Raw genomic sequence first — 57,400 nt, 5'->3', positions numbered from 1 at the left:
CCACACTTGCCGGATGTGGGTTGCGATCCCGCTCCTGCGGGCGAGTCATCCAGAGCCCGCCGCCGGGGTCACCGCGGTGGCCGTGCTGCTCTCCCTCGGGCTGGACCGGCCGATCGGCGGGGTGATTTCGGCCGGGGCGGCGGTCCTGGCGAGTCAGCTGTCGATCGGATGGGTCAACGACGCCCTCGACGCGGAGCGGGACGCCGCGGCCGGGCGCTGCGACAAGCCCGTGGCGGCCGGGAAGGTCTCCCGGCGGCTCGTGGCGGTGCTCGGTGCCGTCGCGGCCGCCGTGTGCGTGCCGCTGGGCTTCCTCTCCGGCTGGGCGGCGGGGCTGGTGTCGGCGCTCGCGCTCGCCTCGGCGCTGCTCTACGACTGGCCCCTGAAGTCGACGGTGGCCTCGGTCGTGCCGTACGCCGTCTCCTTCACCTGCCTGCCCGCGTTCATCGTGCTCGGCGCGGGGAAGACTCCGCCGCTGTGGCTGCTCGCCGCCGGCGGTCTGCTGGGCGCGGGCGCGCACTTCGTCAACACGCTGCCGGACCTCGACGCCGACGAGCGCGCCGGGGTGCGCGGGCTCCCGCAGCGCTTCGGGCGCCGCGGGTCGCTGGCCGCGGCCGCGGTACTGCTGCCGGCCGCCACCGCCGCGCTGGCGTTCGGGCCCCCGGGTCCGCCGCCGGTGCTGTTCTGGCCGGCGCTCGGGGTGTCACTCATCGCGCTTTCCTGGGGGTGGTACCGCATGAGTCGCGACACAACATCGCGGGCCCCGTTTCTCGCCGTCATCGCCGTCGCCCTGATCGATGTCGTGTTTCTCCTGATCAGCGGCCTGAATCTGGATTGAGTCACCATTGCCAGGGTGCGCGTAATCCACCGATCAACGGCATCTAGGCTGTAGTGCGGCTGCCCCTTGATTTGGAGGAATCACGGTGACGCGTTCGACTCAGGCCAAGCCGCTGGCTCGCCGCCGCACGGTGCTGGGCGCCGCGCTCCTGGCAACGGCCGCGTTCGGCGTCGGCCTGCTCTCCGCCTGCGGCTCGGGTCAGATCACCCAGACCGATCAGCAGACGGCCGCGGTGCCGGGCGTCAACGCCCAGAGCGCCGACAACAAGATCGCACTCCGCGACGGCGGCATCGCCTACGCCGACCGGTACAAGCCCGGCTCGACGGTCCCGCTCAACATCCGGCTGTTCAACAATGCCCAGCAGGCCGTGAAGCTGACCGGCGCGACGAGCGACAACGGCACGATCGTCCTCGTCGGCGGCCGGCAGCCGGCTGCGGCCCCGAGCTCGCCGGCGGCGCCGGCCGCCCTTCCCTCCGGCAGCAAGAAGCCGTCCGGGTCGCCCTCCGAGCCTGCCGCCGCCGCGTCGTCGCCGGCGCCGACCTCCGCGGGCTCGTCGGTGATCGCCGTCAGCATCCCCGTCTCGGGGGTGGCGCTGCTCGCCCGCGACAACGGCGGCGAGCAGTACCTGGCCGTCGACAAGCTGACCGGCGACCCGCTGCCGCCCGGCGGCGCGCTGAACAACGTGACCCTCACGTTCACCTACGCCGACGGCAGCACGACCACGATCAAGCTGCCCAAACTGCCGATGGTGCCGCCCGGCACGCCGCTGCCGAAGCCGAGCCCGGTCGTGCACGGCGAGGGTGGCGCGGAGTAAGCCCGGTTTTTTGTCGTACCCCTTCGTTAGGTTGGGGTCGTGACGAAGACCAAGGGCTCGATCTATCAGTGCGACGTCTGCGGGCATCGGCCACCCAAGTGGATCGGCCGGTGCCCGGAGTGCGGTGAGTGGGGGGCGATCCTCGAGCTCGCCGGCAGCGCGGCCGTCACCGGTCCGGCCGCCCTGCGCTCCGTGCCGTCCCGCGCGCCGCTCGAGCCCGCCCGCCCGATCGCCGAGATCAGCGCGGCCCCCGCCAAGGCCCGCCCGACCGGCGTCGGCGAGTTCGACCGCGTCCTGGGCGGCGGCATCGTCCCCGGTGGTGTGGTGCTCCTGGCCGGCGAGCCCGGCGTCGGCAAGTCCACCCTCCTGCTGGACGTGGCCCAGCAGTGGGCACTGCAGGGCGAGAGCCCGTCGCTGGTCGTCAGCGGCGAGGAGTCCACGAGCCAGGTCCGCCTGCGGGCCGAGCGCATCGGCGCCCTGCACGAGCGCCTCTACCTGGCCTCGGAGACCGACCTCTCGGCCGTCCTCGGTCACCTCGACGCGGTGAAGCCCGGCCTGCTCATCCTCGACTCGGTGCAGACGGTCTCGGCCCCCGGCGTCGACGGGGTCGCGGGCGGTGTCACCCAGGTCCGCGCCGTCACCGCGGCCCTGGTCGCCATCGCCAAGGAGCGCGGCCTGGCCACGGTGCTGGTCGGCCACGTCACCAAGGACGGCAACGTCGCCGGCCCGCGGGTCCTCGAGCACCTCGTCGACGTGGTCCTCAACTTCGAGGGGGACAAGCACTCGTCGCTGCGCATGGTCCGCGGCCTCAAGAACCGCTTCGGCGCCGCCGACGAGGTGGGCTGCTTCGAGATGCACGAGGGCGGCATCACGAGCCTGCCCGACCCGAGCGGCCTCTTCCTCACCCGCTACGCGGACGCCGTCTCGGGCACGTGCGTCTGCGTGGCCATGGAGGGCCGCCGCGCCCTCGTGACCGAGGTGCAGACCCTCATCGGCGCCCAGATGCCGGGCTCACCCCGCCGCACCGTCTCCGGCCTCGACTCGGCCCGCCTGGCCATGGTCCTGGCCGTCCTGCAGCGCCGCGCGGGCATCCAGCTGCACGACCGCGAGGTCTACGCGGCGACCGTCGGCGGCCTGCGCGTCACCGAGCCGGCGGCGGACCTGGCCCTGGCGCTGGCCGCGGCCTCCGCGGCGCACGAGCTGCCCATGCCTCCGGACCTCGTGGCGCTGGGCGAGGTGGGGCTGACGGGCGAGGTCCGGCGGGTGGGCGCGGTTCCCCGCCGCCTGGCCGAGGCGGCGCGGCTCGGCTTCCGCTTCGCGCTGGTTCCGCCGGGCTGCGGGCCCGCGGCCACGGGGGTGACGCCGCCGGGCATGCGGGTGCTGGAGGTCAACGACGTGCGGACGGCCCTGCACTACGCGGTGAAGGCAACGGCGGAGGACGTCTAGGCACCGCCCTGCCGGTTCTGGCAGCCAGACGACGGCGGCGGGTTCGGCGTAGCGGGTGGCCGGGTTGTCCGCCCGCCGGCCGCGGCGTGGACCTTCGTGGTCAGCCCAGGCGGAACCGGCCGAGCGCCTCACCGTCGTGCCCACGGACCGCCGGGGTCGACGAGGCCGGGGCCGTCAGACGTAGCGCTCCAGGATCGAGGCCTCCGCGAGCCGGGACAGCCCCTCGCGGACGCCTCGGGCGCGCGCGTCGCCGACGCCCTCGACGGCCTGCAGGTCCTCGACGGTCGCGCCCAGCAGCCGCTGCAGGCTGCCGAAGTGCTCCACGAGCCGGTCCACGACGAGGCTCGGCAGCCGCGGCACCTTCGCCAGCAGGCGGAAGCCGCGTGGGGAGACGGCCGCGTCCAGGGCGTCGCTCGCCCCCGGGTAGCCGAGGGACTTGGCCACCGCCACGAGGTCGATCAGCTCCGTCGCCGTCAGCGCGTCGAGCTCGTCCACCGCGAAGTCGGACGAGCGCGTGCGGCGCCCCGCGGGGATGTAGTCGCGGATGACCAGGGTCCGATCGGCCTCCACGCCGGCCATGAGCTCCTCGAGCTGCAGGGCCAGCAGCCGGCCGTCGGTGCCGAGCTCCACGACGTAGCCCGCGATCTCGTCCGCGATCCGGCGCACCATCTCCAGGCGCTGCACCACGGCCACCGCGTCGCGGACGGTGACGAGGTCCTCGATCTCCAAGGCGGACAGGGTGCCGCTGACCTCGTCGAGGCGCAGCTTGTATCGCTCCAGCGTCGCCAGCGCCTGGTTGGCCTTCGACAGGATGGCGGCCGAGTCGTCGATGACGTGACGCTGGCCGTTGACGTAGAGCCCGATGATCCGCATCGACTGGCTCACCGAGATCACCGGGTAGCCGGTCTGCTTCGCGACCCGCTCGGCGGTGCGGTGGCGGGTGCCCGACTCCTCGGACGGGATCGTCGGGTCGGGCATGAGGTGCACGGCCGCCCGGACGATTCTCGTGCCGTCACTCGACAGGACGACGGCGCCGTCCATCTTGCACAGCTCGCGCAGCCGGGTCGCGGAGAACTCGACGTCCAGCGGGAAGCCGCCGGTGCAGATCTGCTCGACCACGCGGTCGTGGCCGAGCACGATGAGGGCGCCGGTCCGGCCGCGCAGGATGCGCTCCAGGCCGTCACGCAGCACGGTGCCCGGGGCCATCAGCGCCAGGGTCGCGCGCAAGGGGTCGGCGCCGGGCAGCGCGGCGGCCCAGCCCCCGATGAGGCCGGTGTTGGCGGCGCCCCTGCCGGGCTCGCGGTCAATCGGCACCCGCACAGTCTACGGATGCCCGGTCACCAGGTGCTGGTGCGGTATCGACCCAGCCCGTAGAGTGGTCGGATGCCCTCCACAAATGGACGGCGGTTGATTTTCGAAAGCCAAGGGGTTTCTCGCCGGTGGCCGGTCCGGAGCGGATCGAGTGGCGACGGAGTTTTCCGTCCCGGTCGCTAGGAACCCTGGCGTGGTATGCCGTGTCGGCGACGCTCGCCGTCCTGCTCGTCCGCGCGCTGTTCGGCGACGAACCCGAGACGCTGGACTCGGGCGCGCACAACCCGCTCGCCGACGTTCCCATGTGGACGGCCGGCCTGGCCCTGGTGGGAGCGGTGCCGATCGCGCTCGCGGTGCTGCGCCGGCCGCGGGTCGGGGCCAACCACTTCGCGCTCACCCTGCGGCCCGGCTGGGTGCGCACGCTCGTTCTGCCCTGGTCCCGGGTCGGCGAGGTGGCGGCGATCGAGGTGGGCGACGAGCGGTTCCTGGTCGTACGGCTGCTGGATGGCCTCGACCGCACCGGCACCGACCCGGCCTGGATCGACCAGAACGTGCTGCGCGAGCTGGCCAGGCTCGACGAGCGGCGGACGCGGGGCGTCGGGGTGGCGGTGCGCCTGCGGGACTTCAACGGCACACCCGACGGTCAGCTCGCCGCCCTCGCCGCGTTCGCCCCCGACCAGGTGCAGATCGCGAACAAGCTTTGACAGCGGCAGGACTCGGGTCCGCCGTGGTGCGGACCGTCGCTCCCGCCAGACACCGCTGGGCGCTGCGCGCCGACGCTGCCAGGTCCGCGGCTGGTCACCCTGGCCTGATGTCACTCCCTCGGCACCGTCAGGTCAGCTGGACCTGAACGGGCTCGCTGAGCTTGGTGTCGAGCCGGCCGACCAGCTCGTACTTGCCCGCCGGCGGCGTCTCCCGGTTCGCGCAGCCGTTGTTCGTCGCCTTCCCGCTCCACGTGGTGCTGAACTGCACCTCGATGCCGGGCTTCAGCACCGTCAGCTGGCTGCCGTGCGGCGGGTCGCACGCGTCCGAGGACCAGATCTTGCTGGCCGCGACCTGGAGGTACAACTCCTGGGAATCGGCGCCGAGATCCCGCACGCAATCGTGGGTCGCGACATTCTTGATCTTCAGGAAGAACTTCAGGTAGGCGCCCCGGAACTGCACCGCCTGCTCGGGCGAGGCCACGAGCGTCAGGTCGGCGTCGGCGCACGGCGGCACCGTGGCGGTGGGCGCCGGCGGCGCGGCGGCCGAGGAGGCGACCGGCGGGGCCGCGGAGTCGGGCGCTCCGCCGGTCGTCGGCACCTGGATCGTCACCGTCGGTGTCGGGTCGCCGGTCGCCGGGCCGGCCGAGGCCGCGGCCGGAGTCTGTTTCTGGTCGTCACCGCCGCTGCCGCCGCAGGACGCCCACAGCATCAGGGACGCGACGACGAGCACGCCACCGATGATCGCCCGGCGCCGCCAATAGACGCCGGCGGGCAGTGGGCCAACCGTCAGCTTCATGATGCACTCACCGTATCGAGGGAATGCCCCGAGGTCGGGAAGGCTCGCCGCTCAGAGATAAACCTTCCGGGCATATACCGCATGCGCCCCCGCGACCCGATCGAGGAACAGCAGCCCGGCGCAGTGGTCGATCTCGTGCTGCAGGGCCCGCGCCTCGAAGGCGTCGGTCGTGATCTCGATTTCCTCGGTACCGCCCGGTGCATACCCCGCCACCACGAGCCGGTTGGCCCGCTTGACGTCGCCGGTGAGGTCCGGCACCGACATGCACCCCTCGCGGCCCTTCTGCCACTGGGACGCCTCGACGATCCGGGCGTTGCACAGGACGAAGGCGCCGTGCACCGTGCGCGCCTTGGGGTGCCCGGTCACGTCCACGGCGAACACCTGCGCGCCGACGCCGACCTGCGGCGCGGCCAGCCCGACGCAGCCGGGCGAGACGCGCATGGTGGCCAGCAGGTCCTCGGCGAGCTGGAGGATCTCGGGGTCGGCCGGGTCGACGGGCTCGGCGGCGGTGCCGAGAACCGGTGCGGGCGCGCGAACGACAGGCAGGACCGCCCCGCTCACGCCGCCACCTCCGTGGCCGCCCGGTGCTCGGACCGGGCGTCGCGCCGCCGACCGCCGGGCGCGTCGGGACCTCGACGCCGAGCCGCCGCCCCGCAGTGCGCGGCGCCTCGCAGCGCCGCCCGGTGCTCGGACCCGGCTTCGCGCTGCCGAGCGCTCACAGGAGATCCGCGTCGGCCGGGCGCATCGCGACCTCGACGCCGAGCCGCTGCGCCGCGGTGCGCAGGGCCTCGTCGAGCCGCTCGGCGTCGGTGACGTCGACCTCGGCGACGATCACGTACAGGCTGCCGGAGAGCCGCGTCGTCAGGTCGGTGATGTTGCCGCCGCACTCGGCGACGGTGCGGGCCAGCGTCGCGACGATCCCGAGCCGGTCGGCGCCGTGCACGGTGACGACGTGGTGGGTGCCGGCGGGCTCGTAGGCGGGCTCCTCGACGACCCCGCGCACGGTCACCAGCAGCGTCCGGTCGGCGGTGAGCGGCTCCAGCGCCGCCTCGATCTCCGCACCGGTCGGCGGCCCCGAGCACACCAGCGTCATCGCGAAGTGTCCGCGCAGGCGGGTCATGGTCGAGTCGGTCAGGTTGAGGCCAAGGCGGGCCAGGATCTCGGCGACATCGGCGATGATGCCGGGCCGGTCGTGGCCGATGACCGTGACGGCGTACTCGTTCACGGGCTATATCCTTGCGTATCGCCAGTCACCCGAATGCACAGACCGCCATCGCGTCCACCCTGACGCGGTGGTACAACGCCAACGCCCGCGACCTCGCCTGGCGTCGGCCCGGCGCCTCCCCGTGGGGCGTCCTCGTCTCCGAGGTCATGCTCCAGCAGACCCAGGTGTCGCGGGTCGAGCCGGCCTGGGAGCGCTGGATGGAGCGCTGGCCGACGCCGGCGCACCTGGCCGCCGACCCGCCCGGCGAGGCCATCCGCGCCTGGGACCGCCTCGGCTACCCGCGCCGCGCCCTGCGCCTGCACGCGTGCGCGACCGCGATCGTGGAGCGGCACGGCGGCGTGGTGCCCGACGACGTGGAGGCGCTGCTCGCGCTGCCCGGCATCGGCGTCTACACGGCCCGAGCCGTGGCCGCGTTCGCCTTCCGCCAGCGCCACCCCGTCGTCGACACGAACGTGCGCCGCGTCGTGGCCCGCGCGGTCGCCGGCACCGCGGACGGCGGCGCGAACACCACGCCCGCGGACCTGCGCGCCGTCGAGGTCCTGCTGCCGGAGGACCACGAGGCGGCGGCCCGCGCCTCGATCGCGTTCATGGAGCTGGGCGCGCTCGTCTGCACGGCTCGCGCCCCGCGCTGCGCCGAGTGCCCGCTGACCGCCGTCTGCGCGTGGCGGCTCGCCGGTTCGCCGCCGTCGGACGAGAAGGGTCGGCCCTCGCAGCGGTACCACGGCACGGACCGCTACGTCCGCGGGCTGCTCATGGCCGTCCTGCGGGCGAGCGACGACCCGGTCCCCGCGGAGCGCCTCGACGCCGTGTGGCCCGACGCCGACCAACGCCGGCGCGCGCTGCACGGCCTGCTGGTCGACGGTCTGGTGAACCGGCGAGCCGACACGTACACCCTGCCCGGCTGAACCACCGCCTCCCCACGGCCTTGCCCACCCGCCCCCACGCGCCCACCCTTGGCCGGCCTTGGCCTTGGCCACCCCGCACACACGCGTCAAGCGTCCGTCGCGGAGCGGCTGGCGCAGAGCGGCTGGCGCAGAGCGGCTGGCGCAGAACGGCTGGCGCAGAACGGCTGGCGCAGAACGGCTGGCGCAGAGCGGCTGGCGCAGAGCGGCTGGCGCAGAGCGGCTGGCGCAGAGCGGCTGGCGCAGAGCGGCTGGCGCAGAGCGGCTGGCGCAGAGCGGCCCGCGCGGAACGGCCGGCACCCGCGCGTGGACCGGCCGGCGCGAGGCGGGCGCCAGCGGCCGACCAGCCCCGGTGCGCGTGACGACACGCTCGTCAGCGGCTCGCGAACGGCGGGAGAAGACGTACACCCCGCCGGGTTAGGTTGCAGCCCCGCCGGGTGGCGTTATTCACCGGAGCAGATGGCCAAAAGGGGTGGCCCTTTGACCGAATTCCAACGCTAGTCTCAGGTTCGTGCTTGTTACCGGCAGAACGGGCCGCCTCGGGGCGCTGATCGGCGTGGTCACCGCGCTGGCGCTCGCGGTCACCGCCTGCGACGACGAGGCCGCACCCGGCCACTCCCAGCTCAACGGCAGCGGCTCGAGCGCCTCGGCGTCGGCCGCGCCCGGCACCTCCAGCACCGACACCGCCGACGACGGCGCGCCCCAGGCCTCCGGCTCGGCGAACCCGAACGCGAACGGCAAGCCGGGCGCGACGAAGACCACCCAGGCCCCGCCACCCGGCAACACCTTCGCAAGCCGCCTGCCCAAGTTCGGCGCGGCCCCGACCCCGGTGCGCATCAACTTCCCGGAGAGCGGGGCGGGCGCGGCCTACTACTCCCGCATCCCGACCGATCAGCCGGTGGCGTTCCTGACCATCGACGACGGCTGGGTGAAGCGCCCGGAGGCCCTCGAGCTCCTGCGCGAGTCGGGCGTGAAGGTCACCCTGTTCCTGACGATCAACGCGATCCGCGACAACCCGGGCTACTTCAAGGAGCTCCGCGACGCCGGCGCCGACATCGAGGCGCACACGCTGACGCACCCGAACCTCAAGGGCAAGTCGTACGACTTCCAGAAGCGCGAGATCTGCGGCTCGGCCGACCAGCTCGCCGGGCTGTACGGTCAGCGCCCCAAGCTCTTCCGCCCGCCCTTCGGCGACAAGGACTCGACCACGCTGAAGGTGGCCCGCGACTGCGGTCTGCAGGCCGGCTTCTTCTGGAAGGAGACGGTCGACAAGGGGATCGTCCGCTACCAGGAGGGCCAGTCCGTGCAGAAGGGCGACATCATCCTGATGCACTTCCGCGACCGCTTCGCGGACGACTTCATCGCGGCGCTGCAGGCCATCTCGAACGCGGGCCTGACCCCGGCCCTGCTGACCGACTACATGCCGGCCGCCTAGTTCTACGACGCCACCGCGCGCGGCACCCACCGCCCGCGCAAACGCCACCGCCCGCGCAAACGACGCCGCCCGCGAAAACGGTGCCGTCCGCGAAAACCCGTGCCGTCCGCGAAAACGGTGCCGTCCGCGAAAACTAGCGGCCCTGACCGAGAACGGCCATGAAGCCGCCGGCCAGACGTTCTGCTTCGGCGGCGCTCAAGGGCAACTCTGCCCTGAGCGCCGCCTTCCATCCCTCCGGCACAACGAACCAGCCGGGCCGACGCAACAGCCCTTGCACGAAAGGCGCAACGGGCCCGAGGTCCTCGGTGATGTCGAGCCGGTCGGCAGTACGCGCGTCGAGCCCCGGCAGCCCCGCCATCCGCCGCACCAGCTCCCGGTCGTGCTCGGTGAGCCCCGCGACGACGGCCGGAATCAGGTACTCGGCGAGCCCCACCTCGGACCGGGCCAGCGCGACCAGCCGCTCCCGCCGCTTGAGGGCCGGGTGCTGGGCGAGCCAGGCGGCCGCGAGCGATACGAGCCCCGGCCACCCGTTGGTCAGCAGGTGCAGATCGGGCGCGAGCGCGTCGGCCGCCTCGGCGTCGCCGAACGCGGCGGCCAGCACCTGGTAGGTCTCGTCCTCGGCGAACCCCAGCTCACGAGCCGAGACCCGGACGACCCCGGCGATCTCGGGATCGTGCTCGACGGCCACCACGACACCCCGGCGCCCCCTGAGCGCCGCGACGTCCTCGGCCGTCGCCGAGTCGACGGCCACGATCCCGTCGTCGGGCACCGCGTCCAGCGACTCGCACGCGAGGTCGACGAAGACTCCCCCGCGCCCGACCACCCAGGCGTCGAGCAGCGTGCTCTTCCCGGCCCCCGTACCGCCCACGAGCACAACCAGCTCGTCGGCGTCATCCAGCCGGGCCATCAGCCCGGGCCGCGCGATGGGCCGCCCCGCCGCCCGGCGCACGAATCGTCCGGACTCACACGGGAACCGCCCCTTACTCACGCCGCGCAACATACCGTCCCGGTCGGGAGATCGCGCATTTCGAGTCCTTTGTACGACTGAAGAACCCGACAAAATCCCCACCCGAGCATCGAAGAGACGCCGCACCCAAAAGGTGCAAGAACGCGACACGCCAAATCGCGACATGGCCGAAAAGCGAATGGAACGCCGGGCGCCCGGAGGCGGACAAGGCCACAAGCGAAAGCGGCGCGCGGGCATCGCGCCGAACCGGTCAACCGAGTCGAAACCGGGCGCAACACCAGGCCCGCACGGAAAGTGGACCGGGCGAATGGCGAGGCGGCCGACGGAGGGCGGGCCGCACCAAAAGGCCGAGGCCGCGCTGCGAAGAATTCGCGGCGCGGCCTCGGGACGTGCAGGCAGTGCGATGGTGCGGTGGTGCGGTGGTGCGGGACGGTCGGGAGACGTCAGGCCGAAGCCTCGTCCGAGCCGCCGCCGGCCAGCTCGGCCGGCACCGCGTCGGGCACGGCGCCCGGGCGGTCCGCCCCGTTGAAGACCAGCTTGGACTTCTCGAACTGGGCCGGGTCGCCCTCGCAGTCGATGACCACGATCTGGCCCGGGCGCAGCTCGTTGAACAGGATGCGCTCGGACAGCGAGTCCTCGATCTCGCGCTGGATCGTGCGACGCAGCGGCCGCGCGCCCAGCACCGGGTCGTAGCCCTTGTTCGCCAGGAATTTCTTGGCGTTGTCCGTCAGCTCCAGACCCATGTCCTTGTTGCGCAGCTGGGTCTCGATCCGGGCGATCATCAGGTCGACGATGCCGAGGATCTGGTCCTGCATGAGCTGGTGGAAGACGATCGTGTCGTCGATGCGGTTGAGGAACTCCGGGCGGAAGTGCTGCTTCAGCTCGTCGTTGACCTTCTGCTTCATCCGCTCGTAGTTCGACTCGTTGTCCTCCGACGCCTGGAAGCCCAGGGACACGGCCTTGGCCACGTCGCGGGTGCCCAGGTTGGTGGTCAGGATGATCACCGTGTTCTTGAAGTCCACGATGCGGCCCTGACCGTCGGTGAGCCGGCCGTCCTCCAGGATCTGCAGGAGGGTGTTGAACACGTCCGGGTGGGCCTTCTCGATCTCGTCGAAGAGCACCACCGAGAACGGACGCCGGCGGACCTTCTCGGTCAGCTGGCCGCCCTCGTCGTAGCCCACGTATCCGGGGGGCGCACCGACGAGTCGGGACACCGTGTACCGGTCGTGGAACTCGGACATGTCGAGCTGGATGAGCGAGTCCTCGGAGCCGAAGAGGAACTCGGCGAGCGCCTTGGACAGCTCGGTCTTCCCCACGCCGGACGGGCCGGCGAAGATGAACGAGCCGGACGGGCGCTTCGGGTCCTTCAGGCCGGCCCGGGTGCGCCGGATCGCCTTCGAGACCGCGCGGACCGCGTCCTCCTGGCCGACGAGGCGCTTGTGCAGCTCGTCCTCCATGCGGAGCAGGCGGGCCGTCTCCTCCTCGGTCAGCTTGTAGACCGGGATGCCGGTCCAGTTCGCCAGGACCTCGGCGATCTGCTCGTCGTCGACCTCGGACACGACGTCGAGGTCGCCGGCCTTCCACTCCTTCTCGCGCTGCGCCTTCTGCCCGAGCAGCTGCTTCTCCTTGTCCCGCAGCTGCGCGGCGCGCTCGAAGTCCTGCGCGTCGATCGCGGACTCCTTGTCGCGGCGGACCTGGGCGATGCGCTCGTCGAAGTCGCGGAGGTCTGGCGGCGCGGTCATCCGGCGGATGCGCATCCGGGCCCCGGCCTCGTCGATCAGGTCGATCGCCTTGTCCGGCAGGTAGCGGTCGGAGATGTAGCGGTCGGCGAGGGTCGCCGCGGCCACCAGGGCGGCATCGGTGATCGTCACCCGGTGGTGCGCCTCGTAGCGGTCCCGCAGGCCCTTGAGGATCTCGATGGTGTGCGCCAGCGACGGCTCACCCACCTGGATCGGCTGGAAGCGCCGCTCGAGGGCGGCGTCCTTCTCGAGGTGCTTGCGGTATTCGTCCAGCGTGGTCGCGCCGATCGTCTGCAGCTCGCCACGGGCCAGCATCGGCTTGAGGATGCTCGCCGCGTCGATGGCGCCCTCGGCGGCACCCGCCCCGACGAGCGTGTGGATCTCGTCGATGAACAGGATGATGTCGCCGCGGGTGCGGATCTCCTTGAGCACCTTCTTGAGGCGCTCCTCGAAGTCACCCCGGTAGCGGGAGCCCGCGACCAGCGCGCCCAGGTCGAGGGTGTAGAGCTGCTTGTCCTTGAGGGTCTCGGGCACCTCGCCCTTGACGATCCGCTGGGACAGCCCCTCGACCACGGCGGTCTTGCCGACGCCGGGCTCGCCGATGAGCACGGGGTTGTTCTTGGTGCGGCGGGAGAGCACCTGCATGACGCGCTCGATTTCCTTCTCCCGGCCGATGACCGGGTCGAGCTTGCCCTCGCGAGCGGCCTGGGTGAGGTTGCGACCGAACTGGTCGAGCACCAGGCTCGTGGACGGAGCGGCCTCCCCGGGGGCGCCGGTGCCGGCCGCGGCCGGCTCCTTGCCCTGGTAGCCGGAGAGCAGCTGGATGACCTGCTGGCGGACCCGGTTGAGGTCGGCGCCCAGCTTCACCAGCACCTGGGCCGCGACGCCCTCACCCTCCCGGATCAGGCCGAGGAGGATGTGCTCGGTTCCGATGTAGTTGTGCCCGAGCTGCAGGGCCTCCCGCAACGACAGCTCCAGCACCTTCTTGGCGCGTGGCGTGAACGGGATGTGCCCGCTCGGCGCCTGCTGGCCCTGGCCGATGATCTCCTCGACCTGCTGGCGGACACCCTCCAGCGAGATGCCGAGGCTCTCGAGCGCCTTGGCCGCCACGCCCTCACCCTCGTGGATGAGGCCGAGCAGGATGTGCTCGGTGCCGATGTAGTTGTGGTTGAGCATCCGGGCTTCTTCCTGCGCCAGGACGACAACCCGTCGTGCTCGGTCGGTGAACCGCTCGAACATCCCTGCTCCTCACGTGCCGTGTCCGTCGCCGCCGCTTCTCGCGGAACCCCGTATCAGGGGGTCGCCACGCCGAAGCTCTGTCGGACGCCAACGTGACCGTGCCATCACTCTATCGCCGCGGGCCGACTCATTGCGGGGTGTGCGGCGTTGCCGCACCCCGCAATCGGTCGCCGGAACCCCCGGTCCTTGGCTGCCTACCCTCCGGGAACCACGTGTACCCGGCGCTTTCGACCAACGTTCGCACCCGCCGGCATGTTCCTGCACCCCCGCCCGTACGCCAAGAGCGAAATCGGACTCCCGGATACACAACACCCACCGTAACTGAACCGCTACGATGGGTGTCTGAAGCGTCTAGAATCGTACGGGCCGCAACAAACGGCGCTATCGCCCCGCTTCGGCGTTGAAACGGTCGACGATTTCCTGCTTGATGCGACCACGGTCGGACACCTTGATGCCCTTGTTCTGCGCCCATTCCCGAATCGCCTTGTTCTGCTCGCGATCCGCGGCGGCGCCGCCCCGGCCACGGGCGCTGGCCGCACGGCCGCCGACCACCACGCCACCCCGCCCGACCTTGGTCGCAGCGGAGAGGAAGGGGCCGAACGCATCGCGCAGCTTCGTTGCGTTCTTCTTGGACAGGTCGATCTCGTACTGCACGCCGTCGAGCGCGAACTTCACCGTCTCGTCGGCTTCTCCGCCGTCGAGGTCGTCGACCAGCACGTGGATGGTCCGCTTGGCCACTGTCGTATTCCCTTCGAGGAAGCCCGCCCCGCGTTGTGCGAATGCAAAGATAACGTAGTAAGGCCGCGCCGCGTCAACGGTACGCCGAAACTGAGCGCCCGCACCAACGCCAAAGGGTTCGTTTCCTGTCGCAATGCACGACGGATTCGCGAGGGCGATGTCCGAGGTCGGGTGCGGGGTGAGCGTCCCGGTGACAGGTTCAGGAATAGCTCACAAGCAATATGCAACGTACAGATCCGTGTCGAGCGCATTGCTATGTGTGACGAGCCGGAGAATGACCGGCGGCGTACGGTTGGCGACGTGGACTTGAGCAAACACGCGTCTTCGTTCGGGGCGGCCGCCGACCTCTACGACCGCATCCGCCCGCGCTACCCCCTCGAGGCCCTGCGCTGGGCGCTGGGCCCGCGGCCGGCCGAGATCGTGGACCTGGGCGCCGGGACGGGCATTCTGACCCGCCAGCTGCGCGAGCTCGGGCATCACGTCATCGCGGTCGAGCCCGACGACGAAATGCGCGGGCAGATCGACGGCGACGCGCGCGCGGGCAGCGCCACCGCCATTCCCGTCGAGGCGGAGAGCCAGGATGCGGTCACCGCCGGACAGGCCTATCACTGGTTCGCCGGGGAGCCCGCCCACACCGAGATCGCCCGGGTGCTGAAGCCGGGCGGCCGGTTCATCCCGATCTGGAACGTCCGCGACGAATCGGTGCCGTGGGTCGCCGAGCTGTCCGACGTTTTCGACGGCCACCGCGCCCGCTCGGCGATCGACGAGCGCACGATCACGCCCGAGCAGTTCGGGCCATTGTTCGGCCGCGCCGAACTCGAACTCTTCCGCTGGAGCGCCACGCACACGACAGAGTCGCTGGTCGACCTCATCAAGTCCCGCTCGTTTTACCTCGTGTCCGACGCCGCCACCCGCTCGGAGCTGGAACAACGGGTGCGCGAGCTCACCGCGGCGCACTTCGAGGCCGGCGAGCACTTCGAGCTGCCGTACGTCACGTACACGTACCGCGCCGAAAAGCTCTAGGTGTTTCGCTCGAAGATCAGGCGTAGGCCGATGAGCGTGAGCATCGGCTCGTGATGCGTCACACTCTGACACTCCCCGATCACGATCGAGGCGAGGCCACCGGTCGCGACCACGGCCTTCACATCGCCACCGAGCTCCGCGGTGACTCCGCGCACGACCCCGTCGACCTGGCCCGCGAACCCGTAGACGACGCCGGACTGCAGGCACTCGACGGTGTTCTTGCCGATCACCCGCGGCGGCTTGACCAGCTCGACCTTGCGCAGCTGGGCCGCGCGGTCGGCGAGCGCGTCGACCGAGATCTCGATCCCCGGGGCGAGCACGCCGCCCAGGAACTCGCCCCGGGCCGACACCACGTCGAAGTTGGTGGAGGTGCCGAAGTCGACCACGATCGAGGGACCGCCGTAGAGCGTGTAGGCGGCCAGGGTGTTCGCCACGCGGTCGGTGCCGACCTCTTTCGGGTTGTCGATGGCCAGCTGGACGCCGGTCCGGACCCCGGGTTCGACGATGACGGTGGGCACGTTGCCGTAGTACCGCTGCAGCATCGTGCGCAACGAGCGCAATGCGGCGGGCACGGTCGAACACGCCGCGATGCCGGTCAGGGACACCGCGTCGGTGGCCAGCAGTCCCCGGTAGAGCAGCCCGAGCTCGTCCGCGGTGGCGCGCGAGTCGGTCTTGATCCGCCAGGAGTGAACGATCTTCTCACCCTCGAACGTGGCGAGCACCGTGTTGGTGTTCCCGATGTCGATGCACAGCAGCACCCCGGAAGCCTAACCAACGTCCGTTCAATTACGATCGCGTGCCAATGATCCCCAACGCCCGCGTGCTGCTCGCGCTGCTGCCGGTGCTCACGCTGGCGTTCGCGGCGGTCGCGCTGCGTCCACGGGCCGGGTCCGATCGCGCCCTGACGATCATCCGCGCCGCGATCGCCGTCGCCGCCGGGGCGGTGCTCACCGCCGAGCTGTTTTCGCTGGTCCATTGGATTTCGCCGGTACCGTTCGGGCTCGCCTGGCTCGCCGCCGCCCTCGTCACCGGAGGGCTCGCGTGGCGCTCATTGCCCGACAAAGCGCGGAAAATCACAAAAAATCCGGCACAGTGGTGGCCGAGGCGCTCCTGCGCGGGGGCGACGGTGAGAACGGTGCAGAAGGACGGTGAGAACGGTCCAGAAGGCGGTGCGGAGCGCGGCCGGTGGCTCGTGGCCGGACTGCGGGTCGCCGTCGGGCTACTGGTGGCCAGCGAGCTCGTGCTGGCCCTCGCGAGCTCGCCGAACAACTTCGACTCGAACTCCTACCACCTGGCCAAGATCGAGCACTGGGTCGCCGACGGCAGCCTCGGCAACTTCGCCACCGTGCAGACCCAGCAGATCATCCTGGTGCCCGGGGCCGAACTGCTCCTGCTCCATCTGCGGCTGCTGACCGGCCTCGACGGGCAGTACAACCTGCTGCAGTGGGCCGCGGGGCTGCTCGGCGCCCTGGCCGTGGCCCGCTGCGCCCGCCAGCTCGGCGCCGGGCGGGCCGGCCGCTGGCTGAGCGCGGCCGTGTACCTCACCGCGCCCGCCGTCGCCCTGGAGTCCACGAGCACCCAGAACGACCTGGTGGTGACCGCCTGGGTCGCCTGCGCCGCGACCCTCGCCCTGGACGCGCGCCGAACCCTCGCACCGCGCCGAGCCCTCGCGTCCGGCCCGCGCCAGGCGGCCGTCGCGCTCGACCCGCGCGAGGCAGCCGTCGCGCTCGACCCGCGCGAGGCAGCCGCCGCGTCCGGCCCGCGCGAGGCGGCCGACGCGCCCCACACCCCCGCGTCCGAACCGCTCGAAACCGGCCCAACTCCCGCGGCCGACGCGCGTGAGATCCCGGCGGCGACCGGCGCCGTCGCTGATCGCGCCCCGGTGGACTGGCCGAACGTGCTCGGGCTGGCCGGAGCCGCGGGGCTGGTCATGGTGACGAAGTCCACCGGCGCCATGGCGCTGCTGGCGGTGCTCGCCTACTGGGGCGTCTGCCGGTTGCGCCGGAAGAGCTTCAAGCAGGTGTCGTACGGCCTGTGCTCCGTCATCCTCGCCACCGCCGCCCTCGCGGGACCGTCGCTGCTGCGGGTGCACGACGCGTTCGGATCGCCGTTCGGGCCGCCGGGCTACCGCGATGCGCTGTCCAACACCCGCCACGACCCGCCCGCGATCCTCGTCAACGGGCTGCGGCTCGGCGCCTCGACGCTGCTGACTCCGGTCGCGGGGATCAACGAGGCGATCGGCGGCTCGGTGGTGCGCGTCGCCGGCGCGGTGGGCGTGGACCCGAACGACCCCGGCATCACCCAGTGGCGCAGCACCTTCCCCGGCGAGCGCTGGAAGCCCGACGAGGACCGCTCCCCCTATCCGGTCCAGTCCGCGCTCGTGCTGCTCGGCACCGTGGCCGGCCTCTGCTGGCGCCGGACCCGCGGCTACGCGCTGCTCGTCCTCGGCGCGCTGGTCGCCACCGCCGCGATCGTGAAGTGGCAGGACTGGGGCAACCGCCTGATCCTGCCCGCCTTCGCGGTGGCCGCCCCGCTGGCCGGCTACGCGCTCGAGCGGGCCTTCAGGATCGAGCGGGCCGCGCTCCGCCGGATGCTCGGTGCCCTGGCGGTGCTGACGATGCTGACCGGGGCCGCGCACGGGCTCGTCGCGGTGTACTACGGCCAGCCGCGCCGGCTCGTCGGGCACGGCTCGGTCTTCACGCTCGACGACTGGCAGGAGCGCTTCGCGCGCATGCCGGACCAGGCGGCGAGCTACCGCACGGCGATCGACCAGGTTCGGGCCAGCGGGGCGAAGCGGGTGGGGCTGGTGCTGGAGGGGGACCTCTGGGAGTACCCCCTGCAGATCGAGCTGCGGGACAAGGAGTTGGTCGAGCTCGAGTCGGAGGTGCCCGGACATCCGGCCGGGGACGTCACATCGGTCGATGCGGTCATCTGCGTGAGCAGCGCCGAGCGCTGTCACCGGATCGTGCCGGCGAACTGGCAGTACAACCGCATCGACCAATATGTGGTGACGGTCTTCCCGAACCGTTAGTGCAGGCGCAGGTCCATGGCGATGTCCAGGATCGGCGAGGAGTGGGTCAGGCCGCCGACGGAGAGATAGTCGACGCCCGTGGCCGCGTACTCGGCCGCCGTGGCCAGGGTCAGGTTCCCGGTCGCCTCGAGCTCCGCGCGGCCGCCGACGGCGCTGACGACCTCGCGCAGGGTCTCCGGCCGCATGTTGTCCAGCAGCAGGAAGCTCGCACCGGCGGTGACCGCCTCGACGGCCTCGCCGACGGTGGTCACCTCGACCTGCACGGGGACCTCGGGGAAGGCGGCGCGCACCCGCTCGTACGCGGCCGTGATCCCGCCCGCGGCCAGCTTGTGGTTGTCCTTGATCATGGCGACGTCGTAGAGGCCCATGCGCTTGTTGGTGCCGCCGCCCGCGCGGACCGCGTACTTCTCGAGGATGCGCAGGCCCGGCGTGGTCTTGCGGGTGTCGAGCACCAGCGCCTCGGTGCCCTCCAGCAGATCCGCCCAGCGCCGGGTGTGGGTGGCGACGCCCGACATCCGGCAGAGCAGGTTGAGCGCCGAGCGCTCGGCGGTGAGCAGGCCCCGGGTCGGCCCGTGGATCGTGGCGAGGACGTCGCCGCGCACGACGGGCTCGCCGTCACGCTTGCGGACCTCGGCGGTGATGCCGGTCGAGGCGGCCTCGAAGACCGCGACGGCGACCCAGAGTCCGGCGACGACCCCGTCCGCGCGGGCGACGATGTCGGCGTCGTCGGTCTGGTGCTCGGGGATCGTGGCCACGCTGGTGACGTCCAGCCGGTCCGGCCCGAGGTCCTCGGTCAGGGTGCGCTGGACGATCTCCTCGACCGCCACGGGATCGAGCCCGACCTTGCGCAGTTCGGCCTCGGTCTGCAACTTCACGCGTCCTCCCAGGTCTCCGTGAGTGCGCCGGCGTCGTCGAGCGCGGCGAGGAAGTGCCCCCGGAACACGTCGCTGGCGTCGGGAAAGTCCTCGCGCCAGTGGCAGCCCCGGGTTTCCTGCCGCTGCGCTGCGGCCGCGACCAGGGCACTGGCGACGGTGAGCAGGTTGGTGGCCTCCCAGGCGGCCATGTTCCCGGTGGCTTTCGGGTCCCGGTCGAGCGCAAGCTTGGTGAGCGCCTCTTCGGCGTGCTCCAGCGAGTCGGCGCTGCGCAGCACCGACGCGTGGGCGGACATGGCGGCCTGCAGCTGCGGGCGGATGGCGGGGTCGGCCGACCAGGCGGGCAGGTCCGCGGCGATCGGCTCGGCCTGCGGCGGCAGGTCGCGGGCGATGTCCTCGGCGATGCGGCGGGAGAAGACCAGCCCCTCCAGCAGCGAGTTGGACGCCAGGCGGTTGGCGCCGTGGACGCCTGTGCAGGCGACCTCGCCGCACGCGTACAGCCCGGGGATCGAGGTGCGGCCGTGCAGGTCGGTGCGCACGCCGCCGGAGGCGTAGTGGGCGGCGGGCGAGACCGGAATCAGGTCGGCCGCGGGGTCGACGCCGGCGGCGCGGCAGGAGGCGACGATGGTCGGGAAGCGCGCCTCGAGGAACTCGCGGCCCAGGTGGCGGGCGTCGAGCCAGACGTTGCTCGTGCCCTCGGCCCGCATGACCCGGTAGATGCCCTTGGCGACGACGTCACGCGGGGCCAGCTCGGCGAGGTCGTGCTTGCCGACCATGAACCGGTTGCCGTCGCCGTCGCGCAGGTAGGCGCCCTCGCCCCGCAGCGCCTCGCTCACGAGCGGCTGCTGCGAGTCGTGGTTGCCCAGCGCCAGCGCGGTCGGGTGGAACTGCACGAACTCCAGATCGGTGACCCGCGCCCCGGCCCGCAGCGCGAGCGCGACGCCGTCGCCGGTGGAGACGATCGGGTTGGTGGTCGCGGCGAAGATCTGCCCCATGCCCCCGGTGGCGAGCACGACCGCCCGGGCGTGGACGGCGCCGACGCCGTCCTCGGCGCCCTCGCCGAGGACGTGCAGGGTCACGCCGCAGGCCCGCCCGTTCGCGTCGGTGAGCAGGTCGAGCACCAACGCGTGCTCGATGAGGCGAATCCAGGGATCACGGTGTACCGCCGCGTGCAGCGCCCGCTGCACCTCGGCCCCGGTCGCGTCCCCGCCGGCGTGGATGATCCGGTTGGCGTGGTGCCCGCCCTCGCGCGTCAGCATGAGCGAGCCGTCGTTGTTCCGGTCGAACTCGGCGCCCCACCGGATCAGCTCCCGGACCCGGGTCGGCCCCTCACGCACCAGCACGTCGACGGCGGCCGCGTCGCACAGCCCGACCCCGGCCACGAGCGTGTCCTGCGCGTGCGCCTCGGGCGTGTCGAGCGGGTCGAGCACCGCGGCGATCCCACCCTGCGCCCACCGCGTCGACCCGTCATCGATGTTGACCTTGGTCACGACGGTGGCGTGGAGCCCGGCCTCGCGCAGGTGCAGCGCGGCGGTCAGCCCCGCGACGCCGGAACCGATGACGACGACGTCGGTCGGCTCCGCCCAGCCGGGCGGCGGCCCGGCAAGCCGGCGCGGGACGATCGGCCCGTTCATGCCTGCTGTCATCACTACAGTCAACATCACTCACCCGTTCGGCGGGTGGTGATGCTCGTCGCCCTCCCGTAACGCTCCGTTCGTCGGTTTTCGCCCTCATCCACCATGGTTTCACGCTCTTCCGCGGTTGCCCGCCTCGCGCGCTCGAAGCACCGCGGCTCGGTCGGCGCTCGTGCGACGGGTCGAAGCGGCGGGGTCGAAGGCCCACGCTCGAAGCCGCACCGTCGAAGGCGCGCCCGATGCCGCCCTCGAAGCCCCCACGGCCGAGGCCCGCACGGCCGAGGCCCGCACGGCCGAGGCCCGCACGGCCGAGGCCCGCACGGCCGAGGCCCGCACGGCCGAGGCCCGCACATTCGAAGGCGCACTCGAGGCCGCATGTGGCCGATATGTCGGGCGCTTCGCGCCGCGACATATCGGATTTTTCGTATAAGTCCGAGTTGCTGGCTCGGTCGCTGGGAGAGTCGGTGGGGCTCAGGCCAGTGGGAGTGGGGCGGCGCCCAGGTTGTGCACCGAGGACTTCAAGGGCTTCGCGCTCATCAGATAGCAGGTGAAAGCCTGGTCGCTGCCCAGCCACTCGTTCGCCGTCTTCGGGCCGACGGAGCCCGCGGTCAGGTCCGCCCGGCCGCCGTCGGCGGGGAGGCCGAGGTAGCTCAGGCCCACCGAGGTGCAGCCCTTCGCCGCGGCGGACTGGACGGCGGCCTCGTCGAACGGGGCCTCGGGCGGGGTGATGGTGTAGATGCCCGAGTACTCGCCGTCGTGGAGGTCGGAGCACTGGACGTACCGGAGCTGATTGATGCAGGCAATGGCCAGGGGCGAATCCTGCGCCAGCGCGCCCTTGAGCGTGCCGGAGCGCGACACGAACTGGTCCCCGGCCGGGCCGGCCGCCTCGGCCAGGCCGCACCCGAAGAATCCGTCGGTCGCGGGCTTGATCCACGCGGCCACGATCTGCAGGCGGGCCTCGTGCCAGCCGCCGCCGAGGAAGATCGGGCCCTCCACGAGACAGGCCCGTCGGGCCTGGGCGTACAGCAGTGCCTGGGTCACCTTGACGTCGTCGCCCTTGGCGTCGTCGAGCCGGTGCAGCAGGTCCTTGCCGACCTGGCCCACGTGGAAGAGCTCGACGGTGTGCGGGCCCGCGCAGTCGACGGGGTCACCGGCCCAGGGCAGCGCCGCCTTGGCCCCGCCGGCGTCGACCTTGTAGCAGGTCCCGGCCTTGGGCGCGCCGGTCGGCGGGGTGCCGGGGATGTCGCGACCCTGCCCTCGCTCGTACATCCAGGAGAGCCCGCCACCGATGAGCGCCACGACCACGACGATGAGGGCGACCCGCTTCATGAGGAAGCAGTCTGCGTTACTGACCGGTAACTGTCTACCCCGACGATACATGCTGATATTTCGGATAAGTCCGGATGCGGAGCGTTCGGACTTATCCGCCGCAAACCCAAAGCGCCCGAGCACCACGCACGCAAACACCACACGCCCCCGCACGCGCCTGAGCACCACGCACACAAACACCGCACGCCTGAGCACCACGCACACAAACACCACACGCCTGAGCACCACCCACGCCTGAGCACCACGCACACAAACACCGCGCAGGCCACGCACCCGCGCCACAGACCTGTGTGAGCACCACGCACGACCCGATAAGCGCATGCAGGCAAGAAGGCGCGCGCCCGGCGAGCACGAGCGCCCACGCACAACCAAGCCGCGCGCGCCACGCACGGCCGGCGAACGCAAAAAGTAGGAGGCGCACGCACCCGACGAGCGCGAGCCCCGTGCACGGTGGACCAACCACAGAACCCGACTCGGGCAGCGCAAGGACAGGGCGGCGGACACCCAGGCGCCCCCGCGGCAAGCGAAGAACGCCCCGGGCCGCGACAAGAAGAGCGGCCCGGGGCGTCAAGCAAAAGCCGGAGCCGGCGTCAGATCGCCCCGCTGCCGATGCCCTTGATGGACTTCGTGACGGTCTTCTTGTCGAAGAGCATCGCGTAGCAGCGCGCCGACCGGTTGCCCCGGTTCCAGTTCTCCTCGTCGACCATCCAGAAGCCGATGCCCACCTGCTGGTGGTTGGTCAGCTGCGACGCCGTCATCCCGAGGTACTTGGCGCCCAGCGCCTCGCACCCGGGCCGCATCGCCGTCTTGCGCTCGTCCGAGTTCGACGGGAACGGGCGGTCCGTCGACGTGTAGGTGCCGACGTATTCCATGTTGTGCGCCGCCGTGCAGGTCGTCGGCGTGTAGTCCAGCCACGTCTTGCCGTCGGTGTCGTACACCTCCATGGCGCACCCGAGCGCGAGCGGCTTGTCCCCGGTCAGCGCGCCCTTGAGGCTGCCCGAGCGGCTGACCGGCTTGTCGCCGTCGCTGACCACCTCGGCGAGGTCGCAGCGCAGGTAGCGCGCGCCGGCGGCCCACTGGGTCGAGGACGGGACGAGCACGAGCAGCTCGAGGCGGCCGTCGTAGTAGCTGCCGCCGAGGAACTTCTCGGCCTCGGTGTTGCACTTGGCCCAGCCGTCCTTGAGCGCCTCGCCCTTCGGCGGGGTCGTGCCGTTCGCGGCCGCGCCGGTGAGGTCGCCGACGTAGAAGGTCTCGCTCGCGTGGGACGACGAGCACGAGTCCACCGCTTTGAAGGAGAACTGCGTGGTCGTCGCGGTGGCGAAGTAGTCGACGGACGTCGAGTAGCACGCCCCGACCGGCGGCGGCGGGATCTTGGGCGTGGCGAGCATCGCCCAATCGTCGGTCAGATCCTTGTCGGTGCCGGCCGGTGCGCCGCAGCCAGCCAGCACGGCCAGGGCCATCACCGGCACCAGCGCCGCGATCAGCTTGCGCGCCATCCTCGTCTGTCCCTCCCCCGGGCCTCGGCACATGCCACGGCCGTCCGCCTCACCATAGACGGACTTGGCAACGGGCCGATAAAGGCGCTCAAGAGCGGACGAGGTCCCCCCGGACGGGAGAACCCGCCATTCCGGGCACGGCGTCGGCGGGGTCGGAGCCGAGCTCGATCACGCGGTTGTCGGCGTCGACGTGGACGATCCGCGGCCGGTAGGAGCGGGCCTCGGCGTCGGCGAGCTGGGCGTAGGAGATCAGGATGACCAGATCGCCCGGGTGCACCAGGTGCGCCGCGGCGCCGTTGATGCCGATCACGCCCGAGCCGCGCGGGCCGGCGATGACGTACGTCTCCAGCCGAGCCCCGTTCGTGACGTCCACGATCGCGACCTGCTCGCCGGCGAGCAGGTCCGCCGCGTCCATCAGATCCTCGTCAACTGTCACCGATCCGACATAGTGCAGGTCGGCCTGCGTGACCGTGGCGCGGTGGATCTTGGACTTGAGCATCGTGCGGATCACAGCTCGGCTCCCAGGTTGTCGATCAGTCGGGTGCCGCCGACCCAGGCGGCGGTCAGGGCACGGGCGGGACCATGCGCGGGCGCGGGCCCGAGCATCGGGTCGGTGAGCACCAGGTAGTCGGGCTTGACCTCGGGCACCGCGGCGAACTCGGCCAGCCCGGCCTCCACCGAGCCCGCGGCCACCGTCGCCTGCAGCGCGCGGTGCAGGACCAGCGCGGCCTCACGCTCGGCCGGGGCGAGGTACCGGTTGCGGCTGGACAGCGCCAGCCCGTCGGCCTCGCGCACGGTCGGCACCCCGCGGACCTCGATCGGCAGGTCGAAGTCGCGGACCATCGCGCGGATGAGCGTGAGCTGCTGGTAGTCCTTCTCGCCGAAGTACGCCCGGTCGGGCCGCGTGAGCTGGAAGAGCTTGTTGACCACGGTGAGCACCCCGTGGAAGAAGCCCGGACGGCTCGCGCCCTCCAGCACCTCGCCGAGCGGGCCGGGATCGACGCGGACCGCGGGCTCGCCCAGCGGGTACAACTCCTCCCGCGTCGGGGCGAAGACCAGGTCGACACCCTCGGCGCGGGCCACCTCGAGGTCGGCCTCCATGGTGCGCGGGTAGCGGTCGAAGTCCTCGTTGGGGCCGAACTGCAGCGGGTTCACGAAGATCGTGAGCAGCACCGACTTGGCCTCGGCGCGGGCCTGCCGGATGAGGGTCGCGTGCCCCTCGTGCAGCGCGCCCATGGTCATCACGACGGCGACATCGCCCGGGAGAGCGCCGGCACGCAGCGAGGCGCGATCGGAAACGACCTTCATACGATGCGCTCTTTCTGTGCGGTGGCCAGAACGTCGAGCAGGGGCGAGGCGTCCTGCGGGCGCAGGCGACCCGCGGCGATGACACGATCGGCGGTCCTTCGGGCCAGCGCGAGATATGGCGGTACCGAACCCGGATCCACGGCATCGAGAGCCCGCAGGTGCTTGCGCACGGTCCCGGCGTCCCCGCGCGAGACCGGCCCGGTGATCGCGGCGTCGCCGAGCCGGAGCGTGTTGTCCAGGGCGGCGCCCAGCAGCGGGGCCAGCACCCGCTCGGGCTGGTGCACGCCCGCGTCGCGCAGCCGGTCCATCGCCTCGGCGACGAGCGTGGCGAGGTGGTTGGCGCCGTGGGCGAGCGCGGCGTGGTACAGCGGCCGCCGCTTCTCGTCGATCCACTCGACGATGCCGTGCAGGTCGCGGACGAGACCCTCGGCGAACGCGCGCAGCTCGTCCGGGGCGGTCACGCCGAAGGAGATGCCGGCCGCGAGGCGCTCGAGGTCGGCCGCGGTGCCGGTGAAGGTCATGGCCGGGTGCAGCGCGAGCGGGAACGCCCCGGCCGCCGCGACCGGGGCGAGCACGGCCAGCCCGTGAGCGCCGGAGGTGTGGGCGACGATCTGGCCCGGGCGCAGCGCGCCGGTCTCGGCGAGGCCGGCGACCAGGGCGGCGAGCGCGTCATCGGGGACCGCCAGGATGACGAGGTCCGCGGCGGCGGTCACCTCGTCGGCGGGCAGCAGGCGCGCGGACGGCAGCAGTGCCGCGGCGCGGGCCTTGGAGGCGGCCGAGACGGCCACGGCGGCGACGACGGTGTGGCCGGCTCTTTCGAGGAGCGCGCCGAGCACCGCGCCGACCCGTCCGGCGCCGATGATGCCGATGTTCCTGCTGGTGGCAGCGTTGTGCATGCGATCGATCCAGTCCTCGAAGTGGGGTACCGGTCGATCAGAAGTATGCGTCGCAGCGGGCAAAGCGGACAGTTGTTGTGGGATTCTCAACAGCCCGCCCCGCCCGCCGTGATCCACTAGAGCCGGTGGTGCAGGTACTCCTTGATCAACGCCTTCGCCTCGCCCAGCACGACGGGGTCACCGTCGGTGGACTTGCGGAAGGCGAGCTTGATCAGCGCGTCCGCGGCCTCGACCGCGATCGCCAGCACGAACTGCAGCCGCTGCCGGTCGAGGATGCCGAAGCGCTCGACGAGCAGGCCGGACAGCTGCGAGACGATCACGTCGTTGTTGTCCCGCTCGTCGTCGAGCAGGTGGATGTCCACGACGTCGCCGAAGTGCAGCGTGCGGAAGCCCGGCACGGTGCGGTGCATGTCGATGTACTCGTCGATGGCCGCGTCCACCGCGTCCCACCAGTGCGCGATGCTCTCGTCGTCGGACAGCCGGGCGCCGAGGCGCTCCAGGTAGCCCTCGAGGCTGCGCAGCGTCAGCGCCTGCACGATGGCGCGCTTGTCCGGGAAGAACTGGTAGACCGAGCCGATCGCCACCCCCGCCCGCTCCGCCAGCAGCGTCGTGGTGAGGCCGTCGTAGCCCACCTCGTCGACGAGCTCGGCGCAGGCGTCGAGCATCCGCCCGACCCGCGCCACGCTGCGCCCCTGCACCGGCACTCGGCGCAGCGGCTTCGTCCCGGCGCCGGCCGATGAACCCTTTTCAACCTGGCCTCGGGCCGGATCCGTCCGGTCCGCCAGTCGGTGCCGGGTGGTCTCGCCCTCGCCACGTTGAAAAGGGTTCACTGTCTGCGTCGCCACCCGGTCTTCCCCCTCTACCTCGTCGAGCCTGGCCGATAGCCCAGGTGCCCGCCTTTGAAACCTACTCACGTCAACGACCGGGCACGATCGACGGATAGGGCATTTCACCCTTGTGATTGACGGGGGGCATACATGAAGGGTACTCAGGTTTCGTGACTTCTCCGTGGACCAACTGGGCCGGCAACCAGACCGCGACCCCCACCCGGGTCGCCCACCCCGGCAGCGCCTCCGAGCTGGGAGAACTCCTCCGTGCGGCGGCCGCCGAGGGGCTCGCGGTGAAGGCCGTCGGCAGCGGCCACAGCTTCACCCCGACGGCCGTGACGGACGGGGTCCGGGTGGAGCTGGACCGGATGGCGTCCCTCGTCCGGGTGGACGACAACCTGGTCACGGTCCAGGCGGGCATGAAGCTTTCCACGCTGAACGCCACGCTCGCCGCCAACGGGCTGGCGATGCCCAACCTCGGCGACATCGACGCGCAGACCATCGCCGGCGCGCTGTCGACGGGCACGCACGGCACCGGGGCCGGGTACGGCTGCCTGTCCACGTTCATCGAGGCGCTGACGCTGGTCACCGCGGACGGCACGGAGCTGTCCTGCTCGGCGACGCAGAACCCGGACCTCTTCGCCGCGGCGCGGGTCAACATCGGTGCGCTCGGCGTGCTCACTTCGGTGACCCTGCGCTGCGTGCCGACGTTCACGCTGCGGGCCGACGAGCGCCCGGCGAGCCTCGACGAGGTGTGGTCGGGCCTGGACGAACACATCGGGGGCAACGACCACTTCGAGTTCTACTGGTTCCCCTACACCGACCGCGTGCAGATGAAGCGCAACAACATCGTGCCGGTCGCGGACACCCCGCTGCCGGGCTGGCGCCGATGGCTGGACGACGACTTCCTGTCCAACACGGTCTTCGGGGCCGCGTGCCGTCTCGGTCGCGCCGTTCCTGCCACGGTACCGACGGTCAGCCGCATCTCCGCCCGGGCGCTCTCCGCACGCACGTACACCGCGACGTCCCACGAGGTCTTCTGCACCCCGCGCCGGGTCCGGTTCGTGGAGATGGAGTACGGGCTGCCCCGCGAGGCGCTGCGGGAGGCCTTCGACGGGCTCCGGAGGATCGTGGACGGGCTGCCATACAAGATCCAGTTCCCAGTCGAGGTGCGCTTCACGGCGGCCGACGACATCTGGCTGTCGCACGGCTACGGGCGCGACAACGCGTACATCGCCATCCACCAGTACGCCAGGGCGCCCTACGAGGAGTACTTCCGCCGGTTCGAGGAGGTCACGACGCCGCTGGGCGGCCGCCCGCACTGGGGCAAGATGAACTTCCGCACGGCCGAGTCGCTGGCCCAGGCCTACCCGCGCTTCGCCGACTTCACCGCGATGCGCGACAAGCTGGACCCGAACCGCGTGTTCGCGAACGTCTACACGGAACGGGTCCTCGGCGCCTAGCGCTGTCCTAGTCTTCCGCCTTCTTGCGCGTGGAGGTGGCCTTCTTGGGGGCCGCCTTCTTCGCCGGCGTCGCCTTCTTCGCGGCGGTCGTGGTCTTCTTCGCGGCCGTCGTCGTCTTCTTGGCGGCGGTGGCCTTCTTCTCGGGCGCGGCCTTCTTGGCCGCGCGAGCCTTCTTCGGCGCCGGGCCCTTCGCGCGCTTCTCGGCCAGCATCTCGCTCGCCTCGTCCAGGGTGAGCGTGTCGACCGCCTGGCCGCGGCGCAGGGAGGCGTTGAACTCGCCGTCGGTGACATACGGGCCGAACCGCCCGTCCTTGATGACCAGCGGCTTCTCGGTCGCCGGGTCCGCGCCCATCTCGCGCAGGGGTGGCTTGGCGGCGGCGCGCCCGCGGGTCTTCGGCGCGGCCAGCAGCTCCAGCGCCTCCTCGACCGTCAGGGTGAACAGCTGCGCCTCGTCGGCCAGCGAGCGGGTGTCGGTGCCGCGCTTGATGTACGGCCCGTAGCGCCCCGGCGACGCGATGATCTCGTTGCCCTCGGCGTCCTTGCCGACCACCCGTGGCAGCGTGAGCAGCTGCAGCGCCTGCTCGAGGGTCAGCTCCTCCGGGCTCTGGCTGCCCAGCAGCGAGGAGGTCTTCTCGCCGCTGGCCACGTAGGGCCCGTAGCGGCCGGCCTTGACCACGATCAGCTCGCCGGTCTGCGGGTGCTCCCCCAGCTTGCGCTCGCCGCCCTGGCCGCCGACGAAGAGCTCGGCGACCTTCTCGGGGGTGAGCTCGTCCGGCGCGATGCCGTCGGGCACCGGCGCGCGGTCGCCCTCCTCGCCCTCGGGCGGGTTGGGGAGCGTGCGCTGCAGGTAGGGGCCGTAGCGGCCGACCCGGACCACGACGTCGCGCCCGGCCTCGTCCCGGAACAGCGGGATGGAGTTGATGCCGCGCGCGTCGATCTCGCCGAGGCGCTCGGTGACCATCCGCTGCAGGCCGCCCTGGCGGGGCACGGAGCCCTCGTCGCCGGTGTCGCCGCCGAAGTAGAACGGGTGCAGGAAGTTCACCGCGCTCTCGTCGCCGTTGGCGATCTCGTCGAGCACGTTCTCCATCGACGCGGTGAAGTCGTAGTCGACCAGCCGCGGGAAGTGCTGCTCGAGCAGGCCGATCACGGCGAAGGCGAGGAACGACGGGATGAGCGCCTGGCCGCGCTTGAAGACGTAGCCGCGGTTGTTGATCGTCTCCATGATCGACGCGTAGGTCGACGGGCGCCCGATGCCGAGCTCCTCCATCGCCTTGACCAGCGAGGCCTCGGTGTAGCGGGGCGGCGGCTGGGTGGTGTGGCCGGTCGGGGTGAGCCCCTTCTCGGTCAGCGGCTGGCCCTTGACCAGGACCGGCAGCCGGCGCTCGGCGTCGTCGGCCTCGGCGGTCTCGTCGTCGGAGGACTCGACGTAGGCCCGCAGGAAGCCGGGGTCGGTGATCGTCTTGCCGGTGGCGCCGAAGTCGACGGACTCCTGGGCCGGCGTGACCGCGTTGATCCGCACCGAGGTCGAGTTCCCGACCGCGTCGTTCATCTGCGAGGCGATCGTGCGCTGCCAGATGAGCTCGTAGAGCTTCAGCTCGTCGGCGCTGAGCTCCTTGGCCACGTCGCCGGGCGTGCGGAAGCTGTCGCCCGCGGGGCGGATGGCCTCGTGCGCCTCCTGGGCGTTCTTGACCTTGCCCGTGTACCGCCGGGGCTGCGACGGCACCGCGGCCGCCCCGTAGAGGTCGTGGATCTGCTGGCGCGCGGCCGCGATCGCCGCCTCGGACAGGTTCACCGAGTCGGTACGCATATAGGTGATGTAGCCGTTCTCATACAGCCGCTGCGCGAGGCGCATGGTCTGCGCGGAGGAGATCCGCAGCTTGCGGGCCGACTCCTGCTGCAGCGTCGAGGTGATGAACGGCGGATACGGCTTGCGGCGGTAGGGCTTCTCCTCCACCCGGGTGACCGTGAACCGCTGGCCCTCCAGCCGGGCGGCCAGGCCGCGGGCGCCGGTCTCGTCGAGGTGGATGACCCCGGCGTTCGGCCGGACCCGGCCGGTCTCCGGGTCGAAGTCGCGCCCGGTCGCCACGCGGTCGCCGTCGATCGCGATCAGCGTCGCGTTGAACGTGCGCGTGTCGTTCTCGGGGAGCAGGCGGGCGATGATGTCCCAGTATTCGGCCGAGCGGAACTTCATCCGCTGCCGCTCCCGCTCGACCACGATCCGGGTCGCCACCGACTGCACACGGCCGGCGGACAGGCCCCGCTGGACCTTCTTCCACAGCACCGTGGACACGTCGTAGCCGTAGAGGCGGTCCAGGATGCGCCGCGCCTCCTGGGCGTCGACCAGCGAGCGGTTGATCTCGCGCGGGTTGGCGACGGCGGCCTGGATGGCGGGGCGCGTGATCTCGTGGAAGACCATCCGCTTGACCGGCACCTTGGGCTTGAGCGTCTCGAGCAGGTGCCAGGCGATGGCCTCGCCCTCGCGGTCCTCATCTGTGGCGAGGTAGACCTCGCTCGCCTGCTTCAGCAGGTCCTTCAGCCGCGAAATCTGCTTCCGCCGGTCGGCCGAGATGATATAGACCGGGGTGAAATCGTTGTCGATGTCGACGCCGAGGTACGCCCAGGGCTTGCTCTTGAGCGCGTCGGGCATGTCCTTCTTGCCCACCGGCAGGTCCCGGACATGGCCGAAACTCGCCTCGACGAGGTAATTCGGGCCAAGGTAACCCGAAATCGTCTTGGCCTTCGCCGGCGACTCCACGATCACCAGCCGCTTTGTGTTGGCGGAGTTCGGCACAGTTCTCCCCGGTGCGGACGGACAGACGTCAAACGTAACGCTCACTTTGGCGCCGAGTTGCGCAATGGGGCGTCCCGGCGCTCGGCTCACGACACGCCGATCGGCGCCACGGTACACCCATGCACAACCGCGACCTGCCCGATCTTGTCAACGTGTCGCGCCACGTGCCTGGTTTGTGCCGTTTTATCGGAGCCATCCGCGGGAAATCACATATACGGAGCGGCTCGATCATCCTACGGGGTGTGAGCTGCGGCTAGGCCGGCCAAACGCCGGCGGGAGCCTCGGCCGGAGCCTCGCCCACCAGCTCCGCGAGGCGGCTGATGCGCCTGGGTCCCACGATGCGGTACGCCGGGTCGCCGGAGTCGGCCCCGACGAGCACCGCGGGCAGCCCGACCGCCACGAGCGCGTCGCCGACGGCGATCCAGTTGTCGGCCACCTGCCGATCGATGACGGTGGGCTCGGGCTCGACGGCGGGCGTGATGGGGTCCAGCTCGACCGCGGGCAGGTCGTCGACCCACTCGCCGGCGTCGAAGACCTCCTCGGCATCGGCGAACTCGTCCGGCCCGGGATCGAAGGATGTGATTTTGCTCTCGCTCTTGCGCTTGCGGACGTTCGGAACCTCGCTTTTCGGCCTCGGGGCCGCCTGCGGGGGTGGTTCCTCCAGCTCAAGCGGCTCGAAGACGATCTCGTCGATCTCGAGGACCTCCGGCGGCGTCACCGGGCGCGGGGCGAGGCGCAGCAGATAGGAGCGCGGCCCGTCGTAGGTGCCCGCGGCCGCCACCCACAGCCGCAGCCGGCGCCCGTCCAGCGTCAGCGAGGGCGGGGACACCTTCGCCCCGCTGTCGTCCAGCCAGGCGGCGGCGAGGGGGGCGAGCAGCGCGGAGTACGACGTCCGCAATTGCCATCGATCCTCCTCGCCGGTCGGCTCGCAGGTCACGGTCAGCCCGCGCAGCTCCAGCTCGGCCCGCAGCACCGCGCCGCGCCAGGCGTCGTCGACCACGATCGAGACCCGCCCGGTGCCGCCCATCCGGCCCACCTGCCCGGCCCCGGCCAGCAGCCCCTCGAGGTCGAGCGGCGCCGGCGGGCGCGCCTCGACCCCGAACAGCGACAGCTGCCGGGCGCGGGTGGGGGTCATCGGCACTCGGGCACCTCGTCGAACGCCTTCTGCAGGTCGGACGGGCCGACGTGCGCCGGGTCGATGGCGCTGCGCTCGTATTCGTCCTTGAGCGTCGAGAACGCCTTGCCCACCTCGCCGTAGAAGGTCTTGGCGTTGTCGGTGGGGATGCCGGACACGGTCCGCTTGGCGTTGCCGTAGGCGTCGCGGGCCTTGGCCAGCGACGCGGTGAACCGCTCGGCCACCTGCTGACCGTCGTCGACCCGGGGCACCCCGGCGCCGTCGACCCCGGCCCGGGCCTTCTCGCTGGACGCCTCGGCCCCCGAGAGCAGCTCGACGATGTTCGTCTTGGTCTGGGCCGGCGTCTTGGCCGCCTGGAGCTGCTGCTGGGCCTTGCTGGTCAGGTCGGCGATCTCGGCCCGCCACGGGGTCAGCGCGACGCACACCTGCTTCGCCCACTGCTTCGGCTCCACGCCGTCCTGGCCGCACCCGGCCAGACACAGGGTCAGGGTGGCGACTAGGACCCGGACGGCTCGCATAGATGCAGCGTAGATCCGATCGTCTGTTCGAGAAAACACAACGCCCCGGCCGAGTGTCGGCCGGGGCGCTGTCGTGCGGGTGCTTCGTTACGCCGTGACCTTCTCCGACGCGCTCTCCGCCGAGGCGGCGCCGTTGCCGTCGCCGGCGTCGACCGCCACCGACTTGCGCTTGCTGACCAGCACCGCGGCGGCGATGATCAGCACCGCGACGATCGCGATGGCGTAGCGGGCGAACTGGTTGCCGTTGCCGACGGTCATGGTGACCACGGCGGGGGCGATCAGCAGCGCGACCAGGTTCATGACCTTGATCAGCGGGTTGATGGCCGGGCCGGCGGTGTCCTTGAACGGGTCGCCGACGGTGTCGCCGATGACCGTCGCGGCGTGGGCCGGCGAGCCCTTGCCGCCGTGGACCCCGTCCTCGACCAGCTTCTTCGCGTTGTCCCACGCGCCGCCGGAGTTGGACAGGAAGACCGCCATGAGCGTGCCCGTGCCGATCGCGCCGGCGAGGTAGGCCGCCAGCGGGCCGACGCCGAGGCCGAAGCCGACGGCGATGGGCGCCATGACCGCGAGCAGACCCGGCGTGATCAGCTCACGCTGGGCGTCGCGGGTGCAGATGTCGACGACCTTGCCGTACTCCGGCCGCTGCGAGCCGTCCATGATGCCCGGGAACTCGCGGAACTGCCGCCGGACCTCGAACACGACCGAACCCGCGGAGCGGGCCACGGCGTTGATGGCGAGGCCGGAGAACAGGAACACGACCGCGGCGCCCACGAGCAGGCCGACCAGGTTGCCCGGGTTGGCCACGTTGAGCAGGATCGCGGTGGCCGCGTCGTCGGCCTTCTCCCCGGCGGTAAGCAGCGCGTTCTTCATCGTGTCGGTGTACGAGCCGAAGAGGGCGGTCGCGGCCAGCACGGCGGTGGCGATCGCGATGCCCTTGGTGATCGCCTTGGTGGTGTTGCCCACCGCGTCGAGCTCGGTCAGGGTGCGGGCCCCGGTCTCGTCGATGTCGCCGGACATCTCGGCGATGCCCTGCGCGTTGTCGCTGATCGGGCCGAAGGTGTCCATGGCGACGATGACACCGACGGTGGTGAGCAGGCCGGTGCCGGCCATGGCGACGGCGAACAGCGAGAGCGTGATCGAGCCGCCACCGAGCAGGAAGGCACCGAAGACGCCCGCGCCGATGACGATGGCCGAGTAGACGGCCGACTCGAAGCCGACACTCACGCCGGCGAGCACGACCGTGGCGGGGCCGGTCAGCGCGCTCTTGCCGATGTCCTTGACCGGGCGGCGCTCGGTCTCGGTGAAGTACCCGGTCAGGGCCTGGATGATCGCGGCGAGCGCGATGCCGATGACGACGGCGATGATGGCCGTGATGTGCGGGCCGAACGGCGGCGCGTCGTCACCCGAGGCGTTCTTGAGGGCGTCGAGCGCGCTGGTGCTGCCGGTCAGGCCGCTCCACTTGGCGGGCAGGTAGAACAGCGCGGCCGCGCTGACCAGGATCGCCGAGACGACGGCGGAGATGTAGAACGCCCGGTTGATCGCGACGAGCCCGTTGCGGTCGGACTTGCGCAGGCGGGTGAGCGCAACACCGAGGATCGCGATGATCACGCCGACGGTCGAGACGATCAGCGGGAACACCAGGCCCTGCTCGCCGTAGGCGGCCCGGCCCAGGATCAGCGCCGCGACCAGCGTGACGGCGTAGGACTCGAACAGGTCCGCCGCCATACCGGCGCAGTCACCCACGTTGTCACCCACGTTGTCGGCGATGGTCGCCGCGTTGCGCGGGTCGTCCTCGGGGATGCCCTGCTCGACCTTGCCGACCAGGTCGGCGCCGACGTCCGCGGCCTTGGTGAAGATGCCGCCGCCGACCCGCATGAACATCGCGAGCAGCGCCGCGCCGAAGCCGAAGCCCTCGAGCACGATCGGCGCGCGGTCCTTGAAGATCAGCACCACGAGGGCGGCGCCGAAGAGGCCCAGGCCAACGGTGAGGAAGCCGACCACACCACCGGTGCGGAACGCGATCTGCATCGCCTTCTCGCGGCCGCCGTCTTCCCGGGCCGCAGCCGCGACGCGCAGGTTGGCGCGGGTCGCCAGCGCCATGCCGGCGCCGCCGATGAAGGCCGAGAAGACCGCGCCGACGACGAAGAACGCCGACCGGCCGATCTTGATCATCGTCTCGTTGTCACCGGCATCGTTGACCGGGAGCAGGAACAGCAGCACCACCGCGATGACGACGAAGATGCCCAGGGTCCGGAACTGGCGCACGAGGTACGCGCTGGCGCCCTCCTGCACCGCCCCGGCGATCTCCTGCATCTTCGGAGTGCCCCGGCCTGTCGACAGGACCGCCTTGACCAGCGCGGCGGCGAAGCCGAGCGCCACGAGGGCGATGACCAGCGCGACGACGATGTAGGTCAGATTGCTCCCGGATAGGGAAATCTCGCCGGCTGCGACGAGTTGTACGGACATTCGTTGTCCTCCTGTACCGACACATGACAGCGCCGCGAGCGGTCAGGCCGGCGGCGATTCTCCCCGCGGGGGGAGCGTGCTGAGCGCCCGAGGTACCCAATGACCAGGGACGTCATACACGATCGCCGTACTCTAGCCGGATCACGTGTCAGTGGTCACACCGACTTGCGTGTTTGGATAATCGCTCTTTGTCGATTTTCTCACGCCGACGCCTCCGCAGGCTCCGGCACCGGCGCATTTCACCCTGTACCAGCCGGTGGGCGGCACCTCCGCAGGCTCCGGCCCCGCCGCACTTCACCCTGTGCCAACCGGTGGGCGGCCACTCCGCTCCGCTCCGTACCGCCCACTAGTCGCTGGACCGCTCCAGAGGCCAGGACATACGGACCTCGGTGCCGACACCTTCGGATAATTCGGACACGTTCAGGTCGTCCACGAGGCCGGCCAGCAGGGCTAGCCCCATCCGGGCCGCGACCGCCTCCTCCGCCAGCAGATCCGGCGGGGTGGTCAGCGGCAGGGCGGGATCGGAGAGCAGCACGACGGCCTCGTCCTGCGGCGTGCGGTGCACCATCGCGCCGTTGGCCGCCCGGTCCACCACCCGCACGGTGAACCGGTCGCCGTCGGCCATCGCCACGTCGACCAGGTCGTCGAGGCGGTGGGAGCGGTGCAGCGCGACGGCCCGGGAGCACGCCTCGCCGATCGCCAGGCGGACCTCTTCGAGCAGCTCCTCGGCCACGCCGGCACGGCGCGCGACGGCCACCCCGACGAGGCGGGCGGTCCGGACGTGCGCCGGCGCGGGAGAGAAGGAGAGTCGTACCGTCGGCATGGACCTACGCCGGGGAGCCGGTGCCCGCGCCGCTCGCGGCGATCGCGGCATCGACGGTGTCGTACAGCTGGAAGACGCGGTCCAGGGCGGTGATGCGGAAGATCTTCAGCAGCCGCTCATGCGCGCAGACCAGCCCGAACGACCCGTTGACCGCGCGAAGCCGCTTGAGCGCGCCGACGAGCACGCCGAGCCCGGTCGAGTCGAGGAACTCCACCCGGCTCAGGTCGACCACCACGTGCCGGGCGCCCTGCTCCACGAGCTCGACGAGCTTCTCGCGCAGGCGAGGGGCGGTGTAGACGTCCACCTCACCGCCGACTTCGAGCACCTTGTGGTCGCCGGAGTCGTACGTCGACAACGACAGCTCCATGCGGACCTCCTCCTCTGGCGGCCAGAATGTGCGAGCCCTCCACGGGCATCTAACCATCGACGCGCCCGCTGGGCGACGCTCCACCCCCATTCCCATATCCGCCCGGCGTGTACCGTGATTCACCTTTCGAACAGGTGTTTTAGAGTGCTGACGTGCTGCTCCACACCGAAACGCTCCCGCGCCGCGCCGGCACCGTCGTCCCGTGGCCGGACTGGGTCCCGCCGGATCTCCGCGCGGCCTTCGGCTTCGAGCCCTGGCGGCACCAGGCGGAGGCGGCCACCGCGGCCTGGGAGGGCACCCACACGGTGGTCGCGACCGGCACCGGGTCCGGCAAGTCGCTGGCCTACCAGCTGCCCGCGCTCGCCCGGCTGCTCACGGATCCGCGGGCCACGGTGCTGTACGTCGCCCCGACCAAGGCCCTCGCCGCCGACCAGCTCCGCTCGCTGACCGAGCTCGGGATTCCCGGCCTCTATCCGGCCACGTACGACGGCGACACCTCCCGCGAGGAGCGCGACTGGGTCCGCCAGCACGCGCGGGTGGTCCTCACCAACCCCGACATGCTCCATCACGGCATCCTGCCCGGCCACGGAGCCTGGTCGCGGTTCCTGCGCGGGCTCGCCTACGTGGTGGTCGACGAGTGCCACGCGTACCGCGGCGTCTTCGGCTCCCACGTCGCACACGTCCTGCGCCGCCTGCGCCGGGTGGCGGCCCGCTACCGCAGCACTCCGGTATTCGTCCTCGCCTCGGCGACCTCGGGCGATCCCGCCGCGTCGGCGCTGCGCCTGACCGGGGTCCACTGCGAGCCCTTCGTCGACGACGCCTCCCCGCGCGGCGAGATCACCTTCCGCCTCTGGGAGCCGCCACTGCTGACCGACGACGGCCCCCGCCGCTCGTCGCTGAGCGAGACGGCCTCTCTGCTGGCCGACTCCGTGGCCCGGGGCACCCCCACCCTGGCGTTCGTCCGCTCCCGCAAGGGCGCCGAGCTCGTCGCCACCATGGCCCGGCACAACCTCGACCTCGCCGTCCCCGGCCTGGGCGCGCGGGTCGCCGCCTACCGCTCCGGCTACCTCCGCGAGGACCGCCGCGCCCTCGAACGCGACCTCCTCGACGGGCGCCTCCTGGGCCTGGCCTCCACGAACGCCCTGGAGCTCGGCGTCGACCTGACCGGCCTCGACGCGGTGCTCATGTGCGGCTACCCCGGCACGATGGCGTCGCTGTGGCAGCAGGCCGGGCGCGCCGGAAGAGCGGGAAGAGCCGCCAGCTGTACTCTCATCGCCCGCGACGATCCCCTGGACACCTACCTCGTCCATCACCCCGAGGCCCTCTTCGGCCGCCCGGTCGAGGCGACGGTCTTCGACCCGGCCAACCCGCACGTCCTGGCCCCCCAGCTCTGCTGCGCCGCCGCGGACATCCCCCTGACCGAGGCCGACGTCGACCTGTTCGGCCCGACCACCCGCGACCTCCTCGACGCCCTCGTCGCCGCCGGCATGCTGCGCAAGCGCCCCTCCGGCTGGTACTGGACCGAGCGCGACCGCCCCGACGTCGACCTGCGCGGCGCGGGCGGCGGCCCCATCGCCGTCGTCGAGTCCTCCACGGGTCGCCTGCTCGGCACCGTGGACACCGGCTCGGCCCACCAGCAGGTGCACGACGGCGCCGTGTACCTCCACCGCGGCGCCACCTATGTCGTCGACAAGCTCGACCTCGCCGACAACTGCGCCCTCGTCCACGCGGAGGACCCGGACTGGAGCACCCACCCGCGCGACGTGACCTCGATGGTGATCCTGTCCGTGCGCTCGACCCGGACCGCCGGGCCGATCACCCTCTCGCTGGGCGAGGTCGAGGTGACCAACCAGGTGGTGAGCTACCAGCGCCGCAAGCTCGTGTCGGGCGAGGTGATCGACACCGTGCAGCTCGACCTGCCGGAGCGAGTCCTGCGTACCGTCGCCGTCTGGTGGACCATCGACCCCGACGCCCTGGACGACGCCGGAATCCCCGGCGTGGAGTGGCCGGGCGCCCTGCACGCCGCGGAGCACGCGGCGATCGGCCTGCTGCCACTGATCGCGACGTGCGATCGCTGGGACATCGGCGGCCTGTCGACCGCGGCCCACGCGGACACCGGCCTGCCTACGATCTTCGTGTACGACGGCCACCCCGGCGGCGCCGGCTTCGCCGAACGAGCCTTCGAAACGGCCGCGACCTGGCTGCGAGCGACCCACGACGCGATCCGAGCATGCCGCTGCGAACACGGCTGCCCGTCGTGCGTGCAGTCCCCGAAGTGCGGCAACGGCAACAACCCCTTGAACAAACCCGAGGCCGCGCGCCTCCTGTCCCTGGTCCTGCAACACATCTGACGGCGCCCAGAGGCGCACGACCACCACGAGAGCACCGCACGACCACCACGAGCAGCGCACGATGTCCACCGCGAGCTGTGCGCCCGGTCGCGGCCCGCGACGAACCAGCTGCCCGCCGGTGGGCCGATGGGCACAAGCCACGATCGCGTGTCGATGGAGCCCGGATTCGCCAGTCCGGGCCCCTCGCCCAATTTCATCGTTCGCTCAACCGCACTCCGCTCTCCCGACCCTCCCGGCTCGTCATGCCGGCCCCTCGCGCGTGCCGCTGCGCCCCCGCCCCGACGGAATCACCCAAGGGCCTTGACCGTCCCCGTCCTGAGCAGGGCTTTGCTCACCCTGCTCTTGGAAATCACCCACCGGCCCGGCCCGCGCCCGGGCCCTGACCACGATCCCGCTCCGGACGCGTACCTCCACCGTCACCGTGACAATCGGCCCACCGACCTCACACTCCGCGAGCCGCCCTCCGTTCCCCGCGGCAATCCGCTCGGCCGCCGCGCAGGCCGCCCCCTTCCCACGGGCAGCCGTCAACGCCCCGGCCAGCGCCGCGAAGTCGGCCGCGTTCTGCGCCCGGTGCCGAGCCACGACGACTCCACCCCCGGCCAAGATCCCGAAGGCCAGCGCCACCAGCGCCAGCCCGACCCCGAGACAGATCAGCGACGCCGACCCGCGCTCCCGCGCACCTCTGCCCGGACCCCGGTTCACGGCCCGGCGGCGGCCCGCGGCTCGACCATCGCCGCCGCCGTCTGCTCGACGAAGAACCCGGCGAAGATCGGGCTGTTCACCTTCCGCCTTACGGTCACCCGCACGACATCGCCGTCATGCACGACGGCGACGACCTCGGTCCCCAAGCCCAGATCCGGCACGTTCTCCCCCCGAGCCACGGCCCGAGCCGCCATCCCCGCGCCGTCGATCACCGAGATCTTGTTGGTCAGCACCGTGAGCGAGACGACCCCGGTCATCAGGAGCAGCAGGATGACGGGGATCGTCATCGCCACCTCGAGCGCGGCGGACCCGCGCTCGCGATGCCCCCGATGACTGGCCGCCGCCGCACGTCTTCGCCGATGCCGCGCGCTCCTGCCCGTCTCCGGCGACGGCTTCGGTTCCGGGACGGTCTCGACCGGGAGCGTGACCGGCGTGACGGGTGCGAAGAACCCGCGCCACGGCGGAACGGCCGCCCTTCCCCGGGCCGTCACGCCGGGTCCTTCATGATCAGCTCGGTGAGGTGGACCCGCATCGCGTCGGAGTGGGCGATGCCGAGCAGCACCCCGACGATGATGATCCCGACGATGACCAACGCCGCGTATTCGATGGAGATCGCCCCGTCGTCCCGCCGAAGCCGGGCCAGGAAACGATCTTTTGCCACGTGCATGTCTCTCCTTCAGAAAAAGTTGGGACTTCTCGTTGTGTCACTGCAGGCGCGGCGGGGCAGCCCACGCAGCGCGGCGGGAACGGCACACTCACAGCGCGCCGAAGACGCCGTGGACGAACGCGGCGAGGAGGGGCACGATCCCGACGAGCACGAACGCGGGCACGAAGCACACCGCCACCGGCAGGACCGCGAACACCCCCGCGCGCCGCACCGAGGCGCCCGCGGCCGCCGCCCGGGCCACCCGCAGGTCGGAGGCCTGCCGGTCGAGCGTCCGCGTGAGCGCGAGCCCATGCTCCGCACTCCGGGTCGCGGCCCGAGCGAACCGCTCCCCGCCCGGCAGATCGGCCAGCTGCCCCCAGGCCTTCCCGGGTGACGCCCCGAGCCGTAGCGCCCGCCCGGCCCGGACGAGCCGCTCGCCGACCGGCCCGCCGAGCGCTTCCCCGACCGCGAGCGCGGCGCGATCGGGCGGCGCACCGGCCCGCAGCGCGGCCGCGAGCAGATCCGCCGCGAAGGGCAGATCGGACCGGGCGGTGGCCCGTTCCCGCCGCACATGAGCCGGCTCCGCGCGGCTGAGCATCACGAAGCACCCCGCGGCGACGACCGACCCGGCGACCAGCGCGCCGACGAGCCCGGCGCCTCCGCCGACGGCCGGCACCACCGCCGCTCCGGCCGCCAACGCGACCGGCCAGCGCATCCAGCCCCTCACGACCTCACCTCCACCCGGCCACCGACCAGGACGCCGATCCCGGGACCGCCGCCCGGCACGCGCGGCCCCATGAGCCGGCAGCCGAACGACACGGACACCCGCGAGCCGAGCGGAAGCCGCCAACGGATCCAGACCCCCATCAGCGGACCTCCGCCGTCGCCGCGCGGACCATCCGGCTCGTCCACAGCAGGCCCAGCCACTGCAGCCCGACCGCGGTCACCGCGCACGCGGCGCCCAGACGCGTGTGCAGGAGCTGCCGGACCGGGTCGACGCCGACCGACGCGCCCACCCAGAGGCCGAGCACCGGCAACGGGAGCAGCACCGCGGTCGAGGTCTGGGCCCCGGCCAGCTGTGCGGCCATGTCGGCCCGCAGAGCCTGCCCGGAGCGCAGGTCGGCCTCGACGCGTTCGAGCAGTTCGACGAGCGGGACGCCGAGGCTCTCGCTGAGCCGGTACGCGGCGCTGAGCCGAGCCCGGGCCACCTCCACCGCGGGCCGGTCCGAGCGCACCGGACCACCGGGCGCACCGGAGTCCGCGATCGGGGCGCCCGCCGAGGGAGCCGGGTCCGTGAGCAGAGCGTTCAGGTTCGAGCCGTCGGCCAGGGCTCCCGCCCGCAGGCCCTCCGCCGTCGCGTCCACCGCGTCGAGCAGGCTCGTCACGAGTCGCTCACCGTCGCGCCGCAGCAGGTGGCGGCGCACGGCGAGGAGGGCCATCAGGCAGTACGCCCCGGTGAGCACCGCCGCGACCGGCCCCTCCAACGCGAGGGCCCCGCCCGCGCCCACCAGCGGCACCGCCGAGCACACGCGTGCCGGCCGCCGCAGCAGCAGCCGCTCCAGCCGGAGCAACGCACCGGGGCGGCGCCGCGCCTGCCGGCTCACGCGCGCCAGGCGAGCGGCCGGCCCCCGGGCGCGCAGCCAGTAGGCGGCCCACCCCAGCACCAGCAGAGCCCCGGCCACCAGGGCCAGGTCGATGGCGGTCACGACCAGCCGTCCTCGGGTGTGTACTTCCAGCGCCCCTCCGTCTTCGGCGGCTCCACACCCCGAGCGGCCAGCAGCTCGGCGAGGTCGGCAGCGCCCGGCCCCGGCCCGGACCCGCGCCGCCAAGCGGTGATCACGACCGCGGTGTGACGGTCCGGGTGCCGCGAGAGCACGCAGATCTCGGTGAGCTCGCGACGGCCCGTGGCGGTGCGGTGCAGGTGCACGACGATCCGCAGCGCGGAGACGACCATCGCGTGCAGCGCCGCCCGCGGCACGCCGCCGAGCAGCCCCAGCGCCTCCAGCCGGGCCGGCACGTCGGCGGGCGAGTTGGCGTGCAGCGTGGCCGCGCCGCCCTCGTGCCCGGTGTTCAGGGCGCCGAGCAGGTCGATGATCTCCGCGCCGCGGCACTCGCCGACGATGAGGCGGTCGGGGCGCATCCGCAGGGCCTGGCGCACCAGGTCGCGCAGGGTCACCTGGCCGGCGCCCTCGACGTTGGCGACCCGGGCCTGCAGCGCTACCACGTGCGGGTGGGCCGGGCGCAGCTCCGCGGCGTCCTCGACGATCACGACGCGCTCGCCGAACGGGACGATCGACAGCAGCGAGGCGAGCACCGTGGTCTTGCCGGTGCCGGTGCCACCGGTCACGAGATACGGCAGCCGGGCCGCCACCACCGCCCGCAGCAGCCCCGCCGCGCCCGGGTCGAGCGTGCCGCAGCGCTCGAGCTCGTCGAGGGTGAACGCGCGCCGGCGGAAGGTACGCAGCGACAGGTACGGGCCGCGCAGCGCCACCGGCGGCAGGACCGCGTGCATGCGGGTCCCGTCGGGCAGGCGCACGTCCACGAACGGGCTCGCGTCGTCCAGCCGCCGGCCGGCGTTGGAGGCGAGGCGCTGGGCGAGCTTGCGCACGTAGGCCTCGTCGCCCATCGACCCGGCCACGCGCCGCAGGCCGCCCTCGCCGCGGTCGACCCAGATCTCGCCGCCGTTGACGAGCACGTCCGTCACGCTCGGGTCGGCCAGCAGGGTCGCGAGCGGGCCGGTGCCGGCCATCTCGTCGGCGAGCCGCCCCGCGATGGCGGGCAGGGCCGGGGGCGTCGCGAGGCGCGGGGTCGAGCCGGTCTTCACGCCGCCCTTGACGCCGGTCTTCACGCCGCCGCTCCCGCTTCGGGACTGACCGGGCCGAGGCCGACGCCGCCGAGGATGTGGCGGCAGAGCGCGACGAGCGAGCCGCGGCGGTCGTGCGCCGGGCCACCGCCGCGCTCGATGCGGCCGGGCAGCTCGCGCTCGGAGTGCAGGGCACCGGCGACGGGCAGCCGCAGCACGTCGCCGATCTGGCGGGGCCGCACCTGGCCCGGGTCCCGCACGACGACCTGGACGGCGTCGGTGTGCGGGGCAAGGGTCGCGGCGACGCGCGCGGCCGCCATGCAGGCCCGCATCTCGGCCGGCACGACGAGCAGCACGAGGTCGGCGGCCCGCAACGCCAGGGTCGCGGCGTCGTCGAGGCGCCGGGGCAGGTCGGCCACCACGAGGTCGTGGCCGCGGCCGCCGGCGTCGAGCGCGCTGGCCATGGCCGCGGGCGGGAGCCCGCCGGCGGTGTCCGGGTCGCGGCCGCAGGACAGCAGCGCCACGCCCTCCCGGCTGGGCAGGGCGGTGAGCAGGTCGGCGGGGTCGGCGGCGTCGTCGAGTGCGGGCCAGCGCAGGCCCTTGAGCTTCTCCCAGCCGAGCGCGAGGTCGGCGCCGCCGCCGAGCGGGTCGGCGTCCACGAGCAGGGTCCTCAGTCCGGCGCGACCGGCGGTGAGCGCGAGCCCGGCGGCAAGGACGGTCGCGCCGGCGCCGCCCCGGCCGCCGATGCACGCCAGCACCCGCCCGCGGACGGCGGTGGCGACGCGGCGGAGCTCGCGCAGGAGGTACGACTCCCCGTCCGGAAGCGTCACGATCCGCTCGGCGCCGAGGTATTCGGCAAGACCCACGACCCGTTCCATCCCACGGCTGCGGGTCAGCAGCATCACCCCCGCGCGCTCGGGCAGCCCGGCGCGCACGAGTGCGGGAGCGGCCTCGTCGCCGACGAGCACGAGCGGTGCGGAGCGATATCGGCGCCGGGCGACGTCGGGGCCGGGCGCCACGTCGAGCTCGAGCGCGTGCCGGTTGGCGAGGTCGACGAGCTGGTCGAGCAGCACGGGGTCGTCGGAGACGAGCAGTGGTCGGTGCACGGAGGGCTCCACGGTCGTGAGCGGTACGGCTGACTACGCTCACCCTGGACCCCTCGGGCCGTCGCCCGCTCGACGCCGGGGCCGAACCTGTGGATAACCGGCCGCTTGTGGACAACGCCGTCCGGCGCTGTCGATCTGCTATGGGAATGCCTACAAATCCGGACAGGATGGACGCGGTCTCGTACGGGTGCCGAATCGAAAACACGAAACCGTGAACGCGCAACAAAGCACTCGCCGTCAATACGGGCCAACCGCCGCGAATGTCCGCAGCCGCCGCCCAAAAGGCCATGTGGCCGAAATCCGGCAACCCGCACGAAGCGCGAAAGCGCCTGAGAAGGGGACGACCCCCGCCGGGGGGTGACGGGGGTCGCCGGGGGTTCGGCTCCGGGGGGGTCGAGCCGAACCCGCTCAGCGGTTACGGGGGGTGCAACCGCCGAGGGTCAATAACGGGGCTCCGCCATGATGACGTGAAACCTCGTCGCAAACATAAGCATGCCTGAGTCGACCGCCATACGTCGAGTAGCACCGGCCCGCAACACGCCCAGGACACCAATCAATATTTCACTGGGCGGTAACTCAGGCGGGACCGCACGCGACCCAGCGTGATCCAGTCGGCCCTTGGACTGGCTTTGGCCAAGTCCGGACACCGCGGACGGCCTCGCGACGCTACACTTGCCCGCCGTGGGGCGTAGCGCCGCGTTTTTCGATCTGGACAAAACGGTGATCGCCAAGTCGAGTGCCTTGGCCTTCGGTCGACCGTTCTATCGCGACGGGCTGATCAGCCGCCGCGATGTCATCAAAGGCGCCTACGCACAACTGATTTTCCGCGTCGGCGGCGGCTCCGACGAACAGACCATGGCTCGCACCAGGGACTATCTCGCGGCGCTGGTCAAAGGCTGGCGCGCCGAGCAGGTCCGTCAGATCGTGCGGGAAACACTCGATGAGTTGATCAATCCGTATATCTACGCCGAGGCCGCGCTGTTGATCGAGGAACACCGCGCCGCGGGCCGCGACGTGGTGCTCGTGTCCACCTCCGGGGACGAGATGGTCCGGCCGATCGGCGAGCAGCTCGGCATCACCGACATCATCGCGACGCGCATGAACGTCGGCGAGGACGGCTGCTACACGGGAGAGATCGACTTCTACGCGGCGGGCCCGAACAAGGTCGTCGCGGTCAAGGAGCTCGCCACCGAGCGCGACTACGACCTGGCGTCCTGCTACGCCTACTCCGATTCGGTCACCGACGCCGGGCTGCTGAGCCTGGTCGGGCACCCCACCGCGGTCAACCCCGACCGGGGGCTGCGCCGGATCGCGGTCGAGCGCGGCTGGCCGATGCTCGACTTCCGCCACCCGATCCCGCTGAGCCGGCGCCTGCGCGAGCGGCCCGCCGTGCCGGTCGCGGCGGCCGCGATCGGGCTGGGCGCGGTCGTGGCGATCGCGCTGGCGCTGTACAACAAGCATCGCAAGACCCGGGCCGCCCAACTGGCCGCGGCGCCGACCTCCTGAGCCCCACCAGTCACATTCTGGCGCACGGGGGTTCCGATCGGACCGCACGCGGCGTAGAAAAGGAAGTGCGAGGTCAAGGCCTCGTGCACGGCCGCCGGGCACCCACGAGCGATCAGCCGCGGTAGGCGCGTTGCAGCGGATCCGCGAGGACCGCTGCCAACGAACTCAAGGTGCACGCATGGTAACCCGGTAGGACGTGTGTGGCGGCGCCTCCCAAACCGAGGCGCCGTCCACTGTGTCCGGGGAAAACGGGGCACACGAGATCGCGGACGCGATCTAGGCTGTCGCAGCCATACCCCCACTCCACCCCGGAGGTAACCCCCCATGAACGCTGCTCTTGGTGAGATCAGCGCGGGCCAGGAGCTGGCCTACATCGGCCTGCTCGGCGTCAGCGGCCTCATCTGCATCGCCATCGGCGCGATCGGCTTCGGCCTCAACTCGGTCGGTCAGCGCGTGCTCAACGTCGCGATCGGCGTGGCCTTCATCGGCTACGGGCTGTACCTGCTGGTCGGCAACCCCGAGTCGGTCTACATCATCTGGTACGTGTTCATCGTGCCGATCGTGCTGATCATCAACGTGGTCAAGGCGGCCCGGGCCCGCAGCAGCAACTGAGTGCCGGAAGGCCGCGGGGACCCCCTACCCTGCGGCCTTCTCGCACACGTCGAGCAACTCCTGCGCGGCGCGCTCGGTCGCCGCCGAGAAATGGCGCAGCCACGATCGAACGCCATCAGGTGTACCGGTGGCAAACGCGTTGGCCGACCCGACGTACTCGGGTTCGCGGCTGCGGTGCCCCACATCCATCGCGAGCAGTCCCCGCGGGTCCAGCCCTCCCGCCACCAGGGTCAGCCGGGCCGCGGCTCGGGCGACGACCCCGTTGGGCCCGGCGAAGGCCTTGAGCGCCAGCAGTTCCCCGTGTACCACCGCCGCCTGCAACAGCACCGGCGCGTTCGTGCCCCCGGCGACCAGCGCGGCCAGCGCGTCCAGGCGCGGCACGACGTTCGGGTCGGCCGGCCGGCCCAGCTCACCGGCGGTCACCACGTCCCGCGCGACGAGCGTGTGCAGCTTGGCCAGCACCTGCCGCGGCGCCTTCGTCCACGTCCCCGACAGCCCGTCCAGCGCGGCCGTGGCCCGCAGCGCGCCCTGCACGACGGGGTCGGTGACCACGCCCGCACGCACGCCCTCCAGATCGAAGCCGTGGGTGTCGAGCGCGGCGCTGGCGACGGAGGTGCGCAGGGCGATCTCGGCCGCGACGGGGCCGCCCGAGCGGCGCAGCGCCCGGTGGCGCATGGCGGCATCGACCGCCGCGCGAGCCTGATCGAGCGCGGGGCGGACGTCGGCGAGATCCAGCAGCGGGGCGAGGGGATCGGACGGCACCCGTTGACGGTACAGTCCCGCTACTGTGAACAAAGTTTAGAGAAGAGGCGCCTTCTTTTCTGTCACACCCCCCAACTAGCCTCAGTGCGAGAGCTGGACCACATCGAGGAGCCATCTGCGATGAGCGAGACCTTGGAAAACCTTCTCAACGAGACACGGCAGTTCCCGCCGCCTGCCGAGTTCGCCGCCGCCGCCAACCTCACCGAAGGCGCCTACGCCGAGGCCCGGGCGGACCGTCTCGCGTTCTGGGAGCAGCAGGCGCACCGGCTGAGCTGGGCCAAGGAGTGGGACCAGGTGCTGGACTGGTCCAACCCGCCGTTCGCGAAGTGGTTCGTGGGCGGGCAGCTCAACGTGGCCTACAACTGCCTCGACCGCCACATCGAGGCCGGCCGCGGCGACAAGGTCGCCATCCACTTCGAGGGCGAGCCGGGCGACACCCGCACGATCACCTACTCCGACCTGCACCGCTCGGTCTGCCAGGCCGCCAACGCGCTCACCGACCTCGGCGTCGTGGCCGGCGACCGGGTCGCGATCTACCTGCCGATGATCCCCGAGGCCGCGGTCGCGATGCTGGCCTGCGCGCGCATCGGCGCCACGCACTCGGTCGTCTTCGGCGGCTTCTCGGCCGACTCGCTCAGCGGCCGCATCAACGACGCCAGCGCCAAGCTGGTCATCACCGCCGACGGCGGCTTCCGCCGCGGCAAGCCCAGCGGTCTCAAGAGCATCGTCGACGAGGCCGTGGTCAACACGCCGAGCGTCGAGAAGGTCGTCGTGGTCCGGCGCACCGGCCAGGACGTCGAGTGGGACGCCGAGCGCGACCTGTGGTGGCACGAGACGGTGGAGACCGCCTCCCCCGAGCACGCCGCGCAGCCGTTCGACGCCGAGCACCCGCTCTTCATCCTCTACACCTCGGGCACCACGGCCAAGCCCAAGGGCATCCTGCACACGTCGGGCGGCTACCTCACCCAGGCCAGCTTCACGCACCACGCCGTGTTCGACCTCAAGCCCGACAGCGACGTCTACTGGTGCACCGCCGACATCGGCTGGGTCACCGGGCACAGCTACATCGTCTACGGGCCGCTGTCCAACGGCGCCACCCAGGTCATGTACGAGGGAACGCCCGACACCCCGCACCGCGGCCGGTTCTGGGAGATCGTGCAGAAATACGGCGTGACGATCCTCTACACCGCGCCGACCGCGATCCGCACCTTCATGAAGTGGGGCGACGACATCCCCAAGCAGTTCGACCTGTCGTCGCTGCGCCTGCTGGGCTCGGTCGGGGAGCCGATCAACCCCGAGGCCTGGATGTGGTATCGCGAGAACATCGGCGGCGAGCGCTGCCCGATCGTGGACACGTGGTGGCAGACCGAGACCGGCGCCATCATGATCTCGCCGCTGCCCGGCGTGACGGCGGCCAAGCCCGGATCGGCCATGCGGCCCCTGCCCGGCATCTCCGCCGACGTGGTCGACGACCAGGCCAACTCGGTGCCCAACGGCGGCGGCGGTTACCTCGTGCTCCGCGAGCCGTGGCCCTCGATGCTCCGCACGATCTGGGGCGACGACGAGCGGTTCAAGGAGACCTACTGGTCGCGCTTCGACGGCATGTACTTCGCCGGCGACGGCGCCAAGAAGGACAGCGACGGCGACCTGTGGCTGCTGGGCCGGGTCGACGACGTCATGCTCGTCTCGGGCCACAACATCTCCACCACCGAGGTCGAGTCGGCGCTGGTCAGCCACCCGAAGGTGGCCGAGGCGGCAGTCGTGGGCGCGACCGACCCGACCACGGGCCAGGCGATCGTCGCGTTCACCATCCCGCGCGGCGGCGTCGAGACCGAGGGCGAGGCGGGCGAGGCCCTGATCCAGGAGCTGCGCAACCACGTCGCGAAGACCCTCGGCCCGATCGCGAAGCCCCGCCAGATCATGCTCGTCGCGGAGCTGCCGAAGACCCGCTCGGGCAAGATCATGCGCCGCCTGCTGCGCGACGTCGCCGAGAACCGCAGCCTCGGCGACGTGACCACGCTGCAGGACTCGACGGTCATGGACCTCATCGCGTCGGGCATGCAGTCCGGCAAGAGCGAGGACTGACGCTTACGCGCTGACACGGCCGCCGGATTCGGGACGCACAAACGCTTTCGAGTCCGGCGGCCGGCGCCCCCGCACAAAGACGCCCACCAAAAGCACCGGGCACGAGCGCATCGACGCCGACGCGCTCGGCGATCAGGCCAACGCCGGCGCCGCACCCGCGCCCGGCCCGAAAACAGCAGCCGGCGAACCACAGCCCCGCCCCGCCCCGCGCCAAGGTCGCCGCCTCCGACGCGCACCACGGCCACCCCACAGCCGCCGCCGGACTGCCGCATCCTTCGCGCAGCCGCCGCTGGACTACCGCCTCCGACGCACACCACGCACGTCGCGCACCGCGGCGGCGCCGCTAGGGTGGTCGGTCATGGCACGCAAACGTGGCAAGCGGGGGCAGTACCAGCCGGGCGATGAGTATTTCCTGCCGCAGACCGACGCCGAGCGGCGCGCACACGCCGATGCTCTCACCGCGGTGCATGCCGGGCACCGCTGCGCCGAACGCGCCGAGAACCTCTGCCATGCCGGCGAGCACTACGCCATGCTCGGCGAGCACGACCGGGCCGAGGAAGTGTTCCGCGAGGCGCTCGGCATCGAGGACGCCGAGCCTGGCAGCACCCAGGCCGTATACGCCTCGTTCCTGCTCGACCGGAGCCGCGACGACGAGGCCCTCGCGTTGATCGCCACGGTCCGGCGCCTGCATCCGGAGAGCCTCGACGTGTACGTCATGATCGGCGAGGCCCTCGAGACCCACGGCTACCCGCAGCAGGCCGCCCGCTGGTTCACCGCCGGCCTCGTCAGCCGGCTGGGGCACCTCGCCGACCTGCAGGGCAGCGACCTGCACAACGACTTCGGCGTCTTGATGCTCGCCAATGGGCGGTTCCGGGTGCGCCAGGCGCTGGAACTGCCGCCCGACCACATCGACTCCCTGGTCCAGCAGGAGCGGCAGGCCACTGAGGCTCTCGCCGAATCGGCCGGAGAGCCGGGACGGACGTAAAGAGGGGCGGCCCCCGGGACCGGGGCCGCCCCTGGAACGCGTAGGTGGAGCTACGCGTAGATCTTCACTGGAGTGTAGGTCTGCCGCGGGAAGATCTGGCCGATCTCCGCATCCGTCAGCCCGAAGCGGCCCTGCGCGACGGAGCCGAACACCGAGAACATGTTGTTCATCTCGGGCACGTCGCCGTTGACGAGGGTGTCGAGGCCGTTCCAGGCGCCCAGCACCTTGCCCGCGAGCTTCTTGCCCGACAGCACGATCACGCCGCCGCCGTGGCCGTGGTCGCTGCCGCCGCCGTTCTCGGCGACGCGCCGGCCGAACTCGCTGGAGACCATCACGGTGACGTTGGCGGCGAGGTCGGCGCCGAGGTCGTCGAAGAACGCCGCCATGCCGGCCCCGAGCTCGCCGAAGTGCTGGGCGAGGTAGCCGCCCCGGGTGCCCTGGTTCTCGTGGGTGTCCCAGCCGCCCATGCCGATCGTGGCGATGCGCACGTTGGCGCCGCCCTTGATGAGCTGGGCGAGCTCCTTGAAGGCGTTGCCGACGCCGGTGTACTTCGCGTTGTTCGCCGGCGTGTAGCCCTCCTGCGCCAGCTTGCTCGCGAGCGTGAGCGCGTCGATGCCGGCCTTGACCGGGGTCGCGATCGGGTGGTCGACGCCCGTGAAGAGCGTCTTGATCGCGTCGACGGTCGGCTGCCGGAACTTGCCGTCGCCGTTGACGTTCAGCGACGCCACGCTGTTGAGGGCCAGGGCGCCACCGCCGCCGACGAGCGAGCGGGGCAGCGTCGAGCCGATGCCGACGGCGCGGAATGCGGTACCGGGGCCGAGCTTGTCGGCCAGGTTCGTCAGCCAGCCCATGCCGCCCGTCTCGGCCGGGAGCCCGCCGAGCTGGCAGGTGTCCGTGGCCGCGAAGTGGCTGCGGTCGAGCCGGCGGTCACTGACGCCGGGGATGAACGCGAGCTGGCCGGCGTCGAGGTATTTCTTCAGCGGCGCGAACGACTCGTTGAGCCCGAACCCGCGGTCGAGCGCGATCGAAGTGCTCTCCGGCAGCGTGAAGCTCGGCCGGACCCGGTTCAGGGTGGCGTCGTTCATCGGCGCGAAGAGCGAGAGCGCGTCGGCCCCGCCGTAGAGGAACACGTGGATGAGCGTGCCCGTCGGCGTGGCCGCGAACGAGGCCTGCGTGGTGAGGAACTGGCTCGTCGCCAGGGCCGTGGTGGTGGCCGCGGCGCCGACGAAGAACCGGCGGCGGGTGACGCCCCGGCCGTCCTCCTGCTCGTCCTCCTGGCGGGACAGCTCGAGGTACCGGTCGCGCGTGCTCTTCTGCTCTTCCTTCACCACCTCGGCCTCGGCCCGCAGGGCGGCCTCGAAGCGGTTGGGACCGAGCCGCAGCAGGTCCGGGACCTCCGGGTGGAGCAACTTCTTCCGCACTGGCTTCTCCATGGTGTGCCGCCTACCGGAGGTGGTGGTGGGGAGTGGCGAAGATCGCGCGCACGACCGCCGCGATGCCGCCGTTGAACGTGGCGTCCACCGGGGTGGAGGCGGTCATCGTCGGGCTCACGATGTGCAGGATCGCGGTCTTGCGGTCGTTGTCGAGCGTCACGTTGATGAGCTTCTTGGTGAGCGCGTCGAGGTATGCGCCCGCGGTGCCCGGCGGGTTGGCGATGAGCGCCTCGGGCTTGGTCCACGTGAACTGGCGCCGGCCGCCGGTGATCGCGGTGTACGCGTCGTTCCACTGGTTGACCATGGTGCCGGCCGAGGTCCAGGCGACGTACACGTCGGCGTACCCGTTCGGCGTGGGCAGCTCCATCGGCGCGTGGCCGAACTCCTCGAGCTTGCGCATGATGTCGCCGAGGCCCTGGACCATCGGGCTCATGTTCGTGTTGTTCGAGGTGAAGCCGGCCGGGGCGTCCGCGCCGATCTCGAGGGCCCGGTAGGTGGCGGTCAGGTACTCGCCCGGCCGGCGCACCTTCTGCCCGACGGACTCCCAGAACTCCGTGCGCGACAGCATGGTCATCAGTACCGCCGACATGTTGCTCTTCTTGTCGAGGTACGTCTTGGCCATCGCGTCGACGAGGGTCTTCGGCGGGACGTCGGACACGAATCGCGTCGCGAGGTTCTGCGCCATGTACTGCGCCGTGTTCGGGTGCAGCGCGATGTACCGGAAGTACGCCTCCTGCACCGCCTCGCCCGCCTTGGCGTCGCCGTTCGGGTGCGTGAAGCCCATGATCTTCACGGGGCCGACGTAGTGCTGCTCGGGCCGGTACACGTACTGGTTGTCCCGGACCGAGCGCCCGGTCTGCAGCATGGCGGCCTGGCGCACGTCGGTCTCGTTGTAGCCGTTGAACGCCCCGACGGTGTACAGCTCGAGGTTCTCGCGGGCCAGGTTCTCGTTGACCTGGTCCTTGGTCGACTGCTGCTGGTCGAGGTAGATCAGCAGCGCCGGGTGCTTGTTCGCGGCGACGAACATGTCGACGTAGTTGCCGAGCGCATACTTGCGGATCACGTCGCGGTCGAAGGACGCGCGGGTCAGCTCGTTGCCGTCGTGGAAGGCCGCGACGTGCAGGAAGTCCTGGAAGAAGTCGACCATCATCTCGAAGAGCTGGCGGTCGCTGAAGAGCTGCTTGGCGATGGCGTACCGGACGTTCTGGTCATCCGCGTGGATGCCCTTCTTGTCCAGGTCGTCGCGCTGGGCCTTGAGCTGGTCGTACGACATCGCGTAGGTGACGAGCTCGGCGTCGGCCTTCTGCTCGCCCCGGGTCAGCGGGATCGTCTCGGGCTTGAGCTGCTTGTCGATCCAGCCGTTGATGCCCAGCCTGTTGATGTCGCTGATGACCTTCGCGTTCGGCCCGAACGTGAGCCGGCTGGCCAGGTGGCGGACCGGGTCCTTCTTCGGCAGCACGGTGTTCGCCTTGACCACGGCGGCCTTGGCGGCGTCGCCCGGGGTGCCGAACGAGGCGCCGGACGTGGGCGTGTTCTTGCGGATGCCCAGCCCCGCCTCGCCGTTCATGAGGCTCTGGTTCTGGTCGACGTACGCCGGGACGGTGTTGTCCACCGGGGCGTCGGCCGCGGCCGGGTCGGTGCCCGGGTGCGCGCCGTTGCCGAAGAACTGCGTCACCGCGTACGCGCCGCCGCCGATCAGCGCGGCCGCGCCGCCGCCGATCGCGATCATCGCGGAGCGCCGGCGCCAGTTCGACGGCTCGTCGTCGTAGTCCGCCTCGTCGTCGATGTCCGGCAGGGCCTCGCGGCCGCGGGGCATCGCGTTCGGGTCGTAGAAGTGCGGCCCGGAGCCGCCGCGGTCGGCGGGCATCGAGCCGGGCCCGCGCGGCCCGGCGGAGCGGGGGTCGCCGTAGCCCGGCCGGCCGTAGCGACCGGTCTGGTCCTCGTAGCCCGACTCGTAGTACGAGTCGTCGGCGTACGGGTCGTAACGCTCGTTCATCTACCGGTCCCGATCAGACGAATGGGGGCGCGCATTTGTCGATCGGAAGGTAGTAGCTGCTCAGATGCCGTACAACCCGTGCTTGAAGCGCACTGAACAGGACTTAAGACAAGCGCGGTAACCCAAGGTCACCAGCACTGTGGCAACACCCTTGAATACGCTCCTGAGCTGCTGAAACACTTGTAACAACGGGGCGGTTGAGGAACGGTTTACACAGGTACATTTAAGGTGTCGTTGCAAGTCGCCGAATGCCCGGTTCGATGTCCGATTCAGACCGATTCGCCCATGCGAATGTGTCGGTACTCCACCCCGGCGCACGTCGGCCCGTGGGCGATCGACATACGCCGTTCGTCGAGGTCGAGCACGAGCGCGAACAGCGACTCGGTCCGGTCCGCCGCGGCGGCGTCCGGTTCGTCGTGGCGGCAGATGGACTGCGGGAACCCGCCGTGGTCGCGCAGCACCGCCTTGATCCGGTCCTCGCCGATGAGCCCGTCCCCGAGCAGGCGGCGCGCCCGGGCCGAGCGGAAGAACGAGGAGCTGCCGATGTACTTGAGCGTGTCGACGGCACTCAGCGCGCTCTCGAAGTGGTTCGCGTGCGTGATCACGCCGTCGGACGGGTGCACGAATCCCACGTCGCCGGGGGCGACCTCGACGTCGATCGCCTCGCCCGGCGTGTCCTCGGCGAAGGCCTGGCCCATGAGCAGGTTGATGCTCGCGCCGCGCGGGACGGCACACACGGCCCTGAGCGCGGCGCCCAGGTGCGGGGCGTCGAGGGCCGCGCGGAGCAGGACGTGGTACGGCACGCCGCCGTCGCGCCTGTCGTGCTCGGAGCCGAGCATGTTGACGCAGACGCCGAGCCCAGCATCGTTGAGCCCGGCCTTGGCGAGCATGCCGGCCTCGGTGAGCGCGAGCACGCGGCGGCCGAGCTCGTCGGTCGTGTCGAGCAGCAGCGCGTAGGGGCGCTGGTCGGGGTGCCAGTCCCAGTTCTGCGCGAGCAGCGTGTGCCCGCTGGCGGTGCGCTGGCCGAGCACGGCGATCGCGGTGCACTCGCTCGGCTCGGCGCCGGGGTTGGCGCTGTACATCAGCTCCGTGCGGCCGTTGAGGGCGTAGATCTCGTCGACATCCACCCGGGCGCCCTCGGCCACGCCGTCGAGCATCTCGGCCACGCGCGGTGCGTGACGGTGGGCCGCGTCGCGAAACAGCGCTCCGTAACCGCGGGCCTGCTCGACGTCGATGCCGACCGCGGCGAAGCGGGCCAGGTAGTTCGCGGTGTTCGCGGCAATGGCGTGCGCCGCGACCGAACCGTACGTGATACCGCACTTACGGGGAGTGCCAGTGGCGGAGATCAACGGCAACGGCGGGTGCATGGGCTGAACGCTAGCCGGTCGCCTGGCGTGATTTCGACCGGCTTGGCCCTACGCTGAGCGGCATGAACCCCGCGGTGGACGACACATGCGTCATGATCGACGGGCCGTGGTCGCACCGATTCGTGAGCGCCAACGGCAACCGATTCCACGTGGTGGAGGCCGGCACCGGGCCGCTGGTGCTGTTCCTGCACGGGTTCCCGGAGTTCTGGTACGCGTGGCACAACCAGCTCCCGGCCCTCGCCGACGCCGGCTTCCGCGCGGTCGCCGTCGACCTGCGCGGCTACGGGGCGAGCGACAAGCCCCCGCGCGGTTACGACGGGTACACGATGGCCGGCGACGTCGCCGGGCTCATCCGCGCCCTCGGTGAGCGCAGCGCGATCCTGGTCGGCTCCGGCTACGGCGGGATGATCGGCTGGGCCACCGCCGCGTTCCACCCGAAGATGGTCCGCCGCCTGGTCGTCCTGGGCGCCGCCCACCCGCTGCGGCTGCGCGCCGGGCTCGCGACCGACCCGCGGGGCCAGCTGGCCGCGGCCAGGCCGGTGCTGCGCTTCCAGGTGCCCCGCTTCGAGCACGTCCTGACGCGCCACGACGCCGCGCTGGTCGGTGATTACCTGCGCCGGTGGGGTTCGCCGGAGTGGACCGCCCGGGAGTCGTACCGCGAGTACGAGGCCTGCTGCCGCTCCGCGATGCGGATCCCGCAGGCGGCCTTCTGCGCCCTGGAGACCTATCGCTGGGCGGTCCGCTCGGCGCTGCGGCTGCAGGGCTACCGCTTCGTGAAGCTCCTGCAGCAGCCGGTCACGGCCCCGACCCTCCAGCTGCACGGCGCCCTGGACCCGGCGGTGCTGCCGCGCACGGCCCAGGGATCCGGCCGATACGTGCTGGCCGAGTACGAGTGGCGGCTCCTGCCGAACGCCGCGCACTTCCCGCACCTCGAGCAGCCCGACCTCGTCACCGGCGAGATCATCCGCTGGACCAAGGCCGGCTGAGCGCGGGTTTTTTGTTCTTGCACCGCGGACCTGGCTAGGGCGATCCTCCCGGCCGAAGGCCCTTGGATCGCCCTATTGTCTGGCGGGAGCAACGGTCCGCCGGTGACGCGGCCCGAGCCATGGTTATACGCGGTATTCGCGCAGGTCACTGACCTCGGCGCGGGGGGCCCAGCCCTGGTACACGCCGTAGTCGAACTCCTCGAGGCCGAGTTCGGCGGCGACCGGGGCGCGGCCGCCGGTGTACTCGACGCGGAACCAGCCCTCGTGCTCGCCCAGGACGATGAACGGCTGGTCGCGCCAGAAGCAGGTCGTTCGGACGTAGACGAGTTCGTCGACGTCGTTGCGCGCGACGATGCGCCGGTAGCGGCCCGGGCGGACCTCCTCGAAGCCGTCGCTCGCGTCGGGGCGGTAGAGCCGGACGTCGTCGCCGTCGGGGCTGGCCTCGTACTCGGCGCCGCGCCACCGCGCCGCGTAACCGTCTCGGATCACGGCGTCGCCTTCCGCCAGGCCGGCCCGTCGGCGTCGAGGCGGGCGATGAGGTCCTGCCGGCCGTCGCGGCGCAGGCGCCACAGCTCGGCGTTGTGCGGCAGGCGCGCGCTGTCGACCTTGAACTCGGCGATGACGTCGCCGGTCTCGCTCGGGGCGAAGCCGTTGCCGCGGAAGGGCGGGCGCTCGATGACCCAGCCCTCCATCGCGCGCATGGCCTCGAACGATGACCCGCCGTAGGGGATGCGGTACAGATCGCCGCGGTAGGCGATCCAGCGCAGGACGTAGGCCTCCTCGGCGTCGGGCTTGAACGACGACCCGGCGTAACCGAGGCCCAGCGCGTTGTAGAGCTGCTCGGGCGTCTCGAGGTGGCCGACCTCACCGGCGCGGTGCACGAAGCCCGAGACACGGTCGTAGTTGCGCTCGAGGTAGTACGAGAGCTGCTCGGGCGAGATCGGCTTCTGCATGACCTGCTCGAGGCCGGAGCCGGGCGGCTCGTACGCCGGGCGCTTCTCCGGCTGCGCCTCCGGCTTGGGCGCCGCGGCGACGGGCTGCTCGTCCGGGTCGTCCACGCCGAGGCCCATCTCGGTCGCCCAGCTCGCGAGCTGGATGACCTCGGTGCCGGGCAGGACGGCGCCGGCGGGCGACTCCGGGTTGATCGCGAACGCCAGCTGGTCGCCGGGCGGCCACTGCCGGATCAGGCGCGTGAACTTGATCCAGCTGCCCCGCGCGTCCTCGCCGAGCCGCTCGGTCATGCGCTCCTGCGACGTGAAGACGACGAGGTGCGGCAGGCCGTTCATGTGCTCGGTACGCCACTTCGCCGGCTCCACGGGCCCGTCGCCGGTCCAGAACGGGATCAGGACCTTGGCCAGCAGCAGCGTGGACAGGAAGCGGTCCGTGCTGTTGGCCTGGACGGCCTCGAACAGGTCCTTCTCGACCGTGTTCGCCGGGTGGAAGTCGGCCGCGGGCGCCTTCGGCCGCTCCGGCTCCGGCGCCGATTCCGCCACGGGCGCGGGGGCCGACGGCGGGGTCACGACCTCGGCGTCGACGATCTCGTCGTGCAGCCGCACCGGGGCGTCCTCGACGATCTCGGGCTCGACCACGGACTCCGGCGGCTGCGGGGCTTCCTCCTGGTACGCCCACGAGAAGCCGCCGTCCTGACCCGCCTCGCCGCCGCCCTGGTACCCCTGCCCCGTGCTCGGCAGCGCGTCCTGCATCACGGGCCGGAACCCGCTGGCGGACGCGGCCTCGCTCGGCGGCGCGGCGCTGTGGTCGTCGAACTTCGGCAGGTCCTGGACCACGGACTGCTGGAAGTCGGGGCGCTCGGCCTCGCCGTCCTCGAAGAACGAGCGGAGCTCGGGCGACGGCTCGGCCGCGACGGGCACGGACTCGGCGTCGCGGGCGGGGCCGGGCAGGAAGAACGAGCCGGTGTTCTCCTTCTCGA

At 71.7% G+C, this 57,400-nt stretch carries 51 protein-coding genes (1 of these 51 cut by a window edge); 16 read left to right on the top strand and 35 right to left on the bottom strand.

Annotated elements, in window-relative coordinates; all coding sequences use genetic code 11:
- Window positions 1–13: 13 nt before the first annotated feature.
- The 3 genes from ACQP2P_RS01320 (at window position 14) to radA (ending at window position 3,095) form a co-directional block, all read left to right on the top strand.
- A complete protein-coding gene (locus ACQP2P_RS01320; RefSeq protein ID WP_433612436.1) occupies window positions 14–835 on the top strand; it encodes a UbiA family prenyltransferase in 822 nt (273 codons plus the stop codon).
- Window positions 836–920: 85 nt separating this feature from the next.
- Window positions 921–1,649 carry a hypothetical protein gene (locus ACQP2P_RS01315; RefSeq protein WP_433612434.1) on the top strand — a complete coding sequence of 243 codons (729 nt, stop codon included), beginning with the start codon at window positions 921–923 and terminating at the stop codon, window positions 1,647–1,649.
- Window positions 1,650–1,688: 39 nt separating this feature from the next.
- Entirely contained in the window at window positions 1,689–3,095 is a 1,407-nt protein-coding gene (gene radA / locus ACQP2P_RS01310) for a DNA repair protein RadA (RefSeq protein ID WP_433082269.1), read from the top strand.
- A gap of 174 nt (window positions 3,096–3,269) precedes the next feature.
- On the opposite strand, the gene disA is transcribed toward radA, so the two are convergent.
- A complete protein-coding gene (gene disA / locus ACQP2P_RS01305; protein WP_433612431.1) occupies window positions 3,270–4,409 on the bottom strand; it encodes a DNA integrity scanning diadenylate cyclase DisA in 1,140 nt (379 codons plus the stop codon).
- A 200-nt stretch (window positions 4,410–4,609) separates the two neighbouring features.
- Here disA and ACQP2P_RS01300 point away from each other — a divergent pair, with 200 nt between their 5' ends.
- The gene (locus ACQP2P_RS01300; RefSeq protein ID WP_433612429.1) at window positions 4,610–5,110 is read left to right on the top strand and encodes a hypothetical protein; all 501 of its coding nucleotides are present in this window, start codon (window positions 4,610–4,612) and stop codon (window positions 5,108–5,110) included.
- Between the two features lie 127 nt (window positions 5,111–5,237).
- Here the strand turns inward: ACQP2P_RS01300 and ACQP2P_RS01295 are convergent, their stop codons facing one another.
- The 3 genes from ACQP2P_RS01295 to ACQP2P_RS01285 form a co-directional block, all read right to left on the bottom strand.
- Window positions 5,238–5,906, bottom strand: coding sequence for a hypothetical protein (locus ACQP2P_RS01295; protein WP_433612427.1), 669 nt, complete (start codon window positions 5,904–5,906; stop codon window positions 5,238–5,240).
- 51 nt (window positions 5,907–5,957) lie between these two features.
- Window positions 5,958–6,467: a peptide deformylase gene (gene def, locus ACQP2P_RS01290; protein ID WP_433612425.1), complete on the bottom strand. Its 510-nt coding sequence runs from the start codon at window positions 6,465–6,467 to the stop codon at window positions 5,958–5,960.
- A 154-nt stretch (window positions 6,468–6,621) separates the two neighbouring features.
- Window positions 6,622–7,131, bottom strand: coding sequence for a glycine cleavage system protein R (locus tag ACQP2P_RS01285; protein ID WP_433612423.1), 510 nt, complete (start codon window positions 7,129–7,131; stop codon window positions 6,622–6,624).
- A gap of 11 nt (window positions 7,132–7,142) precedes the next feature.
- On the opposite strand from ACQP2P_RS01285, the gene ACQP2P_RS01280 reads away from it, so the two are divergent.
- Window positions 7,143–8,036, top strand: a complete 894-nt coding sequence (locus ACQP2P_RS01280; RefSeq protein WP_433612421.1) for an A/G-specific adenine glycosylase — start codon at window positions 7,143–7,145, stop codon at window positions 8,034–8,036.
- A gap of 508 nt (window positions 8,037–8,544) precedes the next feature.
- Window positions 8,545–9,468, top strand: a complete 924-nt coding sequence (locus ACQP2P_RS01275) for a polysaccharide deacetylase family protein (RefSeq protein WP_433612419.1) — start codon at window positions 8,545–8,547, stop codon at window positions 9,466–9,468.
- Between the two features lie 133 nt (window positions 9,469–9,601).
- Here the strand turns inward: ACQP2P_RS01275 and ACQP2P_RS01270 are convergent, their stop codons facing one another.
- The 3 genes from ACQP2P_RS01270 to ACQP2P_RS01260 all read right to left on the bottom strand — a co-directional run bounded on the left by ACQP2P_RS01270 (window position 9,602) and on the right by ACQP2P_RS01260 (window position 14,151).
- A complete protein-coding gene (locus ACQP2P_RS01270; RefSeq protein WP_433612417.1) occupies window positions 9,602–10,456 on the bottom strand; it encodes a hypothetical protein in 855 nt (284 codons plus the stop codon).
- Between the two features lie 422 nt (window positions 10,457–10,878).
- Window positions 10,879–13,413 carry an ATP-dependent Clp protease ATP-binding subunit gene (locus ACQP2P_RS01265; RefSeq protein WP_433612415.1) on the bottom strand — a complete coding sequence of 845 codons (2,535 nt, stop codon included), beginning with the start codon at window positions 13,411–13,413 and terminating at the stop codon, window positions 10,879–10,881.
- Between the two features lie 381 nt (window positions 13,414–13,794).
- Entirely contained in the window at window positions 13,795–14,151 is a 357-nt protein-coding gene (locus ACQP2P_RS01260; RefSeq protein WP_360367390.1) for a histone-like nucleoid-structuring protein Lsr2, read from the bottom strand.
- A gap of 300 nt (window positions 14,152–14,451) precedes the next feature.
- Between ACQP2P_RS01260 and ACQP2P_RS01255 the strand changes: the two genes are divergently transcribed.
- Window positions 14,452–15,174, top strand: a complete 723-nt coding sequence (locus ACQP2P_RS01255; protein ID WP_433612413.1) for a class I SAM-dependent methyltransferase — start codon at window positions 14,452–14,454, stop codon at window positions 15,172–15,174.
- Here ACQP2P_RS01255 and ACQP2P_RS01250 read toward each other — a convergent pair.
- Window positions 15,171–15,932 (bottom strand): type III pantothenate kinase, encoded by a 762-nt coding sequence (locus tag ACQP2P_RS01250; protein WP_433612411.1) that lies wholly within the window; start codon window positions 15,930–15,932, stop codon window positions 15,171–15,173. The two genes, ACQP2P_RS01255 and ACQP2P_RS01250, sit on opposite strands and share 4 nt — an antisense overlap.
- 44 nt (window positions 15,933–15,976) lie before the next feature.
- Between ACQP2P_RS01250 and ACQP2P_RS01245 the strand changes: the two genes are divergently transcribed.
- Window positions 15,977–18,205, top strand: coding sequence for a hypothetical protein (locus ACQP2P_RS01245; protein WP_433612409.1), 2,229 nt, complete (start codon window positions 15,977–15,979; stop codon window positions 18,203–18,205).
- Here the strand turns inward: ACQP2P_RS01245 and nadC are convergent.
- Both nadC and ACQP2P_RS01235 read right to left on the bottom strand, forming a co-directional pair.
- On the bottom strand, window positions 18,202–19,080 hold the full coding sequence (gene nadC / locus ACQP2P_RS01240) for a carboxylating nicotinate-nucleotide diphosphorylase (protein ID WP_433612407.1): 879 nt from the start codon (window positions 19,078–19,080) through the stop codon (window positions 18,202–18,204). The two genes, ACQP2P_RS01245 and nadC, sit on opposite strands and share 4 nt — an antisense overlap.
- Window positions 19,077–20,723, bottom strand: a complete 1,647-nt coding sequence (locus ACQP2P_RS01235) for an L-aspartate oxidase (protein WP_433612405.1) — start codon at window positions 20,721–20,723, stop codon at window positions 19,077–19,079. Before ACQP2P_RS01235 ends, nadC begins: the two co-directional genes overlap by 4 nt.
- A 160-nt stretch (window positions 20,724–20,883) precedes the next feature.
- On the opposite strand from ACQP2P_RS01235, the gene ACQP2P_RS01230 reads away from it, so the two are divergent.
- Window positions 20,884–21,141: a hypothetical protein gene (locus ACQP2P_RS01230; protein ID WP_433612403.1), complete on the top strand. Its 258-nt coding sequence runs from the start codon at window positions 20,884–20,886 to the stop codon at window positions 21,139–21,141.
- A gap of 41 nt (window positions 21,142–21,182) precedes the next feature.
- Here the strand turns inward: ACQP2P_RS01230 and ACQP2P_RS01225 are convergent, their stop codons facing one another.
- From ACQP2P_RS01225 to ACQP2P_RS01200, 6 genes are all read right to left on the bottom strand, one after another.
- Window positions 21,183–22,040, bottom strand: coding sequence for a septum formation family protein (locus ACQP2P_RS01225; RefSeq protein ID WP_433612401.1), 858 nt, complete (start codon window positions 22,038–22,040; stop codon window positions 21,183–21,185).
- A gap of 590 nt (window positions 22,041–22,630) precedes the next feature.
- The gene (locus ACQP2P_RS01220) at window positions 22,631–23,536 is read right to left on the bottom strand and encodes a septum formation family protein (RefSeq protein WP_433612399.1); all 906 of its coding nucleotides are present in this window, start codon (window positions 23,534–23,536) and stop codon (window positions 22,631–22,633) included.
- An 88-nt stretch (window positions 23,537–23,624) separates the two neighbouring features.
- On the bottom strand, window positions 23,625–24,047 hold the full coding sequence (gene panD / locus ACQP2P_RS01215; protein ID WP_433612397.1) for an aspartate 1-decarboxylase: 423 nt from the start codon (window positions 24,045–24,047) through the stop codon (window positions 23,625–23,627).
- Complete coding sequence (gene panC / locus ACQP2P_RS01210; RefSeq protein ID WP_433612395.1) at window positions 24,044–24,844, bottom strand: pantoate--beta-alanine ligase; 801 nt, start codon at window positions 24,842–24,844, stop codon at window positions 24,044–24,046. The genes panD and panC overlap by 4 nt, the downstream gene beginning before the upstream one ends.
- Window positions 24,841–25,740, bottom strand: a complete 900-nt coding sequence (locus tag ACQP2P_RS01205; RefSeq protein ID WP_433612393.1) for a Rossmann-like and DUF2520 domain-containing protein — start codon at window positions 25,738–25,740, stop codon at window positions 24,841–24,843. The genes panC and ACQP2P_RS01205 overlap by 4 nt, the downstream gene beginning before the upstream one ends.
- Window positions 25,741–25,856: 116 nt before the next feature.
- The gene (locus ACQP2P_RS01200; protein ID WP_433089769.1) at window positions 25,857–26,405 is read right to left on the bottom strand and encodes a TetR/AcrR family transcriptional regulator; all 549 of its coding nucleotides are present in this window, start codon (window positions 26,403–26,405) and stop codon (window positions 25,857–25,859) included.
- A 332-nt stretch (window positions 26,406–26,737) separates the two neighbouring features.
- On the opposite strand from ACQP2P_RS01200, the gene ACQP2P_RS01195 reads away from it, so the two are divergent.
- Window positions 26,738–28,030, top strand: a complete 1,293-nt coding sequence (locus tag ACQP2P_RS01195; RefSeq protein WP_433612391.1) for a D-arabinono-1,4-lactone oxidase — start codon at window positions 26,738–26,740, stop codon at window positions 28,028–28,030.
- A 7-nt stretch (window positions 28,031–28,037) separates the two neighbouring features.
- Here the strand turns inward: ACQP2P_RS01195 and topA are convergent, their stop codons facing one another.
- From topA to ACQP2P_RS01165, 6 genes are all read right to left on the bottom strand, one after another.
- Window positions 28,038–30,821 (bottom strand): type I DNA topoisomerase, encoded by a 2,784-nt coding sequence (gene topA / locus ACQP2P_RS01190; RefSeq protein ID WP_433612389.1) that lies wholly within the window; start codon window positions 30,819–30,821, stop codon window positions 28,038–28,040.
- A 253-nt stretch (window positions 30,822–31,074) separates the two neighbouring features.
- On the bottom strand, window positions 31,075–31,956 hold the full coding sequence (locus ACQP2P_RS01185) for a hypothetical protein (protein WP_433612387.1): 882 nt from the start codon (window positions 31,954–31,956) through the stop codon (window positions 31,075–31,077).
- Entirely contained in the window at window positions 31,953–32,474 is a 522-nt protein-coding gene (locus ACQP2P_RS01180; protein WP_433612385.1) for a hypothetical protein, read from the bottom strand. Before ACQP2P_RS01180 ends, ACQP2P_RS01185 begins: the two co-directional genes overlap by 4 nt.
- Window positions 32,475–32,561: 87 nt before the next feature.
- The gene (locus tag ACQP2P_RS01175) at window positions 32,562–34,940 is read right to left on the bottom strand and encodes a sodium-translocating pyrophosphatase (RefSeq protein ID WP_433612383.1); all 2,379 of its coding nucleotides are present in this window, start codon (window positions 34,938–34,940) and stop codon (window positions 32,562–32,564) included.
- Between the two features lie 346 nt (window positions 34,941–35,286).
- Window positions 35,287–35,763: an ATP-binding protein gene (locus ACQP2P_RS01170; RefSeq protein WP_433612381.1), complete on the bottom strand. Its 477-nt coding sequence runs from the start codon at window positions 35,761–35,763 to the stop codon at window positions 35,287–35,289.
- Between the two features lie 4 nt (window positions 35,764–35,767).
- Entirely contained in the window at window positions 35,768–36,130 is a 363-nt protein-coding gene (locus tag ACQP2P_RS01165) for an STAS domain-containing protein (protein ID WP_433612379.1), read from the bottom strand.
- A 152-nt stretch (window positions 36,131–36,282) separates the two neighbouring features.
- Here ACQP2P_RS01165 and ACQP2P_RS01160 point away from each other — a divergent pair, with 152 nt between their 5' ends.
- The gene (locus tag ACQP2P_RS01160; protein ID WP_433612377.1) at window positions 36,283–38,481 is read left to right on the top strand and encodes a DEAD/DEAH box helicase; all 2,199 of its coding nucleotides are present in this window, start codon (window positions 36,283–36,285) and stop codon (window positions 38,479–38,481) included.
- A gap of 240 nt (window positions 38,482–38,721) precedes the next feature.
- Here the strand turns inward: ACQP2P_RS01160 and ACQP2P_RS01155 are convergent, their stop codons facing one another.
- From ACQP2P_RS01155 to ssd, 7 genes are all read right to left on the bottom strand, one after another.
- Window positions 38,722–39,105 carry an Rv3654c family TadE-like protein gene (locus tag ACQP2P_RS01155; RefSeq protein ID WP_433612375.1) on the bottom strand — a complete coding sequence of 128 codons (384 nt, stop codon included), beginning with the start codon at window positions 39,103–39,105 and terminating at the stop codon, window positions 38,722–38,724.
- A gap of 74 nt (window positions 39,106–39,179) precedes the next feature.
- A complete protein-coding gene (locus tag ACQP2P_RS01150) occupies window positions 39,180–39,470 on the bottom strand; it encodes a TadE family type IV pilus minor pilin (RefSeq protein ID WP_433612373.1) in 291 nt (96 codons plus the stop codon).
- Window positions 39,471–39,670: 200 nt separating this feature from the next.
- Complete coding sequence (locus ACQP2P_RS01145) at window positions 39,671–39,844, bottom strand: DUF4244 domain-containing protein (RefSeq protein WP_433612371.1); 174 nt, start codon at window positions 39,842–39,844, stop codon at window positions 39,671–39,673.
- Window positions 39,845–39,938: 94 nt separating this feature from the next.
- Window positions 39,939–40,556: a type II secretion system F family protein gene (locus ACQP2P_RS01140; protein ID WP_433612369.1), complete on the bottom strand. Its 618-nt coding sequence runs from the start codon at window positions 40,554–40,556 to the stop codon at window positions 39,939–39,941.
- 139 nt (window positions 40,557–40,695) lie between these two features.
- On the bottom strand, window positions 40,696–41,535 hold the full coding sequence (locus tag ACQP2P_RS01135) for a type II secretion system F family protein (RefSeq protein WP_433612367.1): 840 nt from the start codon (window positions 41,533–41,535) through the stop codon (window positions 40,696–40,698).
- Window positions 41,532–42,653, bottom strand: a complete 1,122-nt coding sequence (locus tag ACQP2P_RS01130) for a TadA family conjugal transfer-associated ATPase (protein ID WP_433618918.1) — start codon at window positions 42,651–42,653, stop codon at window positions 41,532–41,534. The genes ACQP2P_RS01135 and ACQP2P_RS01130 overlap by 4 nt, the downstream gene beginning before the upstream one ends.
- 20 nt (window positions 42,654–42,673) lie before the next feature.
- Window positions 42,674–43,738, bottom strand: coding sequence for a septum site-determining protein Ssd (ssd, locus tag ACQP2P_RS01125; protein ID WP_433612365.1), 1,065 nt, complete (start codon window positions 43,736–43,738; stop codon window positions 42,674–42,676).
- Between the two features lie 672 nt (window positions 43,739–44,410).
- On the opposite strand from ssd, the gene ACQP2P_RS01120 reads away from it, so the two are divergent.
- Window positions 44,411–45,244, top strand: a complete 834-nt coding sequence (locus tag ACQP2P_RS01120; RefSeq protein WP_433618916.1) for an HAD family hydrolase — start codon at window positions 44,411–44,413, stop codon at window positions 45,242–45,244.
- A gap of 324 nt (window positions 45,245–45,568) precedes the next feature.
- Window positions 45,569–45,856, top strand: a complete 288-nt coding sequence (locus ACQP2P_RS01115; RefSeq protein ID WP_433612363.1) for a hypothetical protein — start codon at window positions 45,569–45,571, stop codon at window positions 45,854–45,856.
- A gap of 24 nt (window positions 45,857–45,880) precedes the next feature.
- Here ACQP2P_RS01115 and ACQP2P_RS01110 read toward each other — a convergent pair whose 3' ends face one another.
- Window positions 45,881–46,618 carry an oxidoreductase gene (locus tag ACQP2P_RS01110; RefSeq protein ID WP_433612361.1) on the bottom strand — a complete coding sequence of 246 codons (738 nt, stop codon included), beginning with the start codon at window positions 46,616–46,618 and terminating at the stop codon, window positions 45,881–45,883.
- 120 nt (window positions 46,619–46,738) lie between these two features.
- Here ACQP2P_RS01110 and acs point away from each other — a divergent pair, with 120 nt between their 5' ends.
- Together acs and ACQP2P_RS01100 are read left to right on the top strand one after the other, a co-directional pair.
- Window positions 46,739–48,703, top strand: a complete 1,965-nt coding sequence (acs, locus tag ACQP2P_RS01105; protein ID WP_433612359.1) for an acetate--CoA ligase — start codon at window positions 46,739–46,741, stop codon at window positions 48,701–48,703.
- A gap of 358 nt (window positions 48,704–49,061) precedes the next feature.
- Window positions 49,062–49,688, top strand: a complete 627-nt coding sequence (locus ACQP2P_RS01100) for a hypothetical protein (RefSeq protein WP_433612357.1) — start codon at window positions 49,062–49,064, stop codon at window positions 49,686–49,688.
- Between the two features lie 50 nt (window positions 49,689–49,738).
- On the opposite strand, the gene ACQP2P_RS01095 is transcribed toward ACQP2P_RS01100, so the two are convergent.
- From ACQP2P_RS01095 to ACQP2P_RS01085, 3 genes are all read right to left on the bottom strand, one after another.
- The gene (locus ACQP2P_RS01095; RefSeq protein WP_433612355.1) at window positions 49,739–51,109 is read right to left on the bottom strand and encodes a DUF1501 domain-containing protein; all 1,371 of its coding nucleotides are present in this window, start codon (window positions 51,107–51,109) and stop codon (window positions 49,739–49,741) included.
- Between the two features lie 22 nt (window positions 51,110–51,131).
- Window positions 51,132–53,117: a DUF1800 domain-containing protein gene (locus ACQP2P_RS01090; RefSeq protein WP_433612353.1), complete on the bottom strand. Its 1,986-nt coding sequence runs from the start codon at window positions 53,115–53,117 to the stop codon at window positions 51,132–51,134.
- 269 nt (window positions 53,118–53,386) lie between these two features.
- Complete coding sequence (locus tag ACQP2P_RS01085) at window positions 53,387–54,484, bottom strand: C45 family autoproteolytic acyltransferase/hydolase (RefSeq protein ID WP_433612351.1); 1,098 nt, start codon at window positions 54,482–54,484, stop codon at window positions 53,387–53,389.
- Between the two features lie 62 nt (window positions 54,485–54,546).
- Between ACQP2P_RS01085 and ACQP2P_RS01080 the strand changes: the two genes are divergently transcribed.
- A complete protein-coding gene (locus ACQP2P_RS01080; protein ID WP_433612349.1) occupies window positions 54,547–55,470 on the top strand; it encodes an alpha/beta fold hydrolase in 924 nt (307 codons plus the stop codon).
- Window positions 55,471–55,593: 123 nt separating this feature from the next.
- Here the strand turns inward: ACQP2P_RS01080 and ACQP2P_RS01075 are convergent, their stop codons facing one another.
- Window positions 55,594–55,959 carry a hypothetical protein gene (locus ACQP2P_RS01075; protein WP_433612347.1) on the bottom strand — a complete coding sequence of 122 codons (366 nt, stop codon included), beginning with the start codon at window positions 55,957–55,959 and terminating at the stop codon, window positions 55,594–55,596.
- On the bottom strand, window positions 55,956–57,400 hold the final stretch of the coding sequence (locus ACQP2P_RS01070; RefSeq protein ID WP_433612345.1) for an SseB family protein. 2,551 nt of this gene lie beyond the right edge of the window; only the last 1,445 of its 3,996 coding nucleotides appear in the window; its start codon lies off the right edge, out of view — the gene reads right to left on this strand; it ends in the stop codon at window positions 55,956–55,958. Before ACQP2P_RS01070 ends, ACQP2P_RS01075 begins: the two co-directional genes overlap by 4 nt.

Origin of the sequence: Dactylosporangium sp. CA-139114 (assembly GCF_050955725.1) — a bacterium.
In the GTDB taxonomy this organism is placed as follows: domain Bacteria; phylum Actinomycetota; class Actinomycetes; order Mycobacteriales; family Micromonosporaceae; genus Dactylosporangium.
This window is presented reverse-complemented; position numbering and strand designations above follow the sequence as displayed.

Bases quoted from the DNA above. Each gene is read 5' to 3' on its own strand.
- ACQP2P_RS01100 (WP_433612357.1), top strand. From the start codon at position 49,062: ATGGCACGCAAACGTGGCAAGCGGGGGCAGTACCAGCCGGGCGATGAG.
- ACQP2P_RS01080 (WP_433612349.1), top strand. From the start codon at position 54,547: ATGAACCCCGCGGTGGACGACACATGCGTCATGATCGACGGGCCGTGG.
- ACQP2P_RS01170 (WP_433612381.1), bottom strand. From the start codon at position 35,763: ATGCCGACGGTACGACTCTCCTTCTCTCCCGCGCCGGCGCACGTCCGG.
- ACQP2P_RS01115 (WP_433612363.1), top strand. From the start codon at position 45,569: ATGAACGCTGCTCTTGGTGAGATCAGCGCGGGCCAGGAGCTGGCCTAC.
- ACQP2P_RS01205 (WP_433612393.1), bottom strand. From the start codon at position 25,740: ATGCACAACGCTGCCACCAGCAGGAACATCGGCATCATCGGCGCCGGA.
- ACQP2P_RS01090 (WP_433612353.1), bottom strand. From the start codon at position 53,117: ATGAACGAGCGTTACGACCCGTACGCCGACGACTCGTACTACGAGTCG.
- ACQP2P_RS01085 (WP_433612351.1), bottom strand. From the start codon at position 54,484: ATGCACCCGCCGTTGCCGTTGATCTCCGCCACTGGCACTCCCCGTAAG.
- ACQP2P_RS01235 (WP_433612405.1), bottom strand. From the start codon at position 20,723: ATGACAGCAGGCATGAACGGGCCGATCGTCCCGCGCCGGCTTGCCGGG.
- ACQP2P_RS01200 (WP_433089769.1), bottom strand. From the start codon at position 26,405: ATGCTCGACGCCTGCGCCGAGCTCGTCGACGAGGTGGGCTACGACGGC.
- ACQP2P_RS01165 (WP_433612379.1), bottom strand. From the start codon at position 36,130: ATGGAGCTGTCGTTGTCGACGTACGACTCCGGCGACCACAAGGTGCTC.
- ACQP2P_RS01175 (WP_433612383.1), bottom strand. From the start codon at position 34,940: ATGTCCGTACAACTCGTCGCAGCCGGCGAGATTTCCCTATCCGGGAGC.
- panC (WP_433612395.1), bottom strand. From the start codon at position 24,844: ATGAAGGTCGTTTCCGATCGCGCCTCGCTGCGTGCCGGCGCTCTCCCG.
- ACQP2P_RS01185 (WP_433612387.1), bottom strand. From the start codon at position 31,956: ATGACCCCCACCCGCGCCCGGCAGCTGTCGCTGTTCGGGGTCGAGGCG.
- ACQP2P_RS01265 (WP_433612415.1), bottom strand. From the start codon at position 13,413: ATGTTCGAGCGGTTCACCGACCGAGCACGACGGGTTGTCGTCCTGGCG.
- ACQP2P_RS01295 (WP_433612427.1), bottom strand. From the start codon at position 5,906: ATGAAGCTGACGGTTGGCCCACTGCCCGCCGGCGTCTATTGGCGGCGC.
- ACQP2P_RS01245 (WP_433612409.1), top strand. From the start codon at position 15,977: ATGATCCCCAACGCCCGCGTGCTGCTCGCGCTGCTGCCGGTGCTCACG.
- ACQP2P_RS01150 (WP_433612373.1), bottom strand. From the start codon at position 39,470: ATGACGATCCCCGTCATCCTGCTGCTCCTGATGACCGGGGTCGTCTCG.
- ACQP2P_RS01225 (WP_433612401.1), bottom strand. From the start codon at position 22,040: ATGAAGCGGGTCGCCCTCATCGTCGTGGTCGTGGCGCTCATCGGTGGC.
- ACQP2P_RS01320 (WP_433612436.1), top strand. From the start codon at position 14: ATGTGGGTTGCGATCCCGCTCCTGCGGGCGAGTCATCCAGAGCCCGCC.
- ACQP2P_RS01220 (WP_433612399.1), bottom strand. From the start codon at position 23,536: ATGGCGCGCAAGCTGATCGCGGCGCTGGTGCCGGTGATGGCCCTGGCC.
- acs (WP_433612359.1), top strand. From the start codon at position 46,739: ATGAGCGAGACCTTGGAAAACCTTCTCAACGAGACACGGCAGTTCCCG.
- ACQP2P_RS01180 (WP_433612385.1), bottom strand. From the start codon at position 32,474: ATGCGAGCCGTCCGGGTCCTAGTCGCCACCCTGACCCTGTGTCTGGCC.